The organism is Streptomyces sp. NRRL F-5123 (assembly GCF_000721495.1).
In the GTDB taxonomy this organism is placed as follows: domain Bacteria; phylum Actinomycetota; class Actinomycetes; order Streptomycetales; family Streptomycetaceae; genus Actinacidiphila.
In genome coordinates this window covers 1-53383 of sequence record NZ_JOHY01000005.1, presented here as the reverse complement: position 1 = coordinate 53383, position 53383 = coordinate 1, and the positions used below count along the sequence as shown (strand labels likewise).

65 protein-coding genes, 8 other RNA genes and 1 pseudogene (1 of these 74 cut by a window edge) are annotated in these 53383 nt (G+C 72.9%); 61 read left to right on the top strand and 13 right to left on the bottom strand.

Annotated elements, in window-relative coordinates:
- The 45 genes from IH54_RS0106430 to IH54_RS0106230 all read left to right on the top strand — a co-directional run.
- A protein-coding gene (locus IH54_RS0106430) for a hypothetical protein (RefSeq protein WP_031513676.1) crosses the window boundary here: on the top strand, positions 1-49 show its end. The gene continues 602 nt to the left of window position 1, outside the view; 49 of the gene's 651 nt are visible here — the last part of the coding sequence; its start codon lies beyond the left edge, outside the window; it ends in the stop codon at positions 47-49.
- A 1141-nt stretch (positions 50-1190) separates the two neighbouring features.
- Positions 1191-1583, top strand: coding sequence for a hypothetical protein (locus IH54_RS0106425; protein WP_052397141.1), 393 nt, complete (start codon positions 1191-1193; stop codon positions 1581-1583).
- A gap of 20 nt (positions 1584-1603) precedes the next feature.
- Positions 1604-1666, top strand: an RNA gene (locus IH54_RS42420) — hammerhead ribozyme type II.
- A gap of 22 nt (positions 1667-1688) precedes the next feature.
- A complete protein-coding gene (locus IH54_RS39380) occupies positions 1689-1868 on the top strand; it encodes a hypothetical protein (protein WP_043180008.1) in 180 nt (59 codons plus the stop codon).
- A 15-nt stretch (positions 1869-1883) separates the two neighbouring features.
- Entirely contained in the window at positions 1884-2066 is a 183-nt protein-coding gene (locus IH54_RS0106415; protein WP_199923337.1) for a hypothetical protein, read from the top strand.
- Between the two features lie 11 nt (positions 2067-2077).
- The gene (locus IH54_RS0106410; protein ID WP_031513670.1) at positions 2078-2311 is read left to right on the top strand and encodes a hypothetical protein; all 234 of its coding nucleotides are present in this window, start codon (positions 2078-2080) and stop codon (positions 2309-2311) included.
- A 147-nt stretch (positions 2312-2458) separates the two neighbouring features.
- Positions 2459-2523: hammerhead ribozyme type II (locus IH54_RS42415), an RNA gene on the top strand.
- Positions 2524-2544: 21 nt separating this feature from the next.
- Positions 2545-2937, top strand: coding sequence for a hypothetical protein (locus tag IH54_RS0106400; protein ID WP_031513668.1), 393 nt, complete (start codon positions 2545-2547; stop codon positions 2935-2937).
- Between the two features lie 16 nt (positions 2938-2953).
- Positions 2954-3016, top strand: an RNA gene (locus IH54_RS42410) — hammerhead ribozyme type II.
- A gap of 145 nt (positions 3017-3161) precedes the next feature.
- An RNA gene (locus IH54_RS42405) (hammerhead ribozyme type II) lies at positions 3162-3238 on the top strand.
- 18 nt (positions 3239-3256) lie between these two features.
- Positions 3257-3874: a DUF7178 family protein gene (locus IH54_RS46080; protein ID WP_199923336.1), complete on the top strand. Its 618-nt coding sequence runs from the start codon at positions 3257-3259 to the stop codon at positions 3872-3874.
- A 97-nt stretch (positions 3875-3971) separates the two neighbouring features.
- Positions 3972-4319 carry a hypothetical protein gene (locus IH54_RS41420; RefSeq protein WP_052397140.1) on the top strand — a complete coding sequence of 116 codons (348 nt, stop codon included), beginning with the start codon at positions 3972-3974 and terminating at the stop codon, positions 4317-4319.
- On the top strand, positions 4316-4525 hold the full coding sequence (locus tag IH54_RS0106385) for a hypothetical protein (protein ID WP_031513662.1): 210 nt from the start codon (positions 4316-4318) through the stop codon (positions 4523-4525). The genes IH54_RS41420 and IH54_RS0106385 overlap by 4 nt, the downstream gene beginning before the upstream one ends.
- A complete protein-coding gene (locus tag IH54_RS0106380; protein WP_031513660.1) occupies positions 4522-4773 on the top strand; it encodes a hypothetical protein in 252 nt (83 codons plus the stop codon). Before IH54_RS0106385 ends, IH54_RS0106380 begins: the two co-directional genes overlap by 4 nt.
- An RNA gene (locus IH54_RS42400) (hammerhead ribozyme type II) lies at positions 4773-4837 on the top strand. Before IH54_RS0106380 ends, IH54_RS42400 begins: the two co-directional genes overlap by 1 nt.
- Before the next feature lie 18 nt (positions 4838-4855).
- On the top strand, positions 4856-4978 hold the full coding sequence (locus tag IH54_RS47585; RefSeq protein WP_267965170.1) for a hypothetical protein: 123 nt from the start codon (positions 4856-4858) through the stop codon (positions 4976-4978).
- A complete protein-coding gene (locus tag IH54_RS0106370; protein ID WP_031513658.1) occupies positions 4978-5280 on the top strand; it encodes a hypothetical protein in 303 nt (100 codons plus the stop codon). The genes IH54_RS47585 and IH54_RS0106370 overlap by 1 nt, the downstream gene beginning before the upstream one ends.
- An 11-nt stretch (positions 5281-5291) precedes the next feature.
- On the top strand, positions 5292-5705 hold the full coding sequence (locus IH54_RS0106365) for a hypothetical protein (RefSeq protein ID WP_031513656.1): 414 nt from the start codon (positions 5292-5294) through the stop codon (positions 5703-5705).
- A gap of 210 nt (positions 5706-5915) precedes the next feature.
- The gene (locus IH54_RS0106355) at positions 5916-6098 is read left to right on the top strand and encodes a hypothetical protein (RefSeq protein ID WP_031513654.1); all 183 of its coding nucleotides are present in this window, start codon (positions 5916-5918) and stop codon (positions 6096-6098) included.
- Between the two features lie 6 nt (positions 6099-6104).
- Positions 6105-6167, top strand: an RNA gene (locus IH54_RS42395) — hammerhead ribozyme type II.
- An 18-nt stretch (positions 6168-6185) separates the two neighbouring features.
- Positions 6186-6416: a DUF7417 domain-containing protein gene (locus tag IH54_RS0106350; RefSeq protein WP_031513652.1), complete on the top strand. Its 231-nt coding sequence runs from the start codon at positions 6186-6188 to the stop codon at positions 6414-6416.
- On the top strand, positions 6413-6598 hold the full coding sequence (locus tag IH54_RS0106345) for a hypothetical protein (RefSeq protein ID WP_031513650.1): 186 nt from the start codon (positions 6413-6415) through the stop codon (positions 6596-6598). Before IH54_RS0106350 ends, IH54_RS0106345 begins: the two co-directional genes overlap by 4 nt.
- Positions 6599-6862: 264 nt before the next feature.
- Positions 6863-7294: a hypothetical protein gene (locus IH54_RS0106335; RefSeq protein WP_031513646.1), complete on the top strand. Its 432-nt coding sequence runs from the start codon at positions 6863-6865 to the stop codon at positions 7292-7294.
- Position 7295: 1 nt separating this feature from the next.
- Positions 7296-7535 carry a hypothetical protein gene (locus IH54_RS0106330; protein ID WP_031513644.1) on the top strand — a complete coding sequence of 80 codons (240 nt, stop codon included), beginning with the start codon at positions 7296-7298 and terminating at the stop codon, positions 7533-7535.
- Positions 7535-7597: hammerhead ribozyme type II (locus IH54_RS42390), an RNA gene on the top strand. Before IH54_RS0106330 ends, IH54_RS42390 begins: the two co-directional genes overlap by 1 nt.
- Positions 7598-7614: 17 nt before the next feature.
- On the top strand, positions 7615-8349 hold the full coding sequence (locus IH54_RS0106325) for a DUF2786 domain-containing protein (RefSeq protein WP_031513642.1): 735 nt from the start codon (positions 7615-7617) through the stop codon (positions 8347-8349).
- A gap of 92 nt (positions 8350-8441) precedes the next feature.
- Positions 8442-8687 (top strand): MarR family transcriptional regulator, encoded by a 246-nt coding sequence (locus IH54_RS0106320; RefSeq protein WP_031513640.1) that lies wholly within the window; start codon positions 8442-8444, stop codon positions 8685-8687.
- A complete protein-coding gene (locus tag IH54_RS0106315) occupies positions 8687-8998 on the top strand; it encodes a hypothetical protein (protein ID WP_031513638.1) in 312 nt (103 codons plus the stop codon). Before IH54_RS0106320 ends, IH54_RS0106315 begins: the two co-directional genes overlap by 1 nt.
- Positions 8991-9587: a hypothetical protein gene (locus IH54_RS0106310; protein WP_031513636.1), complete on the top strand. Its 597-nt coding sequence runs from the start codon at positions 8991-8993 to the stop codon at positions 9585-9587. Before IH54_RS0106315 ends, IH54_RS0106310 begins: the two co-directional genes overlap by 8 nt.
- A 1-nt stretch (position 9588) precedes the next feature.
- Positions 9589-9804, top strand: a complete 216-nt coding sequence (locus IH54_RS0106305) for a hypothetical protein (protein ID WP_031513634.1) — start codon at positions 9589-9591, stop codon at positions 9802-9804.
- Positions 9801-10211, top strand: a complete 411-nt coding sequence (locus tag IH54_RS41415) for a hypothetical protein (protein ID WP_052397139.1) — start codon at positions 9801-9803, stop codon at positions 10209-10211. The genes IH54_RS0106305 and IH54_RS41415 overlap by 4 nt, the downstream gene beginning before the upstream one ends.
- 12 nt (positions 10212-10223) lie before the next feature.
- Positions 10224-10288, top strand: an RNA gene (locus tag IH54_RS42385) — hammerhead ribozyme type II.
- The gene (locus IH54_RS41410) at positions 10276-10512 is read left to right on the top strand and encodes a hypothetical protein (protein ID WP_159011685.1); all 237 of its coding nucleotides are present in this window, start codon (positions 10276-10278) and stop codon (positions 10510-10512) included. Before IH54_RS42385 ends, IH54_RS41410 begins: the two co-directional genes overlap by 13 nt.
- Entirely contained in the window at positions 10512-10715 is a 204-nt protein-coding gene (locus IH54_RS0106285; RefSeq protein WP_031513630.1) for a hypothetical protein, read from the top strand. Before IH54_RS41410 ends, IH54_RS0106285 begins: the two co-directional genes overlap by 1 nt.
- Positions 10712-11215: a hypothetical protein gene (locus IH54_RS0106280; RefSeq protein ID WP_031513628.1), complete on the top strand. Its 504-nt coding sequence runs from the start codon at positions 10712-10714 to the stop codon at positions 11213-11215. Before IH54_RS0106285 ends, IH54_RS0106280 begins: the two co-directional genes overlap by 4 nt.
- A gap of 41 nt (positions 11216-11256) precedes the next feature.
- Positions 11257-11442, top strand: a complete 186-nt coding sequence (locus IH54_RS0106275) for a hypothetical protein (RefSeq protein ID WP_052397164.1) — start codon at positions 11257-11259, stop codon at positions 11440-11442.
- Positions 11439-11837: a hypothetical protein gene (locus tag IH54_RS0106270; protein WP_031513624.1), complete on the top strand. Its 399-nt coding sequence runs from the start codon at positions 11439-11441 to the stop codon at positions 11835-11837. The genes IH54_RS0106275 and IH54_RS0106270 overlap by 4 nt, the downstream gene beginning before the upstream one ends.
- 200 nt (positions 11838-12037) lie before the next feature.
- Positions 12038-14002 (top strand): recombinase family protein, encoded by a 1965-nt coding sequence (locus IH54_RS41405; RefSeq protein WP_052397137.1) that lies wholly within the window; start codon positions 12038-12040, stop codon positions 14000-14002.
- Between the two features lie 23 nt (positions 14003-14025).
- Positions 14026-14784, top strand: coding sequence for an SDR family oxidoreductase (locus IH54_RS0106260; RefSeq protein WP_031513622.1), 759 nt, complete (start codon positions 14026-14028; stop codon positions 14782-14784).
- Entirely contained in the window at positions 14763-15872 is a 1110-nt protein-coding gene (locus IH54_RS0106255) for a threonine aldolase family protein (RefSeq protein WP_043179995.1), read from the top strand. The genes IH54_RS0106260 and IH54_RS0106255 overlap by 22 nt, the downstream gene beginning before the upstream one ends.
- Positions 15873-15934: 62 nt before the next feature.
- Positions 15935-16531 (top strand): transglutaminase-like domain-containing protein, encoded by a 597-nt coding sequence (locus tag IH54_RS0106250; protein WP_031513620.1) that lies wholly within the window; start codon positions 15935-15937, stop codon positions 16529-16531.
- A gap of 26 nt (positions 16532-16557) precedes the next feature.
- Positions 16558-16884: a thioredoxin family protein gene (locus tag IH54_RS0106245; protein ID WP_031513619.1), complete on the top strand. Its 327-nt coding sequence runs from the start codon at positions 16558-16560 to the stop codon at positions 16882-16884.
- 244 nt (positions 16885-17128) lie between these two features.
- Positions 17129-17914: an electron transfer flavoprotein subunit beta/FixA family protein gene (locus IH54_RS0106240; protein ID WP_031513618.1), complete on the top strand. Its 786-nt coding sequence runs from the start codon at positions 17129-17131 to the stop codon at positions 17912-17914.
- 86 nt (positions 17915-18000) lie between these two features.
- On the top strand, positions 18001-18963 hold the full coding sequence (locus tag IH54_RS0106235; protein WP_031513617.1) for an electron transfer flavoprotein subunit alpha/FixB family protein: 963 nt from the start codon (positions 18001-18003) through the stop codon (positions 18961-18963).
- 158 nt (positions 18964-19121) lie between these two features.
- The gene (locus IH54_RS0106230; protein ID WP_031513616.1) at positions 19122-20390 is read left to right on the top strand and encodes a DUF6986 family protein; all 1269 of its coding nucleotides are present in this window, start codon (positions 19122-19124) and stop codon (positions 20388-20390) included.
- Positions 20391-20402: 12 nt separating this feature from the next.
- Here the strand turns inward: IH54_RS0106230 and IH54_RS0106225 are convergent, their stop codons facing one another.
- Positions 20403-21389: a LacI family DNA-binding transcriptional regulator gene (locus IH54_RS0106225; protein ID WP_052397136.1), complete on the bottom strand. Its 987-nt coding sequence runs from the start codon at positions 21387-21389 to the stop codon at positions 20403-20405.
- A gap of 259 nt (positions 21390-21648) precedes the next feature.
- Between IH54_RS0106225 and IH54_RS0106220 the strand changes: the two are divergent.
- Positions 21649-22608 (top strand): annotated as a pseudogene (locus IH54_RS0106220) (ROK family protein); the annotation flags it as partial.
- Positions 22609-23181: 573 nt separating this feature from the next.
- On the opposite strand, the gene IH54_RS0106215 reads toward IH54_RS0106220, so the two are convergent.
- On the bottom strand, positions 23182-24660 hold the full coding sequence (locus IH54_RS0106215) for an MFS transporter (protein WP_031513613.1): 1479 nt from the start codon (positions 24658-24660) through the stop codon (positions 23182-23184).
- Positions 24661-24798: 138 nt separating this feature from the next.
- Here IH54_RS0106215 and IH54_RS0106210 point away from each other — a divergent pair, with 138 nt between their 5' ends.
- Together IH54_RS0106210 and IH54_RS0106205 are read left to right on the top strand one after the other, a co-directional pair.
- Positions 24799-25374 (top strand): winged helix-turn-helix transcriptional regulator, encoded by a 576-nt coding sequence (locus tag IH54_RS0106210; RefSeq protein ID WP_052397135.1) that lies wholly within the window; start codon positions 24799-24801, stop codon positions 25372-25374.
- Positions 25375-25397: 23 nt separating this feature from the next.
- Positions 25398-26495, top strand: a complete 1098-nt coding sequence (locus tag IH54_RS0106205) for an NUDIX hydrolase (RefSeq protein WP_031513609.1) — start codon at positions 25398-25400, stop codon at positions 26493-26495.
- 67 nt (positions 26496-26562) lie between these two features.
- Here IH54_RS0106205 and IH54_RS0106200 read toward each other — a convergent pair whose 3' ends face one another.
- Positions 26563-27924, bottom strand: coding sequence for a dipeptidase (locus IH54_RS0106200; protein WP_031513607.1), 1362 nt, complete (start codon positions 27922-27924; stop codon positions 26563-26565).
- 155 nt (positions 27925-28079) lie between these two features.
- Here IH54_RS0106200 and IH54_RS0106195 point away from each other — a divergent pair, with 155 nt between their 5' ends.
- Positions 28080-29339 (top strand): geranylgeranyl reductase family protein, encoded by a 1260-nt coding sequence (locus IH54_RS0106195; protein WP_031513605.1) that lies wholly within the window; start codon positions 28080-28082, stop codon positions 29337-29339.
- A 118-nt stretch (positions 29340-29457) separates the two neighbouring features.
- On the opposite strand, the gene IH54_RS0106190 is transcribed toward IH54_RS0106195, so the two are convergent.
- Positions 29458-29949 carry a nitroreductase family deazaflavin-dependent oxidoreductase gene (locus tag IH54_RS0106190; protein WP_052397134.1) on the bottom strand — a complete coding sequence of 164 codons (492 nt, stop codon included), beginning with the start codon at positions 29947-29949 and terminating at the stop codon, positions 29458-29460.
- A 176-nt stretch (positions 29950-30125) separates the two neighbouring features.
- On the opposite strand from IH54_RS0106190, the gene IH54_RS0106185 reads away from it, so the two are divergent.
- From IH54_RS0106185 to IH54_RS0106175, 3 genes are read left to right on the top strand one after another with little or no spacing between them, the layout of a single operon-like run.
- On the top strand, positions 30126-30980 hold the full coding sequence (locus tag IH54_RS0106185) for a TetR/AcrR family transcriptional regulator (protein WP_063762231.1): 855 nt from the start codon (positions 30126-30128) through the stop codon (positions 30978-30980).
- Positions 30981-31038: 58 nt separating this feature from the next.
- On the top strand, positions 31039-32334 hold the full coding sequence (locus IH54_RS0106180) for a sensor histidine kinase (RefSeq protein ID WP_107060111.1): 1296 nt from the start codon (positions 31039-31041) through the stop codon (positions 32332-32334).
- Entirely contained in the window at positions 32331-32996 is a 666-nt protein-coding gene (locus IH54_RS0106175) for a response regulator transcription factor (protein WP_031513597.1), read from the top strand. Before IH54_RS0106180 ends, IH54_RS0106175 begins: the two co-directional genes overlap by 4 nt.
- A 213-nt stretch (positions 32997-33209) precedes the next feature.
- Here IH54_RS0106175 and IH54_RS0106170 read toward each other — a convergent pair whose 3' ends face one another.
- A complete protein-coding gene (locus IH54_RS0106170; protein WP_078861980.1) occupies positions 33210-34787 on the bottom strand; it encodes an MFS transporter in 1578 nt (525 codons plus the stop codon).
- Positions 34788-34872: 85 nt separating this feature from the next.
- Here IH54_RS0106170 and IH54_RS0106165 point away from each other — a divergent pair, with 85 nt between their 5' ends.
- Positions 34873-35274, top strand: coding sequence for a MarR family winged helix-turn-helix transcriptional regulator (locus IH54_RS0106165; RefSeq protein WP_031513592.1), 402 nt, complete (start codon positions 34873-34875; stop codon positions 35272-35274).
- Between the two features lie 89 nt (positions 35275-35363).
- On the opposite strand, the gene IH54_RS0106160 is transcribed toward IH54_RS0106165, so the two are convergent.
- Complete coding sequence (locus IH54_RS0106160; protein ID WP_031513590.1) at positions 35364-36722, bottom strand: MFS transporter; 1359 nt, start codon at positions 36720-36722, stop codon at positions 35364-35366.
- A gap of 17 nt (positions 36723-36739) precedes the next feature.
- Between IH54_RS0106160 and IH54_RS0106155 the strand changes: the two genes are divergently transcribed.
- Both IH54_RS0106155 and IH54_RS0106150 read left to right on the top strand, forming a co-directional pair.
- Positions 36740-37963, top strand: a complete 1224-nt coding sequence (locus tag IH54_RS0106155) for an ROK family protein (RefSeq protein WP_031513588.1) — start codon at positions 36740-36742, stop codon at positions 37961-37963.
- Positions 37964-38219: 256 nt separating this feature from the next.
- Positions 38220-38534: an SHOCT domain-containing protein gene (locus IH54_RS0106150; RefSeq protein ID WP_031513586.1), complete on the top strand. Its 315-nt coding sequence runs from the start codon at positions 38220-38222 to the stop codon at positions 38532-38534.
- Positions 38535-39157: 623 nt separating this feature from the next.
- On the opposite strand, the gene IH54_RS0106145 is transcribed toward IH54_RS0106150, so the two are convergent.
- On the bottom strand, positions 39158-39733 hold the full coding sequence (locus IH54_RS0106145; RefSeq protein ID WP_078861998.1) for an ATP-binding protein: 576 nt from the start codon (positions 39731-39733) through the stop codon (positions 39158-39160).
- A 251-nt stretch (positions 39734-39984) separates the two neighbouring features.
- Entirely contained in the window at positions 39985-41328 is a 1344-nt protein-coding gene (locus IH54_RS0106140; protein WP_031513582.1) for a PLP-dependent aminotransferase family protein, read from the bottom strand.
- Positions 41329-41531: 203 nt separating this feature from the next.
- On the opposite strand from IH54_RS0106140, the gene IH54_RS0106135 reads away from it, so the two are divergent.
- From IH54_RS0106135 to IH54_RS0106115, 5 genes are all read left to right on the top strand, one after another.
- Positions 41532-42320, top strand: coding sequence for an alpha/beta fold hydrolase (locus IH54_RS0106135; protein ID WP_031513580.1), 789 nt, complete (start codon positions 41532-41534; stop codon positions 42318-42320).
- 63 nt (positions 42321-42383) lie between these two features.
- On the top strand, positions 42384-43142 hold the full coding sequence (locus IH54_RS0106130; RefSeq protein ID WP_031513578.1) for a molybdopterin-dependent oxidoreductase: 759 nt from the start codon (positions 42384-42386) through the stop codon (positions 43140-43142).
- Positions 43139-43831 (top strand): cytochrome b/b6 domain-containing protein, encoded by a 693-nt coding sequence (locus IH54_RS0106125; RefSeq protein ID WP_052397132.1) that lies wholly within the window; start codon positions 43139-43141, stop codon positions 43829-43831. The genes IH54_RS0106130 and IH54_RS0106125 overlap by 4 nt, the downstream gene beginning before the upstream one ends.
- 161 nt (positions 43832-43992) lie before the next feature.
- Positions 43993-45411, top strand: a complete 1419-nt coding sequence (locus IH54_RS0106120) for a hypothetical protein (protein ID WP_159011683.1) — start codon at positions 43993-43995, stop codon at positions 45409-45411.
- Between the two features lie 152 nt (positions 45412-45563).
- Positions 45564-45947, top strand: coding sequence for a hypothetical protein (locus IH54_RS0106115; RefSeq protein ID WP_031513572.1), 384 nt, complete (start codon positions 45564-45566; stop codon positions 45945-45947).
- An 85-nt stretch (positions 45948-46032) separates the two neighbouring features.
- On the opposite strand, the gene IH54_RS0106110 is transcribed toward IH54_RS0106115, so the two are convergent.
- From IH54_RS0106110 to IH54_RS0106090, 5 genes are all read right to left on the bottom strand, one after another.
- Positions 46033-46860, bottom strand: coding sequence for a DeoR/GlpR family DNA-binding transcription regulator (locus IH54_RS0106110; RefSeq protein ID WP_031513571.1), 828 nt, complete (start codon positions 46858-46860; stop codon positions 46033-46035).
- Positions 46861-47028: 168 nt separating this feature from the next.
- Positions 47029-49443 carry a right-handed parallel beta-helix repeat-containing protein gene (locus IH54_RS0106105; RefSeq protein ID WP_031513569.1) on the bottom strand — a complete coding sequence of 805 codons (2415 nt, stop codon included), beginning with the start codon at positions 49441-49443 and terminating at the stop codon, positions 47029-47031.
- Positions 49444-49603: 160 nt separating this feature from the next.
- Positions 49604-50227 (bottom strand): hypothetical protein, encoded by a 624-nt coding sequence (locus IH54_RS0106100; RefSeq protein ID WP_031513566.1) that lies wholly within the window; start codon positions 50225-50227, stop codon positions 49604-49606.
- 112 nt (positions 50228-50339) lie between these two features.
- Positions 50340-51167: an MOSC domain-containing protein gene (locus IH54_RS0106095; RefSeq protein WP_031513563.1), complete on the bottom strand. Its 828-nt coding sequence runs from the start codon at positions 51165-51167 to the stop codon at positions 50340-50342.
- Positions 51168-51199: 32 nt separating this feature from the next.
- A complete protein-coding gene (locus IH54_RS0106090; RefSeq protein ID WP_043179991.1) occupies positions 51200-51823 on the bottom strand; it encodes a DUF6643 family protein in 624 nt (207 codons plus the stop codon).
- A 235-nt stretch (positions 51824-52058) separates the two neighbouring features.
- On the opposite strand from IH54_RS0106090, the gene IH54_RS0106085 reads away from it, so the two are divergent.
- Positions 52059-53072 (top strand): TerD family protein, encoded by a 1014-nt coding sequence (locus tag IH54_RS0106085; RefSeq protein ID WP_159011680.1) that lies wholly within the window; start codon positions 52059-52061, stop codon positions 53070-53072.
- The last annotated feature ends 311 nt before the right edge of the window (positions 53073-53383 follow it).

Sequence of the window (53383 nt, the reverse complement as noted above, 5' to 3'; positions counted from 1 at the left end):
CTGCGTGACCTTGGTGTTTGTGGCTGCTGATACGCTTTTTCGATCGTGAGATCGACCCTGAAACCGTGGCGCGATCTTGGCCGCTAAGACGTGGCGGTCTCCGCTCTCGCGCGCAGGGGGTTATACCCCACCCCGCCGCTCGGCGTCAAGGTGTCGTCGCTCACGCTTGACAGGCACGTCTCAGGTGGCCTAGAACGCGTGCCCTCGGCTGCCCTTGAAGGCGCGTTGACACCCTGGCCCAACGCCCTTGGGAACGCCGCTTAGATGCGATCTGATCCCCCTTCGGACGCCCCCTGACCTGCGAGGTTTGACATCGGTGTGCAAGTGTGGCAACGTTCTGCCCGTCGCCACCACGGGACGCCGCAAGGGAAGCGCAAGCGACACTTGCACAGCGGCTCAACTTCGTGTAGAGTCGAGCTCAGCAAGACAGCACAGGGCGAGTGACCAGGGTTACCGATGCACCTGGGAACGAACTGCGACCGGTGGTTAACGGCTCCCCAAGTGTGTAAGTTGAGCAAAGCGCAAGTTGCACAAACGGCCCGAGCCCGGTAAGCTCGGAACGAGCCAAGGCCAGCAGGCCAGCGGCTCACAGAACTTCGCAAGGCGCTCATCCGGCCCCCGCAAGGGACGTCGCAGCACCCCCTCTGGGAGTGTGTGGGTGAGTAGGGGAGGCTACCGGCCGAACACCGAATCGAACCAGGGATGGGCCACCATCTGCGGTCCTGGGGCTGTGCAAGTGGGAGACTTTCGCGAAACCCTCCGACATACAGACCTGAGCAGAGTCGGGGCCGCTTTTGCGGCCACAATCCGACCCGGCCAATCCTGGTGAAGCGTCGCCCGTACGGGGCGTGGAACGGCGTGGGGTGAGCCCTTGCGCCGCCGATACTAGGCAAGTTGGTTGTGACCGAGAGGGGCAAGGCGAGTCACTGTCACCGTTCCCAGAACGGCCCCGGAAACGGGGCGGAGGGAACGGCGAGACACAGTCGAGAGACTGAGTCTCACAAGGAAGTCCCGCCCCCGGCGTGAAGGGGGCGGGGGGAGCCGCAAGGCTTCCGCAAAGCCTCCGGTGACCGGCCCCTCGGGGAGCGGTCCACGGTCGTCAAGGACCCCCGGAGGTGCCAGGTCCCCGCCGATGCGGGTTGACCTTGAACACCAAGTGTGTAAGTGTAACAACGTCGAGAGGGACGGACATGAACTGCACCTACCTGGGCCACGCCGCCAACGCGACCCACTTCTACGACACCACCGAAGGCGTGAGGAAGCACCTCTGCATCGACTGCGCCGGGCGGTTCGGCTACCCGCAGTACCTCACCGAGATCAACCCCAAGCCCCCGATCGCCCAGGCCGGATACGTGGTCGAGACCTTCGACGGCGAGGGCGAGTCGGACCCGGTCATCGAGCTCTGGCCCTTCGAGAGTGAAGTGGCCCTGGCTTGGATTCAGGCGCTGACCGGCGTCGCTACCTTCACGGTCGAGTGGTTGCTCGCCGACGCTCAGAGTTCCCCGTATGAGCCGCAGTACCAGGAGGCCGGGGGCTGGCTGACCTTGGAGGTCCGGAAGGTGACGTGCCTCCGTCTGATCTGACCAGATGTGTAAGTGTCGCAAGGCGAAACTCCCGAGAGGGGGTCCGGCCAGGTGGTTCCTGGTCGCTGATGAGCCAGCCTGCTCAACTCCGAGAGGGAGTACGTCATGGTGTCGCTGGACAAGACCCCGCAGAGCATCCAGTACGGCCGGATTCGGGCGCGGATCAACGGCGAGCTCCGCAAGAACAGCCTGGTCGCCCTGGCGCTGGAGTTCCAGGAGCAGACCTACCAGGCCGACGTGCGGCGCTTCAACGCCCGCAAGGCCCGCGTCCTGGCCGGGGCCTGACCGATGAAGCGCTCGATGGTGGCGCTGCTCGTCGGATTCCTCCTGGGTGGTGGTGTGGTGTTCGGCACCATCCATCCGGAGGTTCGGCCGGGCAAGAGCGCCGACGCGGTGAGTACATACAACGACGGCTTCGCGACCAGCAAGCAGGACGACTGCGACCAGGGCTCGGCGTACGCCTGCTCCTGGCTCAAGAAGTAGGGGGATAGGGATTGTTCGGTCACGTTCGGCTGCGCGTCACGACGCACGGCAGCTTCCAGACCAGTCCGGAGTCCTTCGACCGACTGATGGCGGAGTATCTGCCCGCCTCCCCGGCCGAGCTCCGGGCCAAGCTCCAGCGATTCTCGGATGAGCAGCACGGTTCGAGCATCGACTACTCGGACCTGACGACCGTCACCGAGTGCCTGATGGTGCTCGCCGAGCTGCGCGGCTTCGCGACGAACTGAGGGGTGAGCAGTGGAGATCGACGAGTGCGAGAACGACGGGTGCCACGCCCCGATCCGGGCACACGAGGACTTCTGCTCGGAGGCGTGCTGGACGGAGTGGCACGCGAAGCACGACCCGGAGGTACTGACGCGAGTCACACCCCGGTAAGGCGAAACGCCCTTTGGGGCGTCCGACCGGCTTGGGTTGCCGGTCGCTGATGAGCCAGCCTGCTCGACTCCTGAGGAGATAAAGCGTGACCACTGCAATCGTGACGGGCATCGTGCACCCCGCGTCGTGGGAGGAGTACACCGCGGCTCTGGACTTCGCGAGGCTGACCACCCCGAGGATCGCGGAGGCGACGAGCAAGCCGGAGGAGATGCCTCGCGACGCCCGCTACTACCTGAGCGACGACTTCGCGTCGGGCTTCGGGGTGGCGAACGACGGGATCCTGATCGGGCTGTTCAGCCTGGTCAAGGGACGCGGGGAGGGGATGGTGTGGGACGCGATCCTGCACTACGGGGCCTCGAAACTCGACTGCTTCGACGGGTTCCTGCCGGACTACTACCGGCGATTCGGTTTCGTCGAGACCGAGCGCGTCCCGAACTGGACGCTGGGCGCGCCCGACGTAGTGTTCATGAAGCTGTAGTTGTGTAAGTGTCGCAAGGCGAAACCGGCGAAAGCCGGTCGGTCCGGGTGGTTCCCGGGCCCTGATGAGCCAACCGCGTAGCACATTTCACCAAGTCCGAGAGGGTCACATGAAGATCACCCGGAACCAGGCATTACTCGACGCTCGACGTCCTCGCGAGGGGACAGACGCCGAGTACCGCTTTCACAGGGAGCCCCGATTGATCAGCGTCACGTAACACCTCATTGCGAAACCAGGCCGGCCGCTCTCGGTCGTCCTGGTCGGGGCAGGGCGGTGCCTGCCTCCTGATGAGCAGCCGCGGGAGGGGAAGGAAGGTTTCATGATCGACATCAGGGCTGACGGGGCGACGCGTGAAGGGTTTGTCCAAAACGTCATCAACACGTGGTGGGCGGCCACCGAGGAGCAAGAGACGCAGGGGCGCTTCTGGTATCGCAACGCCCACGACCTGGCGACCATGATGACGGACGGTGACGCGCGTAAGGGGGCTGGCCTCCTGGCCGCGCTGTCCCCGCAGACCTCCTGGCCCCTGAACGTCGAGCTGGCCACCGCGGCGTACGAGACGGGGGAGCCTTCGGGGCACCTCGGCGACGCCCTGGCCAAGGCCGCCAAGATCCTGGCGGGGGCCGACCCCATCGAAGTGCTCCCGATGGACCGCAAGACCGGCCACTTCTACCGCTGCATACTCGACCCGGAGGATGCGGAGGCGGTCTGCGTCGACCGGCACGCACACGACATCGCGGTCGGCGAGGAGTACGGGGCGCGGGAGCGGGGGCTGGGTGCGAAGGGCCGGTACGCCCTGATCGCGCGCTGCTACCGCGAGGCCGCCCAGCGGCTGCGCGAGCTCCCCTCGACGGTTCAGGCCGTTACCTGGGTGGTGTGGAGAGATCGGCTGATCGGCACCTCGACGAGGGGCTTCGAGTTCGTCAAGGCGGTCTAGCTGTGTAAGTGTCGCAACGCCGAAACCCCTTCGGGGGTCGTCGTGGGATGGCAGACCACGGCCCGATGAGGCAGGCCAGAACGTGAAGGCGTGACGAATGAAGCTGTTCCGCAGACTGTTCCGTCCGACCGTCGTAGAGGTGACCGTGAACCACCGGGCCCCCGAGCGACTGATTGACGCGGTTGACGACTTGGCAGCGGTATTCACGCGGCTCGGTACGGCCGAGGCGGGTGGTCACTTCACCTGCTCCGAGGCTGACGCCATCGCGCGGGTCCTGGCCGTCTCCGGTAACGAGGGGGTGGCGATCGACTGGCTGTGCGGTCACGCCACCGACGACGAAGTCGACGACATGCACCACGTCTACGACGAGGACGACCCGGAAGGCGAGGGCCGCGTGATGACCGACGACGAGATCGCCGAGTACGTCGCGGAGCTGGCCCTGTGAGCGCAGAGATCCGAGAGCGCACGACGAAGCTCCAGGCCCTCGTCAAGGAGGTGCAGGAGTGGCGCACCGAGCAGGACCCGGGCACCCCGGAGTGGCTGACCCTGTGCGAGCTGGCGGACCAGGTCGAGGGCCTGCTCCTGGCACTGCCCTGGGAGTTGCAGCCGACTCCCACGGTCGACGAGCTGGTCGAGGAGATGGGGCTGTGAGCGAGGCGACGGTGAAGCTCGCCATCACCAACACCTACGAGGGCGGGGCAGAGATCAAGACCGAGGCGGTCGTCACCGTTCCCCTCCCGCTTCCCGCGGAGGACACCGACGAGCGGAGCGACTGGGCAGACGACCACATCTTCCCGGAGACCGGCGCGGGCCGGACCCGCGGGAATGCCTGGTACGACGTCGAGATCGTCGAGTCCAGCGTCCCCGAGCTGCTGGGTCTGACCTTCCGGTTCGGCTAAGGCGAAACCCCCTGCGGGGGGTCGGCGTGGGATGGCAGCCCACGTCCTGACGAGCCAGGCCACGTAGCAAGGAGCACAGCAGATGACCCCCAAGTTCCGCGACCACGACCGCACCGTCCGCGACTCGAAGCGCAAGGACAGGGCCACCACCCTGGAGCGGCGCGAGGTGCGCCGTAACAAGTACGACGGCTCGGCCGTCGTCTGATGTCCGAGTCGATCGACGAGCGGTTCAACCGCTGGGCCGAGAAGCTGCGCGCGATCCTCGTCAATCCCGACGAGGACGCGCGACAGGAGGAGTTCGAGACCGCGGTCAACGACATGTGGATCGAGGACAAGCGACTGATCGCCTACTGGGACAACTGCATCGACGGGTGCTGCCCGACCGGTGAGTTGATCCTCGTCCGGCTGGTTCACGACCAGCTCTCTGCGCCCGCGATCGTGCGGACCTTCCCGGAGTTCATCCGATCGACCCGGACGCACCGGGCCGTCATCATGACCGAGGACTGAGGAGATCAACAGTGCCTACCGCCGCTCAGATCAAGAAGTGCCTCACCGACTCGATCGCCCAGGACATCATCGACACCGCCGCGGAGGGCGGGATCACGTACTGGGCGATGCGGCCGACGCAGGCCGAGTTCGACGCGCTGCCCGAGGGGAAGACCTGGACGATCGTCGAGGGCATCGACGACCGGAACTTCGGGGGTAAGCGCGAGGTCGACGGCGTCCACTACCTCAACGCCGACGACGTTCGCGAGGCATACGCCAAGCTCCTCGACCTGGACCAGGGGTACGTCAACAGCGAAATCCACGGGTACATCGTGCAGTCGTGGCTCGACAAGGACGAGGAAGGCATCGAGACCGGAATGATCGACGCGGACGCGGCCGACGCGATCGTGCAGGTGGCACTCTTCGGGGACCTGGTGTACTCGTGATCCGCCGTCCGATGGCGGGGCCCGACGACGAGGCAACCGCTGCACTGTACGAGGTGGACGCGGCCGAACGTAGCTGGGTTGCGGCCGGCCGCGGAGAAGGGTCTGAGTCCCTGTACTACTGCGCCGCCCAGTACGCATGGCACGCAATCCTCGACAGAGATGTGTAAGTGTCGCAATCGTGTTAGTGTAACCAACGAAACGGAGGTCGCGGTGAACGCCCTCGAAGTTCGATACCACCTCTACTCCTTCCTCGCGGGCCTTGCCCGTCCGGCCGCGATCATCTCGGCTGAACTGATCCCTCCGACTTCCGGCGAGCCCGTGGAGATCCGCGTGGTGACGCGCGACCCGATGGGGGAGGAGCGGGCCTACGCGGTCAGCGTCCGCGAGGAGTAGCACCCAAGGCGAAACCCCCGGCAGGGGGTCGGCCGGAGTGGATCTCCGGTCCTGATGAGCCAACCGAGTGTGTAAGTGGGACAAGACATGGGACGCATGAAGGACATCGCCATCGACATCATGGCCTTCGAGGCGGGTGAGCTCGACGCCAGGGAGACGCTGGACCTGTTCGCTCTCCTGGTCCGGAGCGGGATGATCGCGAACCTCCAGGGCTCGTACGTCCGGGCCGCGGTCGACCTGATGCACGCGGGCTACCTGACCCAGGACGGGCGCGTGACGGAGTTCGCCGAGTTGGAGCTGGCGGAGGCCGCGGCATGAATCAGCGCTGGGAAGAACTGAAGCGCACGTACCCCAAGCTCTTTGAGAACGAGCGCGAGGCGAAGCTCGCCGCGTGGGCGCAGTTCAAGCTCGCCGACCTGCGCGATCTGCTCATGAGCGAAGCGCGCGAGAAGGACATGCTCCGCGAGGAGATCCAGCGTCTGACGGGGGGTCCGAGTTGAGCACCCCGCCCCGCCAGGTTGCTGCGCGAGTCGACGAGGAACTGGCCCGGCACCTCCAGATCCTCGAACCGACCGGGCTGACCAACAGCGACATCGTGAAGAAGGCGATAGCCCTGTTCGTCGATGTGTACTCCGTCGCCGTCGCGAACGGCGTCGCCGAGCCTCACGAGATTCCCGAGCTGACCGCCTACCAATACCAACTTCCTGCCAAGTGGACGCCCCCGCCGCCTCGCACCGGATCACTCAGCATGAAGGGAACCCCTCGTGAAGAAGAACCTACTGATCGGTCTCCTGGTCGCGGCCCTGCTCGGGGCCCTGGCCTCGACCTCCCGGGCCTCGGCCTCGCCGACAACCAAGCACAAGCCGCCAGCGGTACCGGCGAAGGTCGTGTACCTCCCCGTATTCCACGTCCCGAGCCGGCCGTGCACTGACGACTCGGACGACCGCAACTGCTACTGGGATGCCGGTCGGCGTGGCGACACCGCCGGCTACTCGTACTACGTCGACCGCGCGGGGAACGTCGTCTACCTGGACCCCAAGCTGAACGACCCGGCGAAGCGGAAGGCGTGGACGGCAGCCAACAAGAAGGCTCACCGCGAATACTGGGGCACCGTCTGGGGCCACCGTCTCTGCTGGGCCAGCGTGGGCGACACCTCGTACGTCTACTGCTTCGACGGCCACAAGGAGACGAGCTGACATGGCGTTCACCCGAGTGTTGACGCACAACTCGAAGGACGACGGCCAACCGATCGGACTCGGCATCTACTACATCGACGACAACCACATTCGGCAGACCAAGCTCCGTACCGCCGCGTGCGTGAGCACAGATCTCCCCAACGGTGGGCGCCGGTCCGTGTTCGTCGACCGCGACGGTCGAGCCATCGCGACGGGCTGGTTCAAGGTCTGGCCTCCGTCGAACGGCCACGTGTGTAAGTGAGGCGAAACCCCCGGCAGGGGGTCGGCCGAAGTGGATCTCCGGTCCTGATGAGCCAACCCATCGCGCAAGTGGAGCAGAGATGTCCAATGAGAACCCGAAGTTGAAGCAGATCCGCGCCCTCCTGGCGAAGGCGGAGGATCCGGGCGCCCATCCCGACGAGGCGCTGGCCTACTTCGCCAAGGCCGCCGAGCTCATGGCGAAGTACGGGATCGAGCGGGCGATGCTCGCAGAGGCGGACCCCAAGTCCGACAAGATCGTGGAGCGCTCGTATCGGATCAAGGGGACGTACGTCGTCGACCGAGCAGACCTCCTGACCCACATCGCAAAGGCGCTCGGCGGCCAGACCGTGTACTGGGCCCTCCAGGACTCGTCGACCCGACGACGGTACCGGCTGGTCAAGATCGTCGCCTTCGAGTCGACGCTGGACCGGATCGACATGCTCTTCAACTCTCTCGTCCTCCAGGCTTTCAACGGCGTCAACCGCGGGCGCCCGCAGTGGGGAGAGTCCACCACCGCCTACCGCAAGGCGTGGCACGCCGGCTTCCGCAACGCCGTCTTCAGCCGCTTGGTTCAGGCCGAGCACCTGGCGGCCGAGGAGACGACACCGACCACTGCGGGCCGCAGTGCCGAGCTGGTGCTGTCCGACCGGAAGCAGATGGTGGTCGCCGAGTACGAGCGCCTGCACCCGAAGGTGCGCAAGGCGGGGCCCCGCAAGATCACCGGCTCGGGCTTCGGCGAAGGCAAGGAGGCCGGACACCGGGCGGACCTCGGGCAGACCCGGATCGGCGGACGGCACAAGAGTCTTGCCCGCTGATTTGACCGCAAGGTGAAACCCCTTCGGGGGTCCGCGTGGGATGGCTGCCCACGCGCTGACGAGCCAAGCCGCAGACCAAGGAGACCTGACCGATGAGCCGAGCCCTCGCCAACCGACCGATGGACACGCACGCCGACAGGGTCCTGGAGGCCATCCTCTACGCACCGGACGGCATGACCGACTTCGAGCTGTCGAGCAAGCTGCACATCCTGCTGTCGAGCATCAACGCCGCCCGCAACACCCTCATGGCCAAGGGCCTCGTCGAGTGGCGAGGCGACCGCCGGCCGTCCGGGCGGGGCGGCATGGCGAAGGTCTGGCAGATCGCGGCGGGTGCCTGATGGCGCGCGAGCGAGAAGGTTGGGAGTACGTACCGGGCCAGGGATCGCGCTGGGCGCCGACCGTCGAGGTGCAGATGGCCAACATGCTCGTCGGCAAGTACGGCGACGAGTACGACGAGGCCAAGCACGAGCTCGACGACCTGGTACGCGCGGCCTACCGCGACGCGGCCGAGGAGCTGCGCGGCCTGGAGCCGGAGGTGCCGGAAGGCTTCACCCTTCGGGGGGAGTGGCTGGCCGGCTTCGAGGAGGCCCGTCAGAACGCAGTCGATCTGACCTTCCCCGAGTACCCCCAGGAGTTCGAGGATGAGTGACCTGATCATCGGCCTGAGCGGATACGCCCGCTCCGGCAAGAACGAATCGGCGAACGTCCTCATCACCCGTGGTTGGAGGCCGGCGGCCTTCGCCGACAAGCTGCGCGAGGTTCTGCTCGCCGTCGACCCCGTGATCCCGGGTCCGTACGGTACGGGGAACATCCGGCTGAGCGTCCTGATACGGGATGTCGGCTGGGAGTACGCCAAGGACCACTACCCCGAGGTGCGGGCCCTGCTGCATCGTGTCGGCACGGACGCCGGCCGAAGGCTGTTCGGCGAGAGCGTCTGGGTGGACGCCCTGTTCCGCCAGCACGACGACACGTCGGCCCTGGTGGTGACCGACGTGCGCTTTCCGAACGAGGCCGGAGCGGTGCGCGACCGCGGCGGCCTCGTGATCCGGGTGACCCGGCCCGGCATCGGCCCGGCCAAGGACAAGTACGGCCGGGTGTACGGGTCGGAGGTCGCACTCGACGACTACGACTTCGATCACATCCTGGTGAACGACGGCTCGATAGCCGACCTGCACAAGCGGCTGGCCGGCGTCGCCAACCTGATCGCGCCACTTGCACACGCAGGCCCCAGTGTGTAAGTTGGACAACATCATCACGACGATCCGAGAGCTCGACGAACTGCCGGACGGAACGGCGGTCGAGATCCTGGACAAGCGCGGGAGCTGGGTGATCAAGCTCCTGGGGGACTGGGTCGACTTGGACAAGCCGGTCGGCACGACATGGAACGTCTACACCTACGTCAACACCCGTCGCTACGGAGTGCGGGTCATCAACGGAGAGGGGACCGAACAGTGAACACGAAGCCCGAGACCGCCCTGGAGATCATCGCCCGGTACCGCAAGGCGTACGACAAGCGCGAGGAGCGCATCTGCGACTTCCTGAACGACGGCGGCGACCTGAAGGAGGGCGTGTCGCAAGAGGCGTACGACGAGGCCCGCATCGACGAGTGGGAGGACTCGCACGGCGACCTCGGGAGCCTGGTGAGCGAGCTGGAGGCAGCGCTCGGCGCCCGGCTGAAGCTCGGAGACCGTGTGATCGTGAGCGCGGAGGCCGAGACCGCCTCCGGTGGTGCCGTGCTCTTCACGGGCGAGGTGAAGGGCACGCTGGTCGGTCCACGCGACGGGGAGGGTGACGTCAAGGTCGAGGCGCAGGGGGGCATCCAGTACGTCGACCCCCGCTTCGTGAAGCCGCTCGCGGAGTGAATGTGTAAGTGTCGCCGAAACCCCCGTAAGGGGGTCGGGGTGGGGTGGCGCCCACCTCCTGACGATGGCAGCCGGACGAGAGGAGCACACAGTGGCCCGCGAGAAGTTCTTCGTCGACTGGAGCGACGCAGCGTTTCCCAAGATCCTCCCCATCAAGTTCGCCTCCGAGTATGCGACCCCGCTGACGCTCACCGAGGCGAAGCAGGAGATCGTCGACCACTTCCGTAACGACATCGAGCACGCCCGCGAGCAGATCCGCATCGCTCGCTCGGCCCGCGCCGCGGACCTGGTGGTCGGCTGATGAAGTACCTGAAGGTCAGCGTGAGCGGCCCCTACATCAACACCGAGAGGACCGCCTACTTCGAGGTCGACGACGACTTCGACCCGGAGGGCAAGGACGAGGCGGAGGCCAGCGAGCTGGTCGAGCAGGAAGTCGCCGAGTACGTCGAGTCCTGGTGCGAGGTGGTCGACGTCGAGGACGTTCCCGAGGGCGAGCGTCCGTGAGGATCACCCCTAGGACGCACGAGATCAAGAGGGTCGTCGACATCATGGATGACGAGACCTTCGAGGGTCCCGAGCAGATGGCGAAGGCGCTGATCAAGGAGATCGGCGACATGCTCCAGATGCGCGACCTCGTCGTCCTGGTCCACACCTGGGCTGATGGCACGAAGGGCCTGAACATCGGCCCCTTCGGAGCCGCGGCCGAGGCGGAAGCCTTTGCCAAGAAGGTGCACATCGGAGGGACCGGCCGGGTCGTGCCGCTCACCTCGTCGGGGATCATCCTGGCCAACGCCGATGGCAAGGCGGAGGGCTGGCCCGGCTACTGCTGGAACCCCGAGTGCGGGCACAGCCCGAACAACCACGCAATCGACGGGTCGTCCCGCGGCAAGTGCCACATCCTGTCGTGTAAGTGTGACAAGTTCACGAAGGACGACCCGAGCCTGAAGACGAAGAAGAAGACGACCCGCAGGACGGGCGGAGCGAAGGGAATCCAAGAGCTGTGACGTGCGACTGGAAGACGTGCAAGTGCGGGAAGCGGGACTTCATGAGCTCGCGCAACGCCGAGAAGGCGCTCGGGCGGGCGCAGGCCAAGCGGAGCAGGCGCGGTGACGCCGCCGGCAGCAGGCGGGGTCTGAAGATCGAGCACCGGGTGCACGCCTGCGACTTCGGCGGGTTCCACCTGACGTCCGAGTCGCGGGCGTCGTTCGAAAACCGGGCAGTGTGCAAGTGACGCAGGAGTTCCAGTCGCTCGACCCGATCACGCCCGAGGACATCCTGATCGTCTACGGGTTCCACCAGGCGCGCCGCTACCCCGAGTTCAACCGCGAGAACGTCTACACCCTGCATGGTGTGGCCGCCTTCGGCCGGCTGCGTGGCCGGCGCCCGAAGCGGATCTTCCACACCGGCCTCGGACTGAGTCGGGAGGCTGACCGCCTCCGCGTGGAGTTCAACTTGCTGGAGGCCAAGTACGGCACCGCGGTCTACCACGTGAACGAGCTCGACCGCGCGCGCATAGAGGCCGAGTTCATGAAGAACGGTCCGTGCTTCATCTGCGGTGACCCCGTGGATCACTACGGCCAGCCGCACCGCCGGGCGACCAGCAACAACGGCTGGGTGGCACCGTGAGCGACAGGCCCGCGGTGACCGTCGAGTGGCGGAAGACGACATGGACGCCGGCAGAGCGGGAACGCCTCGCGCGGATCCTCCTTGGCCCGGTGGTCAAGTTGCACTAATCCAGCTACAGTTACACACGGCGTGAACGCGCCCCCCGGCCGACAGGCGCGGGGGGCTTCGCGCGTTCGCGCGCCCAGCCACGTGGGGGAATCATGCGAACCAAGACTCTGCCGCGGAAACGCAAGACGCTCCGCGTAGCTATCTACCTGCGCGTTTCCACTGCCAAGCAGCTCGACGGCTACGGCCTAGACGTTCAAGAGGAGCGGAGCCGAGCGTGGGTCACGTACCAGCTACGCCATACGCCCCACACCATCGTGGACGTGTACTGCGATGGAGGCGTCTCTGGCAAACTTGCACACCGAGACGAGCTGGATCGGCTGACCGAAGACATCGCGGCGGGTCTGATCGACGTAGTTGTGTTCGCCAAGCTGGACCGCATCGGGCGAACTATGCGCAACATCCATCGCTGGGTCTACGACGCCACCGACCACGGCGTGCGCGTCGCGACTGCTGACGGCCGGATCGACTCCGAAGACCAGATGTTCGGCATCCAGCTCTCCCTCCTCGCATACATGGCTGAGGTCGAGCACGCCCTGATCCTGGAGCGCACGATGGGTGGCCGGATCAAGAAGGTCTCCGGAGGCGGCTGGGCCAGCGGTACGCCGCCCTACGGCTACATGCTTGACGAAGACGGCGAGCCGGTTATCAACCCTGCGGAGCAGAAGAACATCTTCAAGGCGACTGAGTTCCTGGTTGACGGCAAGATGAGCCGCGGGGAAGCCGCCAACGCTCTGAACGAGCTCAAGCGCTTCACTCGCACCGGCAAGCAGTGGACGGGAGACAACCTGGTCCTCCGCCTGCGACTGGCCGTCCGAGGGTACGTCGACTTCAGCTTCTCCGGCGTGAACGAGGACGGCGAGGAGATCATGACGAGCTACCGCCTGGAGCTGCCCCCCCTTTTCGAATCCGAGGAGCGGCGCAAGGCGCTGGAGGCCGTCCTGGACGACATGAAGGGGGCTCCTCGGACGAACTACGGCAGTCACCTCCTGTCGGGCCACCTCTTCAGCGTGTGTGGCCACGGTCGCCACGGGGTGCACCGGCACGACACGGACGACCTCTCGTACCGGTGCTCCAACCCCGCAACCGCGGCCGAGGGGCACGACTGCAAGCCGATCCCTGGCGAGGAGGTCGAAGAGCTGGTGTGGGACGAGGTCTCGAAGCTCATAAGCGACCCCGAGGCCATCATGGGCATGGTCGACAAGTGGCTCGGAAGCGTTCCCGAGCGAGCCGAGTCTTACCGTGCGCGCTCGAAGGAGATCGATGCCGCGCTGAACACTCTGCGCAACGCTCGACGGAAGAAGATCGCCATGCTCGCGGCCTCTCTCGACGAGGACGACGAGATGGACATGAAGCTGATCGACGAGCTGAAGGGGGAGATCGCCGCCAAGGAGCAGAAGCTGCGCGAGGAGCAGGATCGCATTGCCGAGTGGCTGGAAGAGGTCGACAGCAAAAAGCAGCGGGCCGACGCCATGCGGAAGACGATTGACCAGGTCAAGGCCAACGTGACGACCTTGAATCCGGCAGACAAGAAGCGCATCCTGGAGCTTCTGCGGGTGCGAGTGGAGATTGTCGGCGACAACACCATTGCGCGATCGGGCGGAAGTAAGGACCCGATGATCGAATGGCACCGCAGTAACAAGATCAAGATTCCAGTCGGTGTCTCTGATGAGCAATGGCAGCGGATCAAGAGCATCCTGGAAGGAGGCTCGAAGCCGAAGCCAGAGGATCGCGCGTGCTTTGAAATGCTGCTGGAGAAGCTGCGCCATGAGAAGTCGTGGCACGACTACAACCGCGACGAGCGCATGGGTGGGAAGGGCTGGGCCTACTTCTACCGCATCGCTCGTCGGTGGTTCGATGGCGGCCTGTACGCCCTCGCCCTGGAGGCCCTGGGGCAGTATGAGGGGGTCCTTGCGCCGGATGGCTACACTCTGCCCCCCATGAAGATTTGCGGCGTGATCGACGATTCACCGGAGGGTCTTGTGAAACCTGGCGCAGGTGGGCCTACTACTTCCACCAAGGGGATCACCGGTGCCGGCCTGGTAGGGAGTGCCGCGTGACCGGTGCGGCCGAGGAGGCGGAGATGACGACCGACACGTATTCCGGCGGTCTCGACGGAGCCGTGATCGCCGTGGCGGGCGCCGGCGGGCCGGCAGGCCGCGCGGTGCTGCAGCGGCTCGCCCGCGCGGGCGGCCACGTCGTCGCGGTGGACCACGACCCCGAGCGGCTGGCCGAGGCCGTCGACGCGGCCCGCTACGACGCCGGCGGCGCCGACATCACCGGTGAGATCGTCGACCTGCTCGACCTGGAGGCCACCCAGGACTGGGCGGCCCGGATCGAGAAGGACCACGGCAGGGTCGACGGCCTGGTGCACCTGGTGGGCGGCTGGCGCGGCTCGGCGTCCTTCCCGGAGACCGAGCTGGCCGACTGGGACGTGCTGCACCAGCTGCTCGTCCGCACCGTTCAGAACACCTCGCTGGGCTTCCACGACGGGCTCATGCGCAGCCCCGGCGGCCGCTACGTGCTGATCAGCGCCGCGGGCGCGAGCCGCCCGACCGCGGGCAACGCGGCCTACGCCGCCGCGAAGGCCGCCGCGGAGGCCTGGACGCTCGCGCTCGGCGACTCCTTCCGCCGGCTCGGCGGCGACGGCGGCCCCACCGCGGCGGCCACCGTCCTGGTGATCAAGGCGCTGGTGCACGACGGCCTGCGGGCCGAGCGCCCGCAGTCGACCTTCCCCGGCTTCACCGACGTGACCGACCTCGCCGAGGCGATCGCGACCCAGTGGAACCGCAACGCAGCAGAAGTGAACGGGACCCGCCAGTGGCTGACGCCCCAACCGTGACCGACCCGGCCGGCACCCCGGCCGACCGTACCGACGCCGTACGCCGGCACGACCCGGCCGTCCGCGGCTTCGCCAGCGACAACTACGCCGGCGTTCACCCCGAGGTGCTCGCCGCCCTCGCGCTCGCCAACGGCGGCCACCAGGTCGCCTACGGCGAGGACGCGTACACCGCCGCGCTCCAGGAGGTCTTCCGGCGGCACTTCGGCCCGACCGCCGAGGTCTTCCCGGTCTTCAACGGCACGGGCGCCAACGTGACGGGCCTGCAGGCGGTGACCGAGCGCTGGGGCGCGGTGGTGTGTGCCGAGAGCGCGCACATCCACGTGGACGAGTGCGGCGCGCCCGAGCGCGTGGGCGGCCTGAAGCTGCTCACCGTCCCCACCCCGGACGGCAAGCTCACTCCCGAGCTGATCGACCGGCAGGCGTACGGCTTCGACGACGAGCACCGCGCGCAGCCGCAGGTCGTGTCGATCGCCCAGACCACCGAGCTGGGCACCTGCTACACCCCGCAGGAGGTCGCGGCGATCTGCGACCACGCCCACCAACTGGGCCTCGCGGTGCACATGGACGGCGCGCGGCTCGCCAACGCCGCCGCGACGCTCGGGGTGCCCCTCGCCCGTTTCACCACCGAGGCGGGCGTCGACATCCTGTCCTTCGGCGGCACCAAGAACGGGCTGCTGCTCGGCGAGTGCGTCGTCGTGCTGGACCCGCAGCGGGTGCGCGGGCTGCGGTATCTGCGCAAGCTGTCGATGCAGCTGGCGTCCAAGATGCGCTTCGTGTCGGTGCAGTTCGAGGCATTGCTGGCCGGCGACCTGTGGCTGCGCAGCGCCGGGCACGCCAACGCGATGGCCCGCCGGCTGGAGGCGGCCGTGCGCGGCATCGAGGGCGTCCGGGTGACCCGGTCCGTGCAGTCCAACGCCGTCTTCGCGGTGCTGCCGCGCGAGGTCGCCGAGCGGCTGCAGAAGCGCTTCCGCTTCTACTTCTGGGACGAGTCCACGGGCGAGGTGCGCTGGATGTGCGCTTTCGACACCACGGAGGCGGACGTGGACGCCTTCGCCGCGGCCATCGCGGAGGAAGTCGCGCACGTCTGAATAGATATACGACAACTGGTAAATTGATTGATCTGCGGACGGCGGCTCCCTAGGGTCTGCCCATGGAACCGATCCCGGAGACCGCCGACCTTTCCGCCTTCCTCGTGGCTGACGACGTCCTCGACCACCACGACCCGGTGGTGGTCGAGACGGCCGCGCTCCTCGCCGAGGACGCCGACAATCTGCATGAGTATGCGCACACGGCGTACGAATACGTGCGCGACATGATCCCGCACTCCTTCGACTCGGGGGACCCGCGCGTCACCTGGCGGGCGTCCGACGTGCTGGCCCAGCGCAACGGCATCTGCTACGCCAAGTCCCACGCCCTCGCCGCCCTGCTGCGGGCCCGCGGCATCCCGGCGGGCCTGTGCTACCAGCGGTTGACCGAGGACGACGGGTCCGACCCCGTCGTCCACGGCCTGGTCGCCCTGCGGCTGCCGGGGGCGGACCGCTGGAGCAGGGTGGACGCACGCGGGAACAAACCCGGTGTGGACGCCGCTTTCTCCCTCGACGTGGAGCGGCTCGCCTTCCCTGTCCGCCCGGAGCTGGGGGAGTGCGACTATCCGACGGTGTACGCGGCGCCGCCGTCGCAGGTGGTGGACTGCCTGCGGGCGGCGCCGAGCAGCGCGCGGATCGTGCTGCCGACCGAACTGCCCTGAACGGCAATGCCCCGAGGAGGACGCGTATGGGTGCCGCGGACGAGACCGAGCGGCTGGCCGCCGCCGAGCTCGGCGGGCCGCTGGGGGAGCGGGCCACCCTGGTGCAGTTCTCCAGCGCGTTCTGCGCGCCCTGCCGGGCGACCCGGCGCGTGCTGGCCGAGGTGTCCGGGATGATCGAGGGGGTGCGGCACGTGGAGATCGACGCCGAGGCGCACCTCGGCCTGGTCCGGCGGCTGCGGATCGAGAAGACCCCGACCGTGCTGGTGCTGGATGCCGGCGGCGCGGTGGTGCGCCGCGCGGTCGGGCAGCCGCGCAGAGCCGACGTGATCGCGGCGCTCGCAGCCGCGGTCTGAGCGGCCGTCCTCGGCGGGCCGGTGCCGCGGACGTCGGGCAGGTCACAGTCGAGGACCTTGCGAAGGGGCGGCGCGGTCTGTGTACTGGCGAGTAATATAACCGCAGGGGACTCGACGCGACGCGTGCAGTACGCGGCGGGGAGCCGATGCCACTGGCGCCTATGCTGCCAGTTCCGGGGCACTTCCAGGGCGCTGCCGGGGCAGTTGACGAAGACGTGCAGGACGAAGCAGTAGGAGAGCAGGCGTGAGCTTGAGGATCGTAGTCGCTGTGAAGTACGTGCCCGACGCCACCGGCGACCGCCACTTCGCCGATGACCTGACCACCGACCGCGAGGCGGTCGACGGACTGCTGTCGGAGCTGGACGAGTACGCGGTCGAGCAGGCGCTGCAGATCGCGGACGCCGCGGACGACGCGGAGATCACCGTACTGACGGTGGGCCCCGAGGACGCCAGGGACGCGCTGCGCAAGGCGCTGTCGATGGGCGCCGACAAGGCCGTCCACGTCGAGGACGACGAGCTGCACGGCACGGACGCCATCGGCACCTCGCTGGTGCTGGCCAAGGCTGTGGAGCACATCGGCTACGACCTGGTCGTGACGGGCATGGCCTCCACCGACGGCACCGCCGGCGTGGTGCCCGCGCTGCTCGCCGAGCGGCTCGGTATCCCGCAGGTCACGCTGCTGTCCGAGGTCGCGGTGTCCGGCGGCAAGGTGACCGGGCGGCGGGACGGGGACGCGGCGAGCGAGCAGTTGGAGGCGTCGCTGCCCGCACTGGTGTCGGTGACCGACCAGTCCGGCGAGGCCCGCTACCCGTCCTTCAAGGGCATCATGGCCGCCAAGAAGAAGCCGGTGGAGTCCCTGGACCTGTCGGACCTGGGCATCGACGCGGCCGATGTCGGCCTCGGCGGTGCCTGGACCGCGGTGCAGGACGCCACCCAGCGCCCGGCGCGCACCGCGGGCACGATCGTCAAGGACGAGGGCGAGGGCGGCAAGCAGCTCGCCGCCTACCTCGCGGAGCAGAAGTTCATCTGACGGACGGCCCCGCCCGGCGCGCCGCGCCCGGGCCCGTCCGCCCGCTCCCGCCCCCGACTCCCCTTCTTCCGCAGGAGAACGCACCCATGGCTGAAGTCCTCGTCCTCGTCGACCACGTGGACGGCGCCGTCCGCAAGCCCACCCTCGAACTGCTCACCCTGGCCCGCCGGATCGGCGACCCGGTCGCCGTCCACCTCGGCGCCGGTGCCGACACCGCCGCCCCGGTGCTCGCCGAGCACGGCGCCGTCAAGGTGCTCACCGCAGACGCCCCGGAATTCACCGACTACCTCGTCGTGCCCAAGGTGGACGCCCTGCAGGCCGCCGCCGCTGCCGTCTCCCCGGTCGCCGTCCTCGTCCCGTCCTCCGCCGAGGGCAAGGAGATCGCCGCGCGGCTCGCGCTGCGGCTCGGCTCGGGCATCATCACCGACGCCGTCGACGTGACGGCGGGCGACGAGGGCCCGGTCGCGACCCAGTCGGTCTTCGCCGCCGCCTTCACGACCCGCTCGCGCGTCACCCGCGGCGTCCCGGTCATCACCGTCAAGCCCAACTCCGCGCCCGTCGAGGCCGCTCCCGCGGCCGGCGCCGTCGAGCCGCTGGAGGTCGTCTTCGGCGAGCTGGCCACCGGCACCAAGGTCGTCTCCCGCACCCCGCGCCAGTCCACCGGGCGGCCGGAGCTGACCGAGGCCGCGATCGTGGTCTCCGGCGGCCGCGGAGTCAACGGCGCCGAGAACTTCTCCCTCATCGAGGAGCTGGCCGACTCCCTCGGCGCGGCCGTCGGCGCCTCGCGCGCCGCGGTGGACGCCGGCTGGTACCCGCACAGCAACCAGGTCGGCCAGACCGGCAAGTCGGTCTCGCCGCAGCTCTACGTCGCCAACGGCATCTCCGGCGCCATCCAGCACCGGGCCGGCATGCAGACGTCCAAGACGATCGTCGCCGTCAACAAGGACGCCGAGGCCCCGATCTTCGACCTCGTCGACTACGGCGTGGTCGGCGACCTCTTCCAGGTCGTCCCGCAGCTCACCGCGGAGATCAAGGCCCGCAAGGGCTGAACCGCCCCCGGGCTGCTGCCCGCAGGCCCCCGTACGCCCCGCGCGCACGGGGGCCGCGGCGTTGCCCGGACGGTGTTGACCTGGCCGTACGCCCGGGTTAGCGTCGCTCCGTCGATTCACGGACACGGACGTCGGCCGGTACGGGGAAGGTGGGGCCTGTGACGGGCTCGGACCGAAGGACGCTCACCGGCGCGGACGTGGCCCGCGTCGGCGCCTCGCTCGCGGCCACCGACGCCGAACTCGCCCGCCGCTACCCCGGCGACCCGGGCACCCGGCAGCCCGTGCACACCGTCTACGTGCCCGCCGACACCGCGGGCCCCGGCACCCCGCGGGAGTGGGGCGACCGGGCGCTGGCCGCGCTGGACGCGCACGCCCCGGACGCCGCCGCGTTCGGCGAGCTGCTCGCGCTGCCCGCCGGGCTCGCCGCCGAGGTGCACGACCGGGTCCGCGCCAAGCTGCGCCGGGAGCCCGTGGAGGACCTGCGCATCGACTTCGAGGACGGCTACGGCCCGCGGCCCGACGCCGAGGAGGACGCCGCCGCCCGCGCCGCCGCCCGTACCGTCGCGGAAATGGCCGGGCGCCAGGGGGCGCCGCCGTGGGCCGGGATCCGGATGAAGTGCCTGGAGGCCGCCGTACGTGAGCGCGGCATCCGCACCCTGGACGTCTTCCTGACCGCGCTGCTCGACGCGGGAGGGCTGCCGGACGGGCTGGTGGTCACGCTGCCCAAGGTGACATTCCCCGCGCAGGTGGCCGCGATGGCCGAGCTGTGCGGGCAGTTCGAGCGGGCCGCGGGGCTGCCGGAGGGCCGGATCCGTTTCGAGGTCCAGATCGAGACCACCCAGGCCGTACTGGGCCCGGACGGCACCGCGACGGTCTCCCGGCTCATCGGCGCCGCGGCCGGCCGTCTCACCGCGCTGCACTACGGCACCTTCGACTACAGCGCCGCATGCGGTGTCGGCCCCTCCCACCAGGCCCCCGACCACCCCGCCGCCGACCACGCCAAGGCCGTCATGCAGGTCGCCGCCGCAGGCACCGGCGTACGGCTCTCGGACGGCTCCACCAACGTCCTGCCGGTCGGCTCCACGCAGGACGTGCACACCGCATGGCGGCTGCACTACGGGCTGGTGCGGCGCTCGCTGGCCCGCGCCTACCACCAGGGCTGGGACATGCACCCGGCGCATCTGCCCACCCGCTACGCCGCCGTCTACGCCTTCTGCCGGGAGGACCTGGACGCCGCCGCGGCGCGGCTCGCGGCCTACGCCGGAAAGCGCGCCGGGGGCAGCGCGGTGCTGGACGAGCCGGCGACGGCCCGCGCGCTGTGCGGCCACCTGCTGCGCGGCCTGGACTGCGGCGCCCTCGACCCGGCCGAGGTGGCCTCCCGCACCGGGCTGACCCGCGGCGAGCTCGACGCCCTGGCGGGGCGCTGAGCCGCCGTCCGGTCAGGAGGACGGCGGGATCTCGCCGGAGCCCCGCGGGACGAGCCGGGCGGGCAGCTCGACGCGGCTGGTCCCCTCCACCGCGCCGTCCAGCCGCCGGAAGAGCAGCTGCGCGGCGGTCCGCCCCAGGCCCGGGGCGTCCTGGGCCACGACCGTGACCGGCGGATCGAGAAGGTCGGCCAGCTCGAAGTCGTCGAAGCCGACCAGGGCGATGCGCTCGGGGCGGCCGGACAGCACGCGGACCGCGCTCACGGTGACCCGGTTGTTGCCCGCGAAGAGCGCCGTGACCGGCTCGGGACCGGACAGCATCACCGCCAGCGCCGCCTGCACGCGGTCGGGCGTGGTGGGGCCCATCGCGTACCACTCGGGGCGGACGGTCAGCCCGGCGTCGGCCATCGCCTCGCGGTAGCCGCGCAGCCGTTGGGCGGCGGTGTGGATGCCGGGCTGGTCGCCGATGAAGCCGATCCTGCGGTGGCCGTGCGCTATGAGGTGGGCGACGCCGGTGCGGGTGCCGCCCGCGTTGTCGGTGAGGACGACGTCGGCGTCGATGCGGCCGGCGGGCCGGTCCACGAACACGGTGGCCACACCCGCGTCGATCTCCGGGCTCAGGTAGCGGTGGTCGTCACCGGCCGGCACCACGACCAGGCCGTCGACCCGGCGGGCGCAGAAGGCGAGCACCAGCTCCTGCTCGCGGCGCGGGTTCTCGGTGCTCGACCCGGTGAACAGCAGCGCCCCGTGCGCGCTCGCCACGTCCTCCACGGCCCGGCTGAGGGCAGCGTAGAAGGGGTCCGCGAGGTCTTCGAGGACCAGGCCCACGCTGGCCGTGCGGCGGGTGCGGAGCAGCCGCGCGCTGTCGTTGCGCCGGAAGCCGAGGGCGTCGATGGCGGCCTGGACGCGGGCCATGGTGTCGGGCGTGACGCCCGGTTCCTCGTTCACCACCCGGGACACCGTCTTGAGGCCGACGCCCGCGCGAGCGGCGACGTCCTTCATGGTGGGCCGGGGGACTCGTCCAGCAGTATGGGTCACGGTCGTAGTATTCCCTGCGGCAAGAGATGGACAACGTTGTCACGATCAGGCGAGACTACCCCCGGGGCCGCCGTCGCGGAACCCTGGCCGTCGGTCCGGCACGATCCGTCGTACCGGACCCGCCGCCCCGCACCGTACCCGCACGACTCCGGCGCCATCGGGCGCGAGACCTCGCACGAGACCTCGTGCGACACCGCACCACACCGAAGGAGACCCCGAAGCGATGCACCTGCACGGCGTGACCGGTCCACTCGTGGCCGCACTGGACATCGGCGGTACGAAAATCGCCGGGGCGCTCGTCGACACCGACGGCCGCCTGGTCACGCGGTCGCTGCGGCCGACGCCCCCCGGGGGCGACGGCGAGACGGTCATGCGGGCCGTCGCCGAGGTGGTCGGCGAGCTGCGCGCGGCGCCGCAGTGGGACGCGGCCGTCGCCGTCGGGATAGGCAGCGCGGGCCCGGTGGACGCCGTGCACGGCACCGTCAGCCCGGTCAACGTGCCCGGCTGGCGGGACTTCCCGCTCGCCCCGCGGGTCGCCGGGGCTGCCGGCGGGCTGCCGGTGGTGCTGGCAGGCGACGGCGTGGCGATGACCGCCGCCGAGCACTGGCAGGGCGCGGCGCGCGGCTACGACAACGCGCTGTGCATGGTGGTGTCCACCGGCGTCGGCGGCGGGCTGGTGCTCGGCGGCACGCTGCTGCCCGGGCCGACCGGCAACGCCGGGCACATCGGGCACATCAGCGTCGACCTCGACGGCGACGCGTGCCCGTGCGGCTCGCGCGGCTGCGTCGAACGGCTGGCCAGCGGCCCCAACATCGCCCGCCGCGCGGTGGAGTCCGGCTGGACGCCGCCCGCGGGCGCCGCGCCGACGGCCGCGGCCGTCGCCGAGTCCGCGCGGGCCGGCGACCCGCTCGCGCTGGCGTCCTTCGACCGCGCCGCGCAGGCGCTCGCGGCCGGCATCGCCGCGACCGCGACGCTGGTGGAGATCCATGTCGCCGTCATCGGCGGCGGGGTGGCCGGTGCCGGCCCGGTGCTCTTCGACCCGCTGCGCGAGCACCTCGCGCGCTACGCGACGCTGTCCTTCGCCGCGGGCGTCGACGTCGTCCCGGCCAAGCTGGGCACCGACGCGGGCCTGGTCGGCGCGGCCGCCGCAGCGGCCCAGGGGCTCGCTTCCGGAGCCGGAGCCCGTCGGTCGCGGGGTGCCCTTCAGCGGTGCGGCACGAGTTGCCGGGGCTGCCGGATCAGTCGCACGTGGTGTGCGGGTGTGTTGGTGGTGGCCGGGTCCGGGAGGACCGCTTCCGGAGCCGGAGCCCGTCGGTCGCGGGGTGCCCTTCAGCGGTGCGGCACGAGTTGCCGGGGCTGCCGGATCAGTCGCACGTGGCGTCCGAGGTGTTGGTGACGGCCCGGTCGGGGACGGACCTTCCCCGGGGTTCTTCGGCCCCGGGCCCCCAGCGGTGCAGCAGAACGGTGGGGGAACTGCCGGGGGCAGTCGCACCCGGCGTCCGAGGTGTTGGTGACGGCCCGGTTCGTGACGCCCCCCGGGGTCCTTCGGATCTGGGGGCGCCCCCCGGCGGTGCCGCACGCACGGCTGGGGCTGTCCCCCGGGAGGTGCGCGAGTCCAAGGCCCTGGCCGTGCAGTCGGTGCTCACGCCGGTCTCGCCGGGCGGCCGGTCGCTCCCGTCCGTCGCCCCTCCCCGTCGCCGAGCGGGGTGGGGCGGCCCTGTCAAGCCGGACCCGTGCGGGCGGCACGGCGCCGGGCTCAGGCCGCGGTGCGGTCCGCGCGGCGGGCCAGCAGCAGGACGGCCGCCGCGCCGGCCAGGCACACGGCGGCGCTGAGGAGGAAGGCGTGGTCGGCGCCCGCGGCGAGGGCGGCGGCGGGGGAGCTGCCGTGCGCGGCCGTCACGACGGAGACGGTCAGCGCGACGCCGAGCGCGGAACCGACGTAGCGGGCGGTGTTGTTGGCGCCCGAGCCCATGGCGCTGCGGTCGGCGGGGACGCTCGCGACGGCGAGCCGGGCCAGTGCGGCGTTCAGGATGCCGCTGCCGGCGCCCGCGACGACGAGGCCCGGGAAGAGCCGGGCGTACGAGCCGCCGGTGTGCAGGCCGTAGAGGCCCGCCTGTCCGGCAGCGGATGTCACCAGGCCCAGCGCGGCTTGCGTTGCGGCGCCCATGTGCACGGCGAGCCGCCGGGCCAGCAGCGCCGAGACGGCGGACAGCCCGGACCAGACGACGAGCAGCAGGCTGGTGGCGACCGCGCTGGTGCCGAGCACACCCTGCACCACGGTCGGCAGGTAGCTGAACAGCCCCACGACGGCCAGGCCCGTGGTCAGCGCCCCGGCGCCGGAGGCGAGGAAGACGGGGCTGCGCCACAGCGCGGGATCGAGCATCGGCTCGGCGACCCGGCGCTCGATCGCGGCGAAGGCGGCGAGCACGGCGACGGCTGCCGCGACCAGGACCAGGACGGCGGGCCGCAGCCAGCCGCCGCGGCTCTCGCCGAACCCGGCGACCAGCGCTCCGATGCCCGCGCTGAGGGTGACCGCGCCCGCCAGGTCGAGCCGCCGGGGGCGGGCGGCGCGGGATTCGGGCACGGCGGCGGTCAGCACGACAACGGGCACGGTCAGCAGGGCCAGGCCCCAGTAGATCGCCCGCCAGTCCCAGGCGTCGGCCAGCAGCGCCGCGCAGAGCGGACCGAGGGCGATGCCGGCGCCGACGGTCGACCCCCAGACGCCGAGGGCCCGCACCCGGTGGTGGCCGGCCGGGTGGGTCTCGGCGATCAGGCCGAGGCCCGCGGCGAGGACGGCCGCACTGGCCGCGCCCTGGAGGACGCGGCCGGTCAGGAAGAGGGCGGTGCCGGGTGCGGCGGCGGCGAGCACGGTGGCGAGCAGCAGCAGGACGCTGCCCGCGGCGAAGGTGCGGCGGCGCCCGCGGGCGTCCGCCGTGCTGCCCATGGTGAGCAGCAGGGCCGCGAGGCCGACCGGGGTGCCGGTCAGCATCCAGGTCTGGGCGACGGGGCCGGAGTGCAGTCCCCGCGCGGTGACGGCGAGCGTGGCGGTGGGGGCGGTGAAGGCCATCAGCGTGACCAGGGTGCCGAGGCCGACGGTGAGCAGGGTGACGCCCGCGCCGGGCGCCGGGGACGCGGGGGCCGTCGGGGACACGGGCGCGGGTGCCGGTCCGTGGTTGCGGGGGCCGGGCGGTGCGGCGGCCGGGGCCGGATCGTCGTGTGCGGCCTGGGCGTTCATGGGTTCCCTCCGCGGGGTGCGGCCGGCCCGTCGGGGCGCGGGCAAGGTGGAGTCAGGTGAGTCTGTTCATTGAACTCACTGGGTGGCGGCAGCCTAGCATGTCGGTCTGTTCACCGAACCTGCCGGTACGCTGGGCCCATGGCACTCGGTACGGACTACGCCCGGCAGGACTGCTCGCTCGCCCGCGCCCTGGAGGTGGTCGGCGAGCGCTGGAGCCTGCTGATCCTGCGCGACGCCTTCTACGGGGTCCGCCGCTTCGGCGACTTCCTGGCCCATCTGGACATCCCGCGGGCCGTGCTCACCACGCGGCTCGCCGCGCTCACCGAGGCCGGCGTCCTGCGCAAGGAGGCCTACCAGCAGTCCCCGCCGCGTTACGACTACGTGCTGACCGACGCCGGACTCGGCCTGTGGCCGCCGCTGCACGGCCTGCTCCGCTGGGGCGGGGAGTACGCGGTGGAAGGCGAGCCGACCCGGACCTTCCACCACGCGGAGTGCGGGACCCGGCTCGACATGACGGGCGGGTGCCCGCACTGCGCGCTGGCGCAGGTGCCCCCGGCCGGCGTCGAGATGCGCACCCGCGTGCTGCCCGGCCGGCCCGTCCGCTCCGACCCGGTGACCGCGGCGATCGCCGCGCCGCACCGGCTGCTGCGGCCGCTGCGCGGGGCTGCCGGGGAGGACGCGTTTGCCGGTGCCGATGATCCGGGCAATTCGTAGGGGTCAACGGAGAAGGGGGCACCGTGATCATCTGGGTGAACGGGGCGTTCGGCGCGGGCAAGAGCGCTGCTGCGCGCGAGCTGCTCGACCTCATACCGGAAAGCACCCTGTACGACCCCGACGTCCTCGCGGGCTGCCTGCGGCAACTGCTGCCCGAGAAGCGGCTCCAGGAGGTCACCGACTACCAGGAACTCACCCTCTGGCGGCGGCTGGTGACCGAGGCCGCGGCCGGGCTGCTCGCCGAGGTCGGCGGGGTGCTCGTGGTGCCGATGGCGCTGCTGAGGCAGGCGTACCGGGATGAGATCTTCGGCCGTCTCGCGGCGCGCGGGATCGAGGTCAGACATATCGTGCTGGATCCCGGAGAAACGATCCTGCGTCACCGGATCGCCACCAGTACCGGACACCGCGACCCTACCGGCGCCGCGGGCCGCGCGGACCACCCGCACGGCGCGGACGGCACGGACGCGGCGGACCCCTCACCGGCGGACGAGGCGGCCTGCCGCTGGGCGCTGGAGCGCGTGCCCGACTACCTCGACGCGCTGCCCTGGCTCACCCGGGACGCGCACGTGGTGTCCACCGCCGGCCTGACGCCGCGGCAGACCGCGCTGCAGATCGCCGAGGCGCTCGCCCGGGGCGAGGGCGCGTGCGGGATCGTCCAGACGCCCGAGCCGCGGGCCGAGACGGTCGCCGCCGGAGTGCTGCTCTTCGACGACGCCGACCGGGTGCTGCTGGTCGACCCCACCTACAAGTCCGGCTGGGAATTCCCCGGCGGGATCGTCGAACGCGGTGAGTCGCCGGCCGCCGCGGGGCACCGCGAGGTCGCCGAGGAACTCGGTATCGAGCTGACCGGCGGCCTGGAACTCCTCGTCGTCGACTGGGAACCGCCGCACCCCGCCGGACACGGCGGGCTGCGGCTCATCTTCGACGGCGGGCGCATGCCCACCGCCGACATCGGCCGGCTGCTGCTGCCACCGGCCGAGCTGCGCGACTGGCGCTTCGTCACCGAGGACGAGGCCGCGGGCCTGCTGCCGCCCGTCCGGCTCGACCGGCTGCGCTGGGCCCTGCGCGCCCGCGAGCAGGGCCGCCCGCTCAACCTCGAAGCCGGCCACCCCGCACAGTGAGCCGGAGGGCCACCGGCCCCGGCCCCTGCCCCGCATCCCGCGGGGCCGGGGGCCGCACCGGCTGCGGCTATGACGCCTTCGAGGCCGCGTAACGCTGCAGGAACACCGCCTCGGTGAGCGACAGCCGCTCCAACTCCTCCGGCGACACGCTCTCGTTGACCGCGTGGATCCGGGCCTCCGGCTCACTCAGCCCGATCAGCAGGATCTCCGCCTGCGGGTACAGCGTCGCGAGCGTGTTGCACAGCGGGATCGAACCGCCCTGCCCCGCGATGGCCATCTCCTGCCCGTACGCCTCGCGCATCGCCTCGGCCATCGCCGTGTACGCCGGGCTGCTCGTGTCGGCCTGGAAGGGCTGGCCGCTGCCGCAGTGCTTCACCTCGACCTGCGCGCCCCACGGCGCGGCCGCCCGCAGGTGCTCCTCCAGCGCTGTCGCGGCGTGCTCCGCCGTCATGCCCGGAGGCACCCGAACGCTCACCCGGGCACCGGCGGTGGCCTGCACCGACGGGGTCGCGCCGACCACCGGCGGGGCGTCGATGCCCATCACCGTCACCGAGGGCCGGGCCCAGAGCCGGTCGGCGACCGTGCCCGTACCGACCAGCCCGACACCGTCGAGCACCTTGGCGTCCCGCCGGAAGTCCTCCTCCGGGTACTCCAGGCCCGCCCAGGTGCCCGAGCCGTCCAGGCCGGCGACCGTGGTCGCGCCGGACGCGTCGCGCAGCGAGTCGAGCATGCGGATCAGCGCCGCCAGCGCGTCGGGTGCCGCGCCGCCGAACTGGCCCGAGTGCAGGTTGCCTTCGAGCGTTGCCACCCGGACCTCCAGTTGCGCCATGCCGCGCAGCACCGAGGTGACCGTCGGCAGCCCGACCCGGAAGTTGCCCGCGTCGCCGATCACGATCGCGTCCGCGGTCAGCAGTTCGGGGTGCGCCTCGGCGTAGCGCTCCAGCCCGCCGGTGCCCTGCTCCTCCGAGCCCTCAGCGATCACCTTTACGGTGACCGGCACCCCGCCCTGCGCGGCGAGCGCCCGCAGCGCCGTCAGGTGCATGAGCAGCCCGCCCTTGCAGTCGGCGGCGCCCCGGCCGTACCACCGCCCGTCGCGCTCGGTCAGCTCGAACGGCGGTGTCAGCCACGCCGACTCGTCCAGCGGGGGCTGCACGTCGTAGTGCGCGTACAGCAGCACCGTGGGGGCGCCCTCCGGGCCGGGCAGCAGGCCGTAGACCGACTGCGTGCCGTCCGGGGTGTCCAGCAGCGCCACCTCCTGGAAGCCCTCGCCGCGCAGGGCCGCCGCCACCCAGGCCGCCGCCTTCTCGCTCTCGCTGCGCGGGTACTGGCGCTCGTCGGCCACCGAGGCGAAGGACACCAGCTCCGCCAGCTCGGTACGCGCGCGGGGCATCAGCGAGGCCACGGTCTGGGACAGCGGAACGGACGGCATGGGCTGCTCCTCGTAGGAATCGGCGGGTCGCGGCGCTCGGTGGGTGCACGCAACGGTCGCTGCCGATGGTGCCACAGCAAGTATGGTCCGGCGGGAGCAATAGGATGCCCTGAGCAGGGGTGACGACGGACGGGCCGAGCGGGAGCGGATCAGACGTGAGCGGTGAGCAGGCGGCGCAGGGCAGCGAAGCGCAGGACGGGGAGACGCCGGGGGTCTGGGACGTCGTGGTGATCGGCGCGGGCCCCGCCGGAGCGTCGGCCGCGCACGCGGCGGCGGTCACCGGGCGGCGCGTCCTGCTGCTGGAGAAGGCAGAACTCCCCAGGTACAAGACCTGCGGCGGCGGCCTCATCGGCCCCTCGCGGGACGCGCTGCCGCCCGGCTTCGACCTCCCGCTGCGCGAGCGGGTGCACGCGGTCACCTTCAGCCTCAACGGCCGCCGGACCAGGACCAAGCGCTCTCGGCAGATGCTCTTCGGCCTCGTCAACCGCCCGGAGTTCGACGCCGCGCTCGTCGACGCGGCCCGCGAGGCGGGCGCCGTGGTGCGCACCGGTGTGACCGTCTCCCGGGTCGAGCAGCACGGCCCCGGGGTGCCGGACCGGCGCACGGTCGCGGTCGTCGTGAGCGCGAGCGGCAGCGGCGGCGCCGCCGGCAAGCGCGACGAGGAGATCGTTTACGCCCGCGCGGTCATCGGCGCCGACGGCAGCGCCAGCCGGATAGGGGCACACGTCGGGGTCAAGCTCGACCAGGTCGACCTCGGTCTGGAGGCGGAGATCCCTGTCCCGCCGTCCGTGGCGGAGGACTGGGCCGGCCGGGTGCTGATCGACTGGGGCCCGCTGCCGGGCAGTTACGGCTGGGTCTTCCCCAAGGGTGACTCCCTCACCGTCGGCGTGATCTCGGCCCGCGGCGACGGTGGCGCCACCAAGCGCTACCTGGACGACTTCGTCGCCCGGCTCGGGCTCGCCGGATTCGAGCCCAGCGTCTCCACCGGGCACCTCACCCGCTGCCGCGCCGACGACTCGCCGCTCTCCCGCGGCCGGGTGCTGGTCTGCGGTGACGCGGCCGGGCTGCTCGAACCCTGGACGCGCGAGGGCATCTCCTACGCGCTGCGCTCCGGCCGGCTCGCGGGGGAGTGGGCCGTACGCATCGCCGAGGCGCACGACGCGGTGGACGCCCGGCGGCAGGCGCTCAACTACGCCTTCGCCGTCAAGGCGGGCCTCGGCGTCGAGATGGGAGTCGGGCGCCGGCTGCTCGGCGTCTTCGAGCAGCGGCCGGGGCTCTTCCACACGGCGCTGACCACCTTCCCGCCGGCCTGGCGGGCGTTCGCCGGCATCACCAGCGGCAAGAGGTCGCTCGCCGAAATCGTCCGCACCCACCCCGTCGCCCGGCGCGCGCTGGACAGTTTCAGCCGCGCCTGACCGCCGGCCACGGGCGGCCGTTCCCCGGCGGCGGCCGCCCGGACGCCGACGCGGGCCGCCCTGCCGGACCCTTTCCGTGCGCCTCCGCGCATTCGGGTGCTTGCGCACACCCGCCCGCTCACGCGCCGGAATCCGCACCCGCGTCCGAACGCCCGCCCGGCTCGGTGATGCGGAACACCGGGTGCCTGGGGGCTATCGCGCGCAGCTGCTCGTCCGACGAATCCGGGCCGACACCGTCGAAGAAGACCCCGACCTCCGCCTTCCAGCGCTTCAGGTAGGCGCGCAGCACCGGCACCTTCTCGTCGTCGCCGACCTCCACCGCCGTGAACGCCTCCGCCTTCTTGCCCAGGCGGAGCTCACCGCCGCCCGCCGCCCGCATGTTGTGCGTCCACTGCACGTGCCCCCGCGGGGCGACCAGATACCGCTTCCCCTCCAGCGCCAGCAGATTGACCGGCGTCGTCCGCCACTCGCCGCTCTTGCGGCCCCTGACGGCCAGGACCCGGGAGCCCCAGACGCTGAGCCCGCGGCGGGTCAGGAAGGCGACCGCGCGGTTGAGGACGTTCACAGTGATCCAACCGGGCTTCCGGACGTGCAGGACCTGCTCGGACATGACGGCCTCTCCTTCTTTCCTGTCGTTCCTGTCTTCCGCTCTCATTCCGTGAGCGGTGCTCTCGCTTGAGAACAGTGTGCTCCTGTGTGGGCCCCGAAAGCAAGAGCACCGCTCTCTTTTTATCTCCCCGATCTCGTTCTTGGCCAATGCTCTTCTCCGATGGCACACTGGGGACCATGAGTGCCATCAAGGGAGCCAGGGAAAGGGCCAGGGCCGAGATCACCGAGGCGATCAAGGAGGAGGCGAGCCGACAGCTCGCCGCCCACGGGTCGGCCGGGCTCTCGCTGCGTGCCGTCGCGCGGGAGCTGGGGATGGCGTCCTCCGCCCTCTACCGCTACTTCCCCTCCCGGGACGACCTGCTCACCGCTCTCATCATCGACGCGTACGACGCCGTCGGCGAGGCGGCGGAGCGGGCGCTCGCCGGGGTCGACGCGGACGCCCGCGACCGCGCCGCCGCAGCGGCGGTGGCCGGGGTGAAGGCACCGGCCACCGCCGCACCGGTCGACCGCTGGCAGGCGGTCTGCGGCGCGGTCCGGGAGTGGGCGGTCGCGCATCCGCAGGAGTACGCCCTGATCTACGGCTCGCCGGTGCCCGGCTACGCCGCGCCGCAGACCACCGTGGGCCCCGCGTCCCGGGTGCCGCTCGCCCTCGTCTCGGTCGTGCGCGACGCGCATGCCGCCGGACTGCTCGGCGAGTCCGCCGGCCGCCCGCTCGCCGAGCCGGTGCGTGCCGACGCCGTCCGGCTCGCCGCCGAGCTCGCGCCCGAGCTGCCGATACGTGTGGTCGCCGCGCTGGTCGCCGTCTGGGCACAGCTCTTCGGGATCGTCAGTTTCGAGCTGTTCGGGCAGTTCAACCGGGTGGTCGAGGCGCGCGGCCCGTTCTTCGAGCAGGCCGCCGCCGCGCTCGCCGCACAGGTCGGGCTGGCGCCCGGCGACCAGGCCGGCAGCGGGAGGGACGACGCCGCAGCCGCAGCCCCCTCCGGCGAGCCGGCCGGCGCCGAGGCGGCCCGCGGCGTACTCCCCACGGAGTAGCCGCACCGCCCTCGCGCAGCGGACGCCGCCCCCGGCCCCAGCGGTCTAGCGTGGACGCATGACGTACGAGGTGCACCCGGGGCCGCCGCACGGCGGGCACGGGCCCGCGCCCGCGGGGGAGTCGCGCCGCCGCGGCGTGCTCTCGCTGTGGGTCCCGGTCGTACTGCTGGCGTTCCTCCAGATCACCGGTTCCAGCGCGGCCGGGCGGCACCAGTCCGTACGCGTCGACCTCGACCGGCTCGGCTACCTGCTGCTGCTGGCGGGCCCCGCCCTGCTCCTGCTGCGCCGCCGCGCGCCCGTCCCCGTCGCCGCGGGCGTCGCCGTGGTCACGCTGCTCTACGTCGTGCTCGGCTACCCGTACGGGCCGGTCTTCGCGAGCCTCGTCGTGGCCTTCTTCAGCGCGGTGGCCGCCGGGCACCGCAAAGGCGTGCTCGTCGTGGCCGGCAGTGCCTTCGCCGCCCACGCCCTCGTCGTGCTGTGGCTCTACCGCTGGCTGCCGCCCTCCGGCGACTCCCAGGCGTCGTGGACGGAGGTCTCGGGTGTCGCCGCCTGGCTGGCGGCGGTGCTGGCCGCGGCCGAGCTCTTCCGGGTGCGGCGCGAGCGGATCGCCCGCGAGCGGCGGGAGCGGGCCGCGGCCGAGCAGCGCCGGGCGGACGAGGAGCGGCTGCGTATCGCGCAGGAGCTGCACGACGTGCTGGCGCACAGCATCTCGCTGATCAACGTCCAGGCCGGTGTCGCCCTGGCGCTCATGGACGAGCGGCCCGAGCAGGCGCGCACCGCGCTGACCACCATCAAGGCGGCGAGCAAGGAGGCCCTGGGGGAGGTGCGCCAGGTGCTCAGTGCGCTGCGCACCCCGGGCAGCGAGGCGCCGCGCGCCCCCGTCCCCGGGCTGGACCGGCTGCCCGAGCTGGTCGAGCAGGCCACCGCCGCCGGGCTGCGCGCCGAAGTGACCGTCGACGGCGAGCGGGTCGCGCTGCCGCCCGGCGCCGACCTCGCCGCCTTCCGTATCGTCCAGGAGGCGCTGACCAACGTGGTGCGGCACTCCGGTTCGCGCACCGCCCGGGTCCACCTCGCCTACCGGCCCGGCCTGCTCCAGGTCCAGGTGGACGACGACGGCCCCGCCTCGGCGGGCGGCGAGACCGGCGGCGGCAACGGCCTGGTCGGCATGCGCGAGCGGGCCGCGGCGCTGGGCGGCACGGTCGAGACGGGCCCGCGCCCCGACGGCGGCTACCGCGTCCGCGCCCGCCTCCCGCTCGGCGGCCGGACCGCGGCCGCGGACCCTGCCGGCCCTGGCGCCCCTGCCGAGGACACCCCCGACCATGCGGCCGGACCGGCTGCCGAGGAGCGTTCATGATCCGCGTTGTGCTGGCCGACGACCAGGTGCTGGTGCGGGCGGGTTTCCGGGCGCTGCTCGACGCCCAGGCCGACATCGAGGTGGTGGGCGAGGCCGCGGACGGTCGGGAGGCACTGCGCGTCGTGCGCGGGACGCGGCCCGACGCCGTCCTGATGGACATCCGCATGCCGCTGACGGACGGGCTCGCGGCGACCCGCGACATCACCGGCGACGCGGCGCTGGCGGACGTGAAGGTCGTCGTCCTGACCACCTTCGAGCTGGACGAGTACGTCTTCGAGGCGATCCGCTCGGGCGCCTCGGGCTTCCTGGTCAAGGACACCGAGCCCGCGGAGCTGCTGCGCGCGGTCCGCGCGGTGGTGGCCGGCGACGCGCTGCTCTCGCCCGGTGTGACGCGGCGCCTGATCGCGGAGTTCGCCGCCCGGTCGAAGGAGCCCGCGGCCGCGGGCGCGCTCGACGAGCTCACCGACCGCGAGCGCGAGGTCATGGCGCTGGTCGGCATGGGCCTGTCCAACGAGGAGATCGCGCGCCGCCTGGTCGTCAGCCCGCTCACGGCGAAGACGCACGTCAGCCGGGCCATGGTCAAGCTCGGCGCCCGCGACCGCGCCCAACTGGTCGTCCTGGCCTACGAATCGGGCCTGGTCCGCCCCGGCTGGCTCGGCTGAGGCCGTCCGGCCTCGCGAGCCCGCTGTCACGATTCCGCCTCACGAGCCCGGCCCGCGCATCATCCCCGCGCCGCGGCGGCGAGGCGCGGCGCCCTCGCTGCTGCGGAGCCCGCAAGCCGAACGCGCTCGGAACCCCCGGACGCCGGCGGCCCCGCGCGCCGTAGCGCGCGGGGCCGGTCGCGTGCCCGCCCCCGTACCGCGGGCACGCCGAGTTCAGGCGCGGGCAGAGCCGTCACCGTCGGTGCGGGACGCTCCCGCGGACGCCACCGCGCCGTTCTCGGCGGCCTCCCGCTCCGCTGCGGCCTGCCGTGCCCGCTCGTCGCCCTCGGAGGAGGCGACGAGGATGCCGTACGTCGGGCGCCGCCTGCGCAGGCCGGTCAGGGTGAGAAGCAGGCCGACGAGGCCGATGACGGTGACGACCCACAGCGCGGGGCGGTAGCTGTCCAGCACCGCCTGCTTGCTGCCGGCCGCGCCGCCGGAGGTGTCGGTGTTGGCGGTGACCACCGCCGTCACCACCGCGAGGAAGATCGCGCCGCCGACCTGGAAGGACGTGTTGAGCAGGCCGGAGACCATGCCCTGCTCATGGTCCTTGACGCCGTTGGTGGCCTGGATGTTGAGCGCCGGGAAGGCCGTGGCGAAGGCCCCGCCGAGCAGCAGCATCGACGGCAGGATGACGCCGGCGTAGCTCGGGTGCAGGTCGATGCGCAGGAAGAGGACGTAGCCGATGACGAGGGCCAGGAAGCCGAACGCGGTCACCCGCGGGGTGCCGAACCGGTCGACGACCGGGCCCATCCGGGTGGAGAGGATCGCCACCAGCGCGCCGGCGGGCAGGAAGGCCAGCGCGGTCTGCATGGCGCTGTAGCCGAGCACGTTCTGCAGGTACTGCGTGACCAGGAACTGGAAGCCGACGTACGAGCCGAAGAAGGTCGCGGCCCCCAGGTTGGCCCGCACCTGCGTGGACGAGCGGAGCACACCGAGCCGGATCAGCGGCGACGAGGAGCGGTTCTCGATGACGGTGAAGGCCGCGAGCAGCACCGCGACGGCGGCGAAGGAGCCCAGCGTGCGGGCCGACGCCCAGCCGGCGCTGGAGGCCGAGACGACCGTGAAGACTAGCAGCAGCATCGAGGCGGTGCCGGTCACGGCGCCCGGCAGGTCGTAGCCGCGGCCCTGCGTGCTCTCCCGCGGGGTGCGCGGGATCAGCTTGAGGCCGGCGATCAGCGCGATCACCGCGACCGGCGCGGGCAGCAGCATCGTCCAGCGCCAGCCGGCCTCGGTGAGGAAGCCGGAGAGGACCAGGCCCATGGAGAAGCCGGTCGCGCCGCAGCTGGAGTAGATGGTCAGGGCGCGGTTGCGGATCGGGCCCTCGGCGAAGGTGGTGGTGATGATCGACAGGCCCGCGGGAGCGGTGAAGGCGGCGCTCAGGCCCTTGACGAAGCGGGTGGCGATGAGCAGCGAGCCGGAGTCGACGAGGCCGCCGAGCAGCGAGGCGACGGCGAAGACGCCGAGCGCGATCAGGAAGACCCGGCGCCTGCCGAGCAGGTCGGCCGCGCGGCCGCCGAGCAGCAGCAGGCCGCCGTAGCCCAGGATGTAGCCGCTGACGACCCACTGCAGCGAGGTGGTCGACAGCGAGAGTTCGGAGCCGATGGAGGGGAGGGCCACGCCGACCATCGAGACGTCGAGGGCATCGAGGAAGAGCGCGGCGCACAGCACGAAGAGCGTGCCCCATTGGAGGGCGCTCCATCGGTCCTGCGCACGGGGGACGGTGGTGGACGTGGCTGACGGAGAGGTCATGATCGGTAGATTACATGCAAGTGCATGAGATGCAAGCGCATTTAATTACCGTGCATCGGGGTCCGTTTTCTGCTACCCTGCGGGCATGGCAGTGGACAAGGACGAGCGTGCGCTGGAGCGCGAGTGGCGGGAGATCCTCGCCATCCACGCCCGCACGGCCTGCGAACTGGACCGTGAGCTGAACCAGTACGGTCTGTGCGCGAGTGACTTCGAGGTTCTCGACGTGCTCGCCGGCGACCCGGAGGACGGCGGCTGCACCTTCCGCGTGCAGGAGCTGGCCGATCGCGTCCACCTCAGCCAGAGTGCGCTGTCACGGCTGGTGGCGAGGCTGGAGAAGGAAGGGCTGGTCGACCGCGGCATCTGCTCGGAGGACCGCCGCGGCGTCTACGTCGCGATCACCGACAGTGGCCGCTCCCGCCATGCCGAGGCCCGCCCCGGCCACCGTGCCGTCCTGGAGCGGATGCTCCCGAAGCACGCCGAGGCGTAAGGCCCTTCCCGCACTTCCCGTGCCCCCCGTCGTACGCGTACGAGCCCCGCAGGACGCCGTCCCGCGGGGCTCGCGCGCGCCCGGCCCCGTCAGGCCGCCGTACGCCCCAGGTTGCGCACCGAGTACGCCAGCGCCGCCGCGACGGCGCCGAGGGCCGACACCGTCGTCAGAGCGGTAGGGAGCCCCACCGCGTCGGTGAGGAAGCCGATCGTCGGCGGGCCGAGCAGCAGCCCGCCGTAGCCGAAGGTGGACGCGGCGGCCACGCCGCCGGGGCCGGTCAGCGCGCCCGCCCGGGCGATCGTGGTCGGGAAGGTGTTGGAGAGCCCGAGCCCGGTGAGCGCGAAGCCCAGGACGACCAGCGGCAGCAGCGGGGCCAGCGCTGCGAGCAGCATGCCGCCCGCCGCGAGCACCGCGCCCAGCACCAGCACCCGGGTCTGCCCGAGCCGCAGCAGCAGGGCCGTCCCGGACAGCCGGCCGAGCGTCATCGCCAGGGTCACCGCGGCGTATCCGGCGGCGGCGACGCCGGGGCCGCGGTGCAGGTCCTGCTGGACGTGCAGCGGGCCCCACTCGGCGAGCGCCCCCTCGCCGTACGTCGAGCAGGCCGCGATCAGGCCGAAGAGCGCGACGAGCAGGCCCGGGTGGCGTGCGGTGGCGGACGCGGAGGTCCCGTTGCCCGGCGTCGTTTCCGGTGCGGCCGGTGCGGAGGTCCCGTTGCCCGGCGTCGTTTCCGGTGCGCCCGGTGCGCCCGGTGCGCCTGGTGCGGCCGGTGCGGGGGTACGTGCGGCGGGCGGGGGGATCTGCTCGGGCGGTGCCTGGAGCCTCGTGCCCAGCAGGACGCGGCCGGTGAGCAGCACGGTGACCAGGCCGACCGGGGTGAGCAGCGCCAGGTGGACGGCCGGCGACAGGTGCGGCGCCAGCAGCCCGCCCAGGCCGGCGCCGACGAGCCCGCCGCAGCTGTAGGCGGCGTGGAAGGACGACATGACCGGGCGGCGCAGTGCCGTCACCAGGTCCACGGCGAGGCTGTTCATGGCGACGTTCAGACCGCCGTACGCTATGCCGAACACCAGCAGGACCAGGCCGAGTGCCAGTGCCGAGTGGGTCTGCGGCGGCAGGGCGATGCTCAGCGACAGCATGATCGCGGTGCCGACGGTGACGCGGTCGCTGCCGAAGCGGCGGCAGAGCCGTCCGGTGAGCACCATGGTGGCCACCGCGCCCGCCGACACGCCGAGCAGGGCCAGCCCGAGCTGGCTCGCGGAGGCGCCGGTCTGGGCTTTGATGGCGGGAATGCGGACGACCCAGCCCGCGAAGAGGAAGCCGTCGACCGCGAAGAAGACGGTCAGGGCGATGCGCAGCCGGCGCAGGGCGGGATCGGTGATCGGGGAACGGGAAGGCCGGGACGGTCGGGAAGATCGACTCAGGGCCGTCCCTATTTTGTTCAGTGTCGGCACAAAGTGAGAATAGGGGGGTGACACAGATTCGGACAAGGCTGGAGCGGGGCCGCGGAGCACTCGGCCCCGCGCTCGCGCTCGTGCACACCGGCCGTGCGGCGACCCGCGCACTGCTCACCGCGGAGCTGGGGGTGACCAGGGCCACGGCGGGAGCGGTCGCCGCCGAACTGGAAGCGCTGGGGCTGATCCGGGTGGACACCCGGCCCAACGGCCCGGCGGGCGCGCAGGGGCGGCCCTCGCACCGGCTGGACGTCGCGCCCGGGGGTCCGGTCGCGCTCGCCGCGCAGGTGCACGCCGACGGCTTCCGCGCCGCGCTCGTGGGCCTCGGCGGCGAGATCGTGGCGACGGCGCCCGGCTCCATGACCGTGCCGCCCGACGCCGCCCACGTGCTGGGCGCGGTTGTCGAGGCGGGCGCCGGGCTGCTGCGGGAGTCGGGACGGTTGTGCGTCGGGGCGGGCCTCGCGGTGCCGTCCGCGATCGCCGAGCCCGAGGGCCTCGCGCTCAACCCGCTGCACCTGTCCTGGCCGGCCGGTACGCAGGTGGCCGAGGTCTTCGCCGGGAAGATCGCCGAGGTGGGCATCCTGGGCCCGGACGGCGAGCCGGTCCCGTCCTTCGTCGGCAACGACGTCAACGTCGCGGCCCTCGCCGAGCACCGGCACGGCGCGGGGCGCGGCGCGCAGCACCTGCTGGTGGTCGCCTCCGGGCACCGCGGCGTGGGCGGCGCGCTGGTGCTGGACGGCCGTCTGCACACCGGGAGTTCGGGCCTCGCGCTGGAGGTCGGCCACCTCACCGTACGGCCCGACGGGCGGCCCTGCTACTGCGGCAGCCGCGGCTGCCTGGACGTCGAGGCCGACCCGCTGGCCTTCCTCGAGGCGGCCGGGCGGGCCCCGGGCCCCGAGGTGTCGCTGCTCGACCAGAGCGCGGCCCTGCTGCGTACGGAGTACGCCGACCCCGCCGTCAGGGCCGCGGCGCTGCTGATGATCGACCGGCTCGGACGCGGCCTCGCCGGACTCGTCAACGTCCTCAACCCGGACCGCATCCTGCTCGGCGGGCTGCACCGTCACCTGCTGGACGCCGACCCGGAGGCGCTGCGCGCGGTCGTCGCCGACCACAGCCTGTGGGGCCGCAGCGGCAGCGTGCCCGTGCTGGCCTGCGCGCTGGACCACAACAGCCTGGTGGGCGCCGCGGAGCTGGCCTGGCAGCCGGTGCTCGACGACCCGCTGGCCGTCCTCGGCGGCTGACCCGGGGCGAAGGGCGTACGGCGGCGCCGGGAGCGTACGTTCCGGTGGGCGTACGCCCCCCCCGCGCCGCCCGCTGCGCCTGCCCCCGGAGGCCCGCGGCCTGCGCCCGGCGCCGCCCGCGGGGGTGCCGGGCGGGCGCGGCGTACTCCGCGCGGAGCAGCCGCGGTGCCGCTGGCCGTACGACGACTTCGGCGGCCGGGGAAGCGAGGCTCGGTGGTGTCGGGAGAACCCGGCAGGACCGAGGAGTTGACAGACGATGGACACCCTGGCGTGGCACGACGGCGGGCCCGGCCCGTGGATCCTCTTCTTCCCCCTGATCTGGGTGTTCGCGGTGGCCGCCGTGATCACCGTGCTGCGCCGCACGGTGTGGCGCGGACGCGGCGCCCCGTGGCGGCAGTTCGGGCCGCCCGCGGCGGGCGGCGGCAGCGAGCACAGCCCGCTCGCGGTGCTCGGCCGGCGCTTCGCCTCCGGCGAGATCGACGAGGAGGAGTACTGGCGCCGCATGTCGGTGCTGGAGGAGCACTTCGCCCGCAGCCCGCGTGACCGGAGCAGCGGCAAGGACGGTGCCTGACGGCCCGCGTGCCGACCGATCGGGCCTGACGGTCGGCGTGCCGACCGATCGGCGCGGCCCCGCAGCCGGCAGCGAGACCGGCGGCGGGGCCGCCGCCGTGTGGTGGACGCGATGAGGTCCACGGCCTCGGCGACACCGCGGTGCGGGTCCTGGACGGCGTGACGGTGGGCCTCCCGGCCGGCCGCTTCACCGCGGTCACGCCCGCCCCGCGCGCCGGGCGGACCGCTCAGGTGGGGGCGCTGCGGGAGAGCGGCGGACACCCGGGCGTCTCGCGCCGTCGGGCGGTGGGCGGGCCGGCAGCGACGGGCCCGAGCCTGACGGTGACGGTGACGGTGACGGGGGCGCCGGGCCCTGGTGCCGGCCGCCGGCGGCACCGGCACGGGCGCGTTCGCGATCCCGCCGCTGCCGCTCGCCGTGGTGCTGCTGGTGGGCGTGCTCGCCGCTCGCCGCTCGCCGCTCGCCGCTCGCCGCCCGGAGCCCGGCGCACCGCTCAGCCCGGCTGGATGTCCTGCGGGCGGTCGCGGCCGGGTGACGGGCGTACGTCGGGCGCCGCCTCCCCATGCGCGGGGGAGGCGGCGCCCGGTGCGCGGTGCCGCCGGCGCCCACACCGGCGGCCCGCGCGGTCAGGCCGCCGCAGCGACGGCGGCCGGTTCGGGGACCGTGCCGGTGACCGGCGCGGTGACGGGCTCCAGGGCCGGCTCCGGCAGCGGCTCGGCCATGGCGCGCTCGAACGGTACGGTGTTGCGGCCCGGCAGCATCGTCGGCACCGCGACCGGCGTGCGCAGCACGAACCACACGACCTTGCCGGCGTCCTCCGGCAGCAGGTCGGTGCCCCACGTGTCGCTCAGCGCCTCGACCATCGTCAGGCCGCGCCCGGTGGTGGCCATCGGCTCCACGGGCCGCAGCTGCGGCAGCCGCGGGTCGCTGTCGGTGACGGCCACGGTCAGTCGGTCGTCGGCGAGGGTCAGCCGGACGCCGCACTTCTTGTCGGGCCGGGCGTGCCGGTGCACGTTGGCCAGCAGCTCGCTGGTGGCGCTCGCGGCGGGCTGGACCAGCGGATCGAGCCGCCAGTAGCGCAGCTGCGCGGCCACGATGCGGCGGATCTGCTGGATCCGGTACGGGTGCGCCTCCAGTTCGAGGACGCACTCGCGCGGTGTTCGGTGGGTCGGGTCGGTCCGGTCGGTCTGGTCCGCTTGCATGATCACGGCTGCGACTCCCTCCGCGGCTGGGACGGTCCCGCACATGCGGGCGCCGGCCGTACGCCGCTCCGATGGGAACGGTTGAGCGAACTGCTTAGAGTGACTGCTTCAGCACTCCGTGATGCGATATCAGCGTCACCCGATGTGGGGAATGTCGCAACTTGTCGCGCGTCGCACCGCTGACCTGCCGGTTCGGTGGGCGGACGGGCGCCGGCGGGGCATCAGGTGCCGCCGACCGGCCGTGGGGTCGTTCACTCCGGACCGAGGTCGTCCGGGCCGGTCCGCACCAGCTCGGCCAGCGTGTCGAGCGCCCGGCGCAGCACCGGCGGCGGGGGAGAGGCCAGCCCGATCCGCACCGCGGCCGGCGTGCTGTGCGAGCCCACCACGAAGGACGCCGCGGGCGTCACCGCGATGCCGCGCCGGGCGGCGGCGGCCACGTAGGTGTCGGCCCGCCACGGCGGCGGCAGCTCCAGCCAGCAGAAATACGAGCACGGGCCGGACCGGACGGCGAGCCCCGCCAGCGCCTCGGCGGCCAGCTCGGCGCGCAGCCGGGCGTCCTCCCGCTTGGCGGCGCTCAGGGCTGCGGCGGTGCCGTCGCCGATCCACCCGGTCGCCGCGGCCAGCGCGTACCCGGCGCTCGTCCAGCCGCCGGAGCGCAGTGCGGCCGACACCCGCGCGGTGAGCGCCGCCGGGGTCGCCGCGAAGCCCGCCGTCAGGCCCGGCGCGAGGCGCTTGGAGAGGCTGTCGACCAGCACGACCCGCTCCGGCGCGTACGCGGCCAGCGGCGGCGGCGCGTCCGCCCGCAGGAAGGCCCAGATGGCGTCCTCGACGGCGGGCAGCCCCGATTCCCGCAGCGCCGCCGCCAGTTCGGCCCGCCGCCCGGGCCCCATGGTGGTGCCCAGCGGATTGTGCAGCGTCGGCTGGACGTAGAGCCCGCCGAGCGGCGCGGCCCGGTGCGCGGCGAGCAGCGCGCCGGGCAGCAGCCCCTCGGCGTCGCACTCCAGCGGCACCAGGGTCACCCCGAGCCGCGCCGCGATCGCCTTGACCACCGGGTACGTCAGCGCCTCGACGCCCAGCCGCCCGCCGGGGCGCACCAGTGCGGCCACGCACGCGGCGACCGCCTGCCGCCCGTTGCCGGCGAAGAGCACGCCCGCCGGGTCCGGCGCCCAGCCCGGCCGGGCGAGCAGCTCCGCCGCCGCGGCCCGCGCCGCGGCCGTACCGCCCGCCCCGGAAGGGCCCAGCGCGGCCCCCAGCACGTCCGGCCTGGCCAGCCGGGCGAGCCCCGCGGCCAGCGCCTCCGGCTGGCCCGGCGTGACGGGGTAGTTGAGCTCCAGGTCGACGCGGGCGGTGCCCGGCTCGGCGAGCGCCGGGTCCGCGGCGGGCGCCGCGGCCCGTACGAAGGTGCCGCGTCCCACCTCGCCGACGACCAGGCCGCGCCGGGTCAGCTCGGCGTACACCCGGCTCGCCGTCGACTCGGCGACGCCGTACCGCCGCGCGAACGCCCGCTGCGTCGGCAGCCGGTCGCCCGGACGCAGCCGCCCCGCCGCGATCTGCGCCGCGACCGCGTCGGCCGCCTGCCGGAAATCCCGCGCCATACCCGCTCCCCCGCCTGTCCGTGCCGCCTGTCCGTGCCGCCCGCCCGTGCCGCCCGCCCGTGCCGCCCGTCGGGGCACCGGCTCATTGCTCCGACATCAAAGCCGGTCATTGCTCCGCTGATTGCCCTCTGCCTAGCATCGGGACAGTAACCACGACAAGGGGGGAACCGCAGGTGAACACGGCTTTCGTCAACGGCATCAGCATGACCTACTGCGACACGGGCGGCGACGGCAGCGCCCTGCTGCTGATCCACGGGCACCCCTTCGACCTCACCATGTGGGCGCCGCAGCAGGACGCCGCCCCCGGCCACCGGGTCATCACCCCCGACCTGCGCGGCTACGGCGGCAGCCAGGTCGTCGCCGGCAGCACCCCGCTCGGCACCTTCGCCCGCGACCTCGCGGCGCTGCTCGACCACCTCGGGGTCGCCGACGCGGTGGTGTGCGGGCTGTCGATGGGCGGTCAGATCGCCCTGGAGTTCCACCGGCTCTTCCCGCACCGCGTCGCCGGGCTGGTCCTCGCCGACACCTTCGCGCAGGCCGACACCGAGCAGGGCAGGCAGGAGCGGTACGCCCGCGCGGACCGGCTGGAGCGCGAGGGCACGGCCGGGTACGCCCGCGAGGTGCTCGGCTCGATGGTCTGCCCCGCGACCCTCGCGCGGCGGCCCGACGTGGCCGACCACGTGCTCCGCATGATGCTCGCCGCCCCGCCGCAGGGCGCGGCCGCCGCGCTGCGCGGCCGGGCCGAACGCCCCGACTACACCGCCACCCTGGCCGGGATCGCGGTGCCCGCCCTGGTCGTCGTCGGCCGCGAGGACGTCTTCACCCCCGTCTCCGACGCGGAGTACCTGCACCGGCACATCCCCGGCGCGACCCTCACCGTCGTCGAGGACGCGGGCCACATGCCCAACCTGGAGCGCCCCGACGCCTTCAACGGCGCCCTCGCCCGGCTGCTGGCCCGGGTGCCGCAGGCCCGGCGTGCCGCCCGGATGTGACGGAAGCCTGACGGACCGTCCGGGGCCCTGGCCAGACGGCCGCCGGCGTGCTCGAATCGACCCATGGACGACCGCACGCCGCCACCGGACACACCCCACGGCCCCGGACCCGAGGAGGGCCGCGGCAGCCCCGTGGGGCGGCGCACGGTGCTCGGCATGCTCGGACTCGGCGCGGCCGGGGTCGCGGTCGGCGGCGCGGTGCAGGACCGGCTGGACTCCGTCCTGGCGTCGGTCAGCGCCAAGGACCCCACCGGGGTGACCTCGCTGCTGCCCGGCGGCGGCGGTTTCCGCTTCTACTCGGTCTCCAACTCCGTGCCGCACCGTGGCGAGAGCGACTACCGCCTCACCCTCGGCGGGCTGGTGGACCGCCCCGCCGAATACCGGCTCGCCGACCTGCGCGCCCTGCCGCAGACCCGGCTGGTGCGCGACGTGCAGTGCGTCACCGGCTGGCGGGTGCCGCACACCGCCTTCTCCGGGGTGCGGCTGTCGACCCTGCTGGACGCCGCCGGCGTGCGTTCCGCCGGCACCGCCGTCCGCTTCACCTGCTTCGACGGCGTCTACACCGAGAGCCTGACGCTGGAGCAGGCCCGCCGCGCCGACGTGCTGGTGGCGCTGACCATGGACGACAAGCCCGTCAGCGCCGCCCACGGCGGCCCGGTCCGGCTCTACGTGGCGCCGATGTACTTCTACAAGTCCGCGAAGTGGCTGTCCGGCATCACCGTCACCAAGGACGTGCGGCCCGGCTACTGGGAGAACTACGGCTACGACGTCGACGGCTGGGTGGGCAAGTCCAACGGCCGCCGCGACGACCCCACCTCATGACCGCCGTGACCCCGCGCCCGAAGCCCGCCCGCGCCACCGGGCTGCGCCGCTTCACCCGCGCCGAGACCTGGGTGCACCGCTCGGTCACCTGGCTGATGGGCGTGTGCGTCGCCACCGGCGCGTGCCTGTACCTGCCGCAGCTCGCCGAGATCGTCGGCCGCCGCCGGCTCCTGGTCACCGTGCACGAGTACTCCGGGATCGCCGTGCCGCTGCCCGTGCTGCTCGGCCTGGCCTCGCGCGCCTTCCGCGCCGACACCGGCCGCCTCGGCCGCTTCTTCCCGCACGACTGGCGCTGGCTGCGCGTCGCGCTGCGCCACCGCAGGCGCGAGCCCAGCCTCGCGGGCAAGTTCAACGCGGGCCAGAAGCTCTACGCCGCCTTCGCGACCGGCGCGCTGCTGGTCATGGCCGGCACGGGGGTGATCATGTGGTTCCCGCGGCTGGCCCCGCTGGTCTGGCGCACCGGCTCCACCTTCGTGCACGACTGGCTCGCGCTGGTCTTCGCCGCCGTCATCGCCGGGCACGTGTGGTTCGCGCTGCAGGACCCCGAGGCCCGCCGCGGTCTGCGCACCGGATACGTACCGCGCTGGTGGGCGCGCGAGGAGCATCCGCTGTGGCGGCCTCCCGACGGGCAGGAGCCCGACGGGCCGGCGTCCGCGCCGCCGGCCGCCCCGCCCGCGGACGCCCCCTGACCGCGCGCGCCGGGCCGCCGCGGACGCCCCCTGACCGCGCGCACCCGGGCCCCCACGGACGCCAACTCCCCATGCTTTCGCGGCAGTTCTGTTACGCGTAGGACACCCCGCGGTCGCCCGGAGGCCACCGCCCTTTCCCGACCCGCGCCTAGCGTCACGGCATGACGATGTCCCAGGCGTCGGCTCACACGGCCCCGCCGGCCCAGGAGGCCCCTGACACCGAAGAGCCCGCGGCGGCGCCGGCGAGCCCGGCGGAGACCTACCGGGCGCCCCGCAGGCTGCGGCTGACCGGCGGCGGGTCGCGGCGGCTCGCCGTCCGCACCGCAGCCGTCCTGGTGGCGCTGGGCGTCCTGTGCGCGGTCGCGGTCGCCGGCGCGGTCTCCGTACGGCACGCCACCGCCCGCTTCGGCAGCACCGTGACCGACCGCGCCTCGGCGGCCGCGCAGCTGCGCTCCACGCTCGCCGACCTCGACGCGCAGCGCGCCGACACCCTGGCCCCCGGCCGCTCCGCGGACGACCCGGACGTGATCGTCGGCAACCAGCTGAACGCCCTGATCACCGCGCAGCGGGACCGCACGCTGGTGAGCGAGCTGCTCCGCAAGCTCGGCGGCGACCCCGGCCAGGGCGCGCGGGTGGCGCAGCTGCTCGACAGCCTCGGGCAGTACGACGACCTCAGCGGGCGCGCCCGCTACGTCGCCGAGCAGGACCCCGACCAGACCGTCGGCCACCCGCCGCGCTTCGCCGTCGCCATGAACGTCTCGGCCGGCAGCATCATGTACAGCCGGCTGCTGCCGCTCGCCGACGCCCTGTCGGCGGCCTACCAGCAGCAGGCCGACGTGCAGCGCAACGACGCGCGGCACGCCGCTGTGCGCTGGGGCCTGGCGGTCGGGGTGCTGGGCGCGCTCGCCGTCCTGCTGCTGCTGTGGTGGCAGTGGGAGCTGGCCCGCGACTACCGCAGGCGCTTCAACCCGGCGCTGCTCGTCGCGACCGCCGCGACCCTCGCCGTCACCCTGGCCGGGGCGCTGGCCATGAACGCCGCCGCCGACGCGGTGGACGCCGCGAGCAGCCAGGGGCTGCGGCCCTGGACCAACCTCGCCGAGGCCGGCGCCGTCGCCTCGCAGGCCGCGGCCACCGAGAGCCGCTGGTTCGTGCACGACAGCGCCTTCGGCGAGGCGGACGAGGCGCAGTTCGACACCCTCGCCAAGCGGCTCGACGGGCTCCTGACCCCGGACGGCTACGCCACCGCAGGGGAGCGCCCCGCCTACCAGGACATGCTCGGCCGCTACGCGAACTTCCGCTCCGACGACGACAGGCTGCGCTCGCTCAAGGACAAGGGCGACACCGAGGCGGCCGCGGTGGTGCTCACCGAGGTCGGCCGCGGCAACGTCGCCTTCGACTTCTGGGACTTCTCCACCACCCTGGAGCGCCTCGCCGACCGGCAGCTGGCCGACTTCACGCAGCACGCCGCCGACGCCCACGGCGCCCTCGACGGCTGGCCCGCGGTACCCGCGGGGGCGCTCGGCCTGGCGGCGGCGCTGACCCTGCTCGGGATCCGCCCCAGGTTCGCGGAATACCGCTGACCTGCGGCGGAGCCGCCCGCAGCCGGAGTATCACGCCGCGCACGGCATCCGGCGTGGTAAAAGTGGCAGGGGAAGTATCGATTCGCCGGTGGGGGGAAAGCGCGCCGAGTGCCGCCGCCCCGGCCATGCCTGGACGAGACGAGAGCGCAGAAGTGACCACCGAACCACCACCCGCGGCCGACGAGCCGTCGCTGCCCGACGACGTGTGGGAGCAGTTCGCCAACGACTCCGAGCGCGCGATACGCGCCACCGCGCCGAAGGAGCCCTCGGCGCGGGCCAGGATCGTCGCCCGCCGGCTGCGCGAGGAGGACGAGCGGGGCGTCGACGCCGTGCCGCGCCGCTTCGGGCGGCGCCGCAGCCGGCCGCACACCCCCTCGCAGCACGCCGCCGCGTGGCGGCCCGACAACCGGCCGCCCCGGCGCCCCCTGACGCCCGGCGTGCGGCGGCTGCGCGCCTTCGCGGGCATCGTCCTGGTCGTCGCGGTCGTGCTCTTCCTGCTGGCGCCCAGCAGCGCGTGGTCCTGGATCGGCGGCTGACGGGCGGATCCGGCCGCCCGCCGCTCAGCTCTCGGCGGGCTCCCCCGCCACGACGAGCGCACGGGCGGATCCGGCCGCAGGGCGGTCAGCTCTCGGCGGGCTCGCCCGCCACGATGAGGTCCGACAGGTGCTCGGCGATCTCGGCCCGCAGCACCTCGGGGATGCCCGCGTCCGTCACCAGCGTGTCCACGTCCTCCAGCGACGCGAACGAGCTGAGGCCCACCGTTCCCCACTTGGTGTGGTCGGCGATCACCACGACCCGGCGGGCCGAGCGGACGAAATGCCGGTTGGTCTCGGCCTCCGCCAGGTTCGGCGTCGACAGGCCCGCCTCCACCGAGATGCCGTGCACGCCCAGGAAGAGCAGGTCGAAGTGCAGGGCCTGGATCGCCCGGTCGGCCACCGGCCCGACGAGGGTCTCCGAAGGCGTCCGCACCCCGCCGGTGATCACCACGGTGGCCGACCCCTCGCCGGGGGCCGCGCCGGGGCGCCGCTGGTTGTTCTGGAAGACGTCGGCGACGCGCACGGAGTTGGTCACCACCGTCAGGTCCGGTACGTCCAGCAGATGGTGCGCGAGGGCGTACGCGGTCGTACCGCCGGCCAGGGCGATCGCGCTGCCGGGCGGCACCAGGGCGGCGGCGGCCGTCGCGATGGCCTCCTTGGCGCCCAGCTCCAGGCCGGACTTCGCCTCGAAGCCCGGCTCGTGGCTGCTGGCCTCGACGACCGGCACCGCTCCGCCGTGCACCTTCTCCACCACGCCCTGCCGGGCGAGCGCGTCCAGATCCCGGCGGACCGTCATGTCCGAGACGTTGAGCCTGCGCGTCAGCTCGTTGACCCGCACACCACCGCGGCGGCGCACCTCGTCCAGGATCAGTGCCCTGCGCTGCTCGGCGAGGAGGTTCTGGTTGTCGCCCACCCGTGACCTCGTCTTCTGCGTCTTGTGCGTTCTGGGTTCTTCCCGGTGTGACCGGCCGCCGCGGTGCGCCGCGGGCGCATCTGCCCCATCTTTCCACGTGCCCGCCGCCGCGCGCCCGGCGGCCGCCCTCTTGTACCCCGCCCGGGGCGCGGGCGGGGACCGTGCGGCTCAGGGCAGCTCGGGCAGATCCTCCGGGTAGAGCAGTTGGAGTTCGTCGTGGGTGGGCTCGTCGACGTGCGCCAGGCGCACCGCGTGCCGCTCCACCATCGCCTCGAACGCCTGCCGCGCCGCCCGCCCGTTACCGAACGCGGGGCCCTTGGGCAGGGCGGAGAAGTACTTCAGCAGCGCCTCGCCCGCGTCCTCGCCGAGCCGGTACTCCTGCTCCGCGGCCTGCGACTCCACGATCCGCAGCAGCTCCTCGGCCGAGTAGTCGCCGAAGGTGATCGTCCGCGAGAAGCGGGACGCCACACCGGGGTTGGAGGCGAGGAAGCGCTCCATCTCGGCGGTGTACCCGGCGACGATCACGACGACCGCGTCCCGGTGGTCCTCCATCAGCTTGACCAGGGTGTCGATCGCCTCCCGGCCGAAGTCCCGGCCGCCGTCCTCCGGCGCGAGCGCGTAGGCCTCGTCGATGAACAGCACGCCGCCGCGGGCCCGTTCGAAGGCCTCCTGGGTGCGGATCGCGGTCGAGCCGATGTGCTCGCCGACCAGGTCGACCCGGGCCACCTCCACCAGGTGGCCGCGCTCCAGCACGTCGAGCGACGCCAGGATCTCGCCGTAGAGCCGCGCCACAGTGGTCTTGCCGGTGCCGGGGGAGCCGGTGAAGACCAGATGGCGGCGCGGGGAGGGCGCCTTGAGGCCGGCCTCAAGGCGGCGGCGGCCCACCGCGATCATGTCGATGAGGGTGCGCACCTCGCGCTTGACGCCGTCCAGGCCGACCAGCGCGTCCAGTTCGGCCAGCACCTCGGCGCTCCCGCGCCCGGCGGCCGGGGCGGGCTCCGGCTGCGCCGCGGGCTGGGCGGGCTGCTGCTGCGGCACCCCGCCGAGCAGCCCGTACGACCGTCCCGCCGGCTGCCGCTCGGGCACCGGCGGCACCGTGACGGGGGCCGGCTCGGGCGTCGCGGCCCGGTCGCTCGTGCAGTCCTCCGTCACCGGGCCGGGCTCGGCGAACTCGTAGCCGCCGCGGGCGCAGCGCTCGGTGCGGCAGCGGGTCAGCGTGGAGCGGCAGCCGTCGATGATGTGGAAGCCGTAGCCCTTGCTGCCGGTCACCTTGCAGGCGGTGAAGGTGCCGCGGCCCTCGGCCGAGACGTAGATGCCGGACTCGGTCGTGTTGGTCACCGTGCAGCGCTCCAGCGCCGGGTCCGCGCCCTTGGTGACGATCACGCCGGTCGACGCGGAGTCGATGGTGACCTGGGCGAAGGTGCCGCCGCTGCCGTGGTCGCGGAACCAGGCGCCGGTCGCCGCGTCGCGGATCCGGCAGTCGTCCAGCTGGACGTTGGCGCCGTCGCTCACCGACACCGCGGTGTTGCGGATCTGCGTGAAGTCGCTGTCCACCACGTCCGCGCGCGAGCCGCGGTCCAGCACGAACAGCGCGTCCGGCACGTCGTGCACGCGGCAGGCGTCGATAACGGCCACCGCGCCGTCGCTGACCCACACCGCCGGGTAGTCGCCCGTGCTGTCGTGGATCTCGCACCCGTTGGCGTCGGCCCTCGTGCCCGGGTCCCACACCGACAGGCCGTTGCGGCCGAAGCGGCGGACCGTGCAGCGGGTCAGCGTGAGCACCGCGCGGGCCCGCAGGTCCACGGCGTTCTCCGGGATGTCGTGGACGTCGCAGTCGGACATCGCCAGCACCGCGTCGGAATCCAGCGAGATCCCGTCGCCTGTGGTGCCGTGCACCCGGCAGTCGGTGAGCTGGCCCGAGGCGCGCTGCGAGAGGTGCAGGCCCGTCCCGCGCACCTCGAACACCTCGCAGCCGACCGCCTCCAGCGAGCTGTGCTCGCCGGTGACCGACAGGCCGGAGCCCGAGACGTGGTGCACCCGGCAGCGCTCGAGCCGCGGGCTGCCGCCCGTGCGCACCGTCACGCCGGACTGGCCTGCCGCGACCACCTCGCAGTCCTCGAACAGCCCGCCCGCCGCGTCCAGCACGCTGATGCCGACGCCCGCCGGGTTGTCCACCGTGCAACGCCTGGCGGTCGGGCGGGCGTTGTCGCGCACCTCGACGCCCACCGCCGAACGCGCGTTGACCCGCAGCCCCGTCAGCTCCGGCGAGCACGCCTCCACCAGCAGCGCGGCGGCCGTGCTGTCCTGGCCCTCGACCACCAGGTCGTGCACCGAGGCCGAGGCCCGCACCGTCACCGCCACGCCCGACGAGGGGGCGATCCGCACCGTGCCGGGGCCGTCCGCGCAGCGCAGGGTGACCGCGTGGTCTATCACCAGGTTCTCGCGGTACGTGCCGGGACCCACCGTCAGCACGTCGCCGTCGGCGGCGGCGGCCAGCGCGTCGGCCACCGTGGCGTACTCGCCCGTGCGGCGGCGCCACCGTGAACTGCTCGGGTTGGTGACCTGCACCACGCCATGTGCCATCGGGTTGCCCTGCCCCCACCTCTTGCGTCGGCCGACCGGGGATCAACCGTAGCGTGCGCGAAGGGGCGCTGTTGACGACGTCCCGTCAGGCGGGCGGCGTCGCCCGGCGCATCCGCCCGCGCACCGGGGCGCCCCCGCGGCGGAGCCGTGCGCCGCCGGGTCAGCCGCCGGCTCCGGCCCGGCCCCAGTCCTGGCCGAACCGGGCCCAGGCGCGGTCCCAGGATTCCATCCTGCGCTGCGTCAGCCGCCACAGCAGCAGCTGCCGCGCCAGCAGCAGCGCGCCGGCGGCCACGCCCGCGGTCGTCACCCCGGCCAGCGCGGCGTGCGCGGTGGCCGTCGCGTGGTCCAGCGGCGGCGCGACCAGCCCGCCCTGGTGGTCCGTCCACAGCAGCAGCCGGGTGCCGTGCCACACCTCGAGATCCAGCGGCACCTTCCCGGAGCGCGACGTGCCGTCAGGCGCCGTCCAGCGCAGCACCTCCTCGCCGGCCGGATCCGCCTGCCGGCCCACCGCCCGCTCCGCGCCCGGCGCGGTGCGGGCGCCGCGCGCCGCGGACGCGGGCACCACGGTGGCGGGTACGAGACTGCGCTCGCTCCGCTGGACGCGCGCGACCCGGGTCAGGGCGCGGTCCGCCGACTGGCCGGCCCACCAGCCGACGAGCGGCACCGTGCAGATCAGCAGCACGGTGACCAGTCCGATCCAGGCCTCGACGAGGTCGGAACGCCGGCGCAGCGGATTGCGCCGCCAGCGCCACGCGAACCTGGTGGTCCTGCTCCGACGAGCCACGGCCGCCACCTCCTTCACCCGTCCCTACCGCCCACGCATACCCCCGGACGGCACGACCGACGCGCAAAGGCGCCGGCAACCCGCCGGAAGGGCGGGACGGCGCGTCCGCACGTCACTCCAGAACGGTCAACGGATCGCCGACGCGCAGGGTTCCGGTGCCCTCAGGGACCAGGTTCTGCCCGAAGAGCAGGCGGGAGCCGACGTTTCGGTGCCGCGCCAGCGTCCGAAGTGGCTCCTTTCCGCGGAAGGCGGTCGACTGGTCGGTGGTGGTGACCACGCAGCGCCCGCAGGGTTTGGCGACCCGGAAGACCACCTCGCCGATCCGCACCCGCCGCCAGCCGTCCTCCGCCCACGCGGCGGCGCCGTCGACCACCGCGTTGGGCCGGAAGCGGTTCATCGGCAGGGGGCCCTCCGCGGGGCGGTCCCCGGCGGCGATCAGCGCGTTGAGGGCGCCGAGCGAGGAGGACGAGGCGAGCAGCAGCGGGAAGCCGTCGGCGAGGCTGACGGTCTCGCCGGGGCGCGCGTAGGCCGGGTCGATCGGCCGCCGGACGGCGGGCTCGTCGAGGAACACCAGACGCACCGGCTCGCCGAGGTACGCGCCGAACCACGCGCCGGCCGACGCGTCGGCGGCGACCACGTCCACCTTGCCCGCGAAGATCCGCACGCCGCGCAGTTCCGCCCCCGCGGGAGGCACGGCGACATCGAGGTCCGGCTGTCCGGGCGCGGACAGCCGCAGCCCGCCGCCGGGCAGCGGCAGCGCGCCGACCAGCGCAAGCTGCGCGTGCTCGCGCTGCGTCACGGCCGTGTCGCCGGCGTCGACCAGCATCCAGCGGCGGTCCCCCGCGAGCCCCCAGGGCTCGACAACCGCCTCGTGCACGCCGACGGCGCGCAGCGACTTGACCGGATGGATGTTCAGGGCGCTCAGCGTCAGCGGACTCATGACGCCATGGTGCCAGCGCGTGCCCCCGCAGGTCAGCCCTGGTAGTAACCTCCGCCGCCGTTGCCGAGGTTGCGCCGCGGGTACTGCTCCTCGGGGTGGCCGCCGGGGACCTGCCGCGGAGGAACGGGACGCGGCGGCACCGGGCGCGCGGCCTCGTAGCCGCCGGGCGGAGCCTGCTGCGGCATGCCGCCGCCGTAGCCGCCCGGCTGGCCGTTCATGGGCTGGCCCATCGGCGCGCCCATCGGCGCGCCGCCGGGCGGGAAGCCGCCGTTGAAACCGTTGCCGCCGTTGAAGCCGTTGTTGGCGTAGCCGCCGCGGGGAGGCTGCGCCTGCTGCGGGACGTACGGCGCGGGCTGCTGCGGGTAGCCGCCGCCCGGGTAGCCGCCGGGCGCCGGAGGCTGCGGCGGCTGGTAGGAGGGCGACGAGGGGCCGGCCGGCAGGGCGGGCAGCGCCGGCCGGGTGGCGGGCAGGTTGGCGCCGTAGCCGGCGGGCATGCCTGAGTCGAAGCCGGAGTACGGCGTCGGTACGCGGATCGGGGCGATCTGCGGCGTGCCGCGCTCGGCGACGAGGCTGTCGTAGATCGGGGTGTCCGGGAAGGACGCAGACGAGGGGTAGCCGCCGTAGCCGCCACCGTACGAACCGCGGGGGGTGGTCATGAGCCATAAGTTAAGCCCACGATGTGGTCGTTGGGGAGACCGATTAGAGGGTTGTTTGACGGGTGTTTGACGGCTTCCTCGTGGCACGATGTCCCCAATACGAGCGAACCCCCGGAAACCGGTCACGGAACAGCGCTGTGATCAGGTAAAAGGCGTGTGCCGGAGGGGCCGCCGGGGAGGCGCGACGCGCCGGGGGAGGTCTGCAGTGCTGCTGCGCAGGGGGGAAAGCGTCCGTTTGCCGACCGCGGAAGTCCGGTTGGAGTTCCGCCGCGGCGCGGGTCAGGGCACGCCGCGGGCGGAGCTGTGCGCGCTCCTGCTCGCGGACGGCGCGGTGCGCGGCCCGGCGGACCTCGTCGTCGCCGAGGCGCCCGAGCACGTCTCGGGAGCCGTCACCCACACGCGGGAGGGCGGCGCGGACGGCTCGGCCGTCGACACCCTCCTGCTCGACCTGGCGTCACTCGAAAGTGCGGTCACCGCGGTGCTCGTGGTGGTACGCGCCGAGGGCGGGCCCGCCGCGCGGATCCCGGCCCCGCGGCTGAGCGCGCTCGGCGGCGGCGGGCCCGTGCGGTTCGAGCTGCCCGGCGTCACCGGCGGGCCCGCCACCGCGGTCGGCGAGTGCTACCGGGAGGGCGGGGGGTGGCGGCTGCGCGCCCTGGCCCGGACCGCGCCGCCGCTGCCCTCCGCCGCGCGGCGCCCCCCGGCCGGGGCCGGCCGCCGCGCGGCCGGCGGTACGCGGCTGGGCCCCGGGCTGCTGCGGATCGCCCACAGCGCGGACGGCGGCGCCGAGTTGGGGGCGCTCTTCGAGCTCGCCGACGGCCGCAAGGGGGTGGTGCAGGCGCTCGGCGGCGCCACCGGGGCGCTGTGGCTGCCGCCGTACGTCCAGCTCGACGCGGGCGGCGGCAGAGCGGAACTGACCGTCAACCTCGACCAGGCGGTGCGCTTCCGTCGGGTGCTGGTCTTCCTCGCGGTGCGCGGCGGGAGCTTCGCGGATTCCGGCGGCACGGTGGAGGTGCGGCCCGAGCACGGGCCGCCGGCGGACTTCGCGCTGCCTCCCTCAGGGGGTGGGTCGGCGGTGTGCGCGCTCGTGCTTCTCACGCGGGAGCGTGCGGGGGAGGGCGGGGGCGGGGGTGCGGTGCTGCGGCTGCGCCGCGAGGCCCGCTACCTCCCGGCCCGTCCGGGCCTCAGCCCTCAGCGTACGGTCGACTACGCCTACGGGTGGGCTCTGCGGTGGGTTCCCGCGGACGCGTGAGCGCGCCCTCGGCCCGCGGGGGGTGGCTCGTCCTGTCCTCGGCGGGACCTTGCGGCCGGTGGGGTTGCGCGCGCCTACGCGGCGCCGGCCGCACATCGGATGCAGCCCCGCGCCGCTGGGTGTTGCCCGGCGGGGCATCGCGCTTCTGCTTCGGTGGGTGGGGTCGGGTGCCACTCCGGGGGTACCTCCTCGGAATGCGCGCTCACCCTCTTCCCGAGTCGGTGCCGCGCTGGGTAGCGCATTCCTGCGGGGGCACCCCCGGATCGTCCCCCTCCCGGGGTCTCGTCGGCGGCCGGCCGCCGGTGGGGGTG

Excerpts from the sequence above, each read along its gene's own strand:
- IH54_RS0106425 (WP_052397141.1), top strand. The coding sequence starts at position 1,191 with ATGAACTGCACCTACCTGGGCCACGCCGCCAACGCGACCCACTTCTAC.
- IH54_RS39380 (WP_043180008.1), top strand. The coding sequence starts at position 1,689 with ATGGTGTCGCTGGACAAGACCCCGCAGAGCATCCAGTACGGCCGGATT.
- IH54_RS0106415 (WP_199923337.1), top strand. The coding sequence starts at position 1,884 with ATGGTGGCGCTGCTCGTCGGATTCCTCCTGGGTGGTGGTGTGGTGTTC.
- IH54_RS46080 (WP_199923336.1), top strand. The coding sequence starts at position 3,257 with ATGATCGACATCAGGGCTGACGGGGCGACGCGTGAAGGGTTTGTCCAA.
- IH54_RS41420 (WP_052397140.1), top strand. The coding sequence starts at position 3,972 with ATGAAGCTGTTCCGCAGACTGTTCCGTCCGACCGTCGTAGAGGTGACC.
- IH54_RS47585 (WP_267965170.1), top strand. The coding sequence starts at position 4,856 with ATGACCCCCAAGTTCCGCGACCACGACCGCACCGTCCGCGACTCGAAG.
- IH54_RS0106370 (WP_031513658.1), top strand. The coding sequence starts at position 4,978 with ATGTCCGAGTCGATCGACGAGCGGTTCAACCGCTGGGCCGAGAAGCTG.
- IH54_RS0106350 (WP_031513652.1), top strand. The coding sequence starts at position 6,186 with ATGGGACGCATGAAGGACATCGCCATCGACATCATGGCCTTCGAGGCG.
- IH54_RS0106345 (WP_031513650.1), top strand. The coding sequence starts at position 6,413 with ATGAATCAGCGCTGGGAAGAACTGAAGCGCACGTACCCCAAGCTCTTT.
- IH54_RS0106330 (WP_031513644.1), top strand. The coding sequence starts at position 7,296 with ATGGCGTTCACCCGAGTGTTGACGCACAACTCGAAGGACGACGGCCAA.
- IH54_RS0106325 (WP_031513642.1), top strand. The coding sequence starts at position 7,615 with ATGTCCAATGAGAACCCGAAGTTGAAGCAGATCCGCGCCCTCCTGGCG.
- IH54_RS0106320 (WP_031513640.1), top strand. The coding sequence starts at position 8,442 with ATGAGCCGAGCCCTCGCCAACCGACCGATGGACACGCACGCCGACAGG.
- IH54_RS0106315 (WP_031513638.1), top strand. The coding sequence starts at position 8,687 with ATGGCGCGCGAGCGAGAAGGTTGGGAGTACGTACCGGGCCAGGGATCG.
- IH54_RS0106310 (WP_031513636.1), top strand. The coding sequence starts at position 8,991 with ATGAGTGACCTGATCATCGGCCTGAGCGGATACGCCCGCTCCGGCAAG.
- IH54_RS41410 (WP_159011685.1), top strand. The coding sequence starts at position 10,276 with ATGGCAGCCGGACGAGAGGAGCACACAGTGGCCCGCGAGAAGTTCTTC.
- IH54_RS0106285 (WP_031513630.1), top strand. The coding sequence starts at position 10,512 with ATGAAGTACCTGAAGGTCAGCGTGAGCGGCCCCTACATCAACACCGAG.
- IH54_RS0106275 (WP_052397164.1), top strand. The coding sequence starts at position 11,257 with ATGAGCTCGCGCAACGCCGAGAAGGCGCTCGGGCGGGCGCAGGCCAAG.
- IH54_RS41405 (WP_052397137.1), top strand. The coding sequence starts at position 12,038 with ATGCGAACCAAGACTCTGCCGCGGAAACGCAAGACGCTCCGCGTAGCT.
- IH54_RS0106260 (WP_031513622.1), top strand. The coding sequence starts at position 14,026 with ATGACGACCGACACGTATTCCGGCGGTCTCGACGGAGCCGTGATCGCC.
- IH54_RS0106250 (WP_031513620.1), top strand. The coding sequence starts at position 15,935 with ATGGAACCGATCCCGGAGACCGCCGACCTTTCCGCCTTCCTCGTGGCT.
- IH54_RS0106245 (WP_031513619.1), top strand. The coding sequence starts at position 16,558 with ATGGGTGCCGCGGACGAGACCGAGCGGCTGGCCGCCGCCGAGCTCGGC.
- IH54_RS0106235 (WP_031513617.1), top strand. The coding sequence starts at position 18,001 with ATGGCTGAAGTCCTCGTCCTCGTCGACCACGTGGACGGCGCCGTCCGC.
- IH54_RS0106225 (WP_052397136.1), bottom strand. The coding sequence starts at position 21,389 with ATGAAGGACGTCGCCGCTCGCGCGGGCGTCGGCCTCAAGACGGTGTCC.
- IH54_RS0106215 (WP_031513613.1), bottom strand. The coding sequence starts at position 24,660 with ATGAACGCCCAGGCCGCACACGACGATCCGGCCCCGGCCGCCGCACCG.
- IH54_RS0106210 (WP_052397135.1), top strand. The coding sequence starts at position 24,799 with ATGGCACTCGGTACGGACTACGCCCGGCAGGACTGCTCGCTCGCCCGC.
- IH54_RS0106200 (WP_031513607.1), bottom strand. The coding sequence starts at position 27,924 with ATGCCGTCCGTTCCGCTGTCCCAGACCGTGGCCTCGCTGATGCCCCGC.
- IH54_RS0106190 (WP_052397134.1), bottom strand. The coding sequence starts at position 29,949 with ATGTCCGAGCAGGTCCTGCACGTCCGGAAGCCCGGTTGGATCACTGTG.
- IH54_RS0106185 (WP_063762231.1), top strand. The coding sequence starts at position 30,126 with ATGAGTGCCATCAAGGGAGCCAGGGAAAGGGCCAGGGCCGAGATCACC.
- IH54_RS0106180 (WP_107060111.1), top strand. The coding sequence starts at position 31,039 with ATGACGTACGAGGTGCACCCGGGGCCGCCGCACGGCGGGCACGGGCCC.
- IH54_RS0106175 (WP_031513597.1), top strand. The coding sequence starts at position 32,331 with ATGATCCGCGTTGTGCTGGCCGACGACCAGGTGCTGGTGCGGGCGGGT.
- IH54_RS0106170 (WP_078861980.1), bottom strand. The coding sequence starts at position 34,787 with ATGACCTCTCCGTCAGCCACGTCCACCACCGTCCCCCGTGCGCAGGAC.
- IH54_RS0106165 (WP_031513592.1), top strand. The coding sequence starts at position 34,873 with ATGGCAGTGGACAAGGACGAGCGTGCGCTGGAGCGCGAGTGGCGGGAG.
- IH54_RS0106150 (WP_031513586.1), top strand. The coding sequence starts at position 38,220 with ATGGACACCCTGGCGTGGCACGACGGCGGGCCCGGCCCGTGGATCCTC.
- IH54_RS0106145 (WP_078861998.1), bottom strand. The coding sequence starts at position 39,733 with ATGCAAGCGGACCAGACCGACCGGACCGACCCGACCCACCGAACACCG.
- IH54_RS0106140 (WP_031513582.1), bottom strand. The coding sequence starts at position 41,328 with ATGGCGCGGGATTTCCGGCAGGCGGCCGACGCGGTCGCGGCGCAGATC.
- IH54_RS0106135 (WP_031513580.1), top strand. The coding sequence starts at position 41,532 with ATGACCTACTGCGACACGGGCGGCGACGGCAGCGCCCTGCTGCTGATC.
- IH54_RS0106130 (WP_031513578.1), top strand. The coding sequence starts at position 42,384 with ATGGACGACCGCACGCCGCCACCGGACACACCCCACGGCCCCGGACCC.
- IH54_RS0106125 (WP_052397132.1), top strand. The coding sequence starts at position 43,139 with ATGACCGCCGTGACCCCGCGCCCGAAGCCCGCCCGCGCCACCGGGCTG.
- IH54_RS0106120 (WP_159011683.1), top strand. The coding sequence starts at position 43,993 with ATGACGATGTCCCAGGCGTCGGCTCACACGGCCCCGCCGGCCCAGGAG.
- IH54_RS0106105 (WP_031513569.1), bottom strand. The coding sequence starts at position 49,443 with ATGGCACATGGCGTGGTGCAGGTCACCAACCCGAGCAGTTCACGGTGG.
- IH54_RS0106095 (WP_031513563.1), bottom strand. The coding sequence starts at position 51,167 with ATGAGTCCGCTGACGCTGAGCGCCCTGAACATCCATCCGGTCAAGTCG.
- IH54_RS0106090 (WP_043179991.1), bottom strand. The coding sequence starts at position 51,823 with ATGACCACCCCCCGCGGTTCGTACGGTGGCGGCTACGGCGGCTACCCC.